45 protein-coding genes and 1 pseudogene (1 of these 46 cut by a window edge) are annotated in these 57671 nt (G+C 46.9%); 19 read left to right on the top strand and 27 right to left on the bottom strand.

Annotated elements, in window-relative coordinates:
• The 5 genes from ACJJIE_RS04505 to ACJJIE_RS04485 all read right to left on the bottom strand — a co-directional run.
• Nucleotides 1-159 carry the 5' portion of a hypothetical protein gene (locus ACJJIE_RS04505; protein WP_444893694.1) on the bottom strand. Its footprint begins 399 nt before the window's first position, so 159 of the gene's 558 nt are visible here — the first part of the coding sequence; the start codon lies at nucleotides 157-159; its stop codon lies beyond the left edge, outside the window.
• 537 nt (nucleotides 160-696) lie between these two features.
• Nucleotides 697-1620 carry a phosphatase domain-containing putative toxin gene (locus ACJJIE_RS04500; RefSeq protein WP_282932565.1) on the bottom strand — a complete coding sequence of 308 codons (924 nt, stop codon included), beginning with the start codon at nucleotides 1618-1620 and terminating at the stop codon, nucleotides 697-699.
• Between the two features lie 790 nt (nucleotides 1621-2410).
• Complete coding sequence (locus tag ACJJIE_RS04495) at nucleotides 2411-3688, bottom strand: DUF711 family protein (RefSeq protein ID WP_282932564.1); 1278 nt, start codon at nucleotides 3686-3688, stop codon at nucleotides 2411-2413.
• Between the two features lie 41 nt (nucleotides 3689-3729).
• A complete protein-coding gene (locus ACJJIE_RS04490; RefSeq protein WP_444893693.1) occupies nucleotides 3730-4134 on the bottom strand; it encodes an ACT domain-containing protein in 405 nt (134 codons plus the stop codon).
• Between the two features lie 462 nt (nucleotides 4135-4596).
• A complete protein-coding gene (locus tag ACJJIE_RS04485; protein ID WP_282932562.1) occupies nucleotides 4597-5379 on the bottom strand; it encodes a YwqG family protein in 783 nt (260 codons plus the stop codon).
• A gap of 564 nt (nucleotides 5380-5943) precedes the next feature.
• Here ACJJIE_RS04485 and ACJJIE_RS04480 point away from each other — a divergent pair.
• A complete protein-coding gene (locus ACJJIE_RS04480; RefSeq protein ID WP_444893692.1) occupies nucleotides 5944-6726 on the top strand; it encodes a hypothetical protein in 783 nt (260 codons plus the stop codon).
• 421 nt (nucleotides 6727-7147) lie between these two features.
• Here the strand turns inward: ACJJIE_RS04480 and ACJJIE_RS04475 are convergent, their stop codons facing one another.
• From ACJJIE_RS04475 to ACJJIE_RS04465, 3 genes are read right to left on the bottom strand one after another with little or no spacing between them, the layout of a single operon-like run.
• The gene (locus ACJJIE_RS04475; protein WP_444893691.1) at nucleotides 7148-7597 is read right to left on the bottom strand and encodes a hypothetical protein; all 450 of its coding nucleotides are present in this window, start codon (nucleotides 7595-7597) and stop codon (nucleotides 7148-7150) included.
• On the bottom strand, nucleotides 7584-8258 hold the full coding sequence (locus tag ACJJIE_RS04470; protein WP_282932558.1) for a response regulator: 675 nt from the start codon (nucleotides 8256-8258) through the stop codon (nucleotides 7584-7586). Before ACJJIE_RS04470 ends, ACJJIE_RS04475 begins: the two co-directional genes overlap by 14 nt.
• Entirely contained in the window at nucleotides 8258-9529 is a 1272-nt protein-coding gene (locus ACJJIE_RS04465) for a sensor histidine kinase (RefSeq protein ID WP_282932557.1), read from the bottom strand. Before ACJJIE_RS04465 ends, ACJJIE_RS04470 begins: the two co-directional genes overlap by 1 nt.
• Before the next feature lie 188 nt (nucleotides 9530-9717).
• Here ACJJIE_RS04465 and ACJJIE_RS04460 point away from each other — a divergent pair, with 188 nt between their 5' ends.
• A complete protein-coding gene (locus tag ACJJIE_RS04460; protein WP_444893690.1) occupies nucleotides 9718-10545 on the top strand; it encodes a DUF2306 domain-containing protein in 828 nt (275 codons plus the stop codon).
• A gap of 601 nt (nucleotides 10546-11146) precedes the next feature.
• Here the strand turns inward: ACJJIE_RS04460 and ACJJIE_RS04455 are convergent.
• The 4 genes from ACJJIE_RS04455 to ACJJIE_RS04440 form a co-directional block, all read right to left on the bottom strand.
• Nucleotides 11147-11497 (bottom strand): hypothetical protein, encoded by a 351-nt coding sequence (locus ACJJIE_RS04455; protein ID WP_282932555.1) that lies wholly within the window; start codon nucleotides 11495-11497, stop codon nucleotides 11147-11149.
• A 152-nt stretch (nucleotides 11498-11649) separates the two neighbouring features.
• Entirely contained in the window at nucleotides 11650-12156 is a 507-nt protein-coding gene (locus ACJJIE_RS04450; protein ID WP_444893689.1) for a GNAT family N-acetyltransferase, read from the bottom strand.
• A 477-nt stretch (nucleotides 12157-12633) separates the two neighbouring features.
• Nucleotides 12634-13107: a TM2 domain-containing protein gene (locus ACJJIE_RS04445; protein WP_282932553.1), complete on the bottom strand. Its 474-nt coding sequence runs from the start codon at nucleotides 13105-13107 to the stop codon at nucleotides 12634-12636.
• Nucleotides 13108-15201: 2094 nt separating this feature from the next.
• A complete protein-coding gene (locus ACJJIE_RS04440) occupies nucleotides 15202-15474 on the bottom strand; it encodes a hypothetical protein (RefSeq protein ID WP_282932552.1) in 273 nt (90 codons plus the stop codon).
• Nucleotides 15475-16629: 1155 nt separating this feature from the next.
• Here ACJJIE_RS04440 and ACJJIE_RS04435 point away from each other — a divergent pair.
• On the top strand, nucleotides 16630-17124 hold the full coding sequence (locus ACJJIE_RS04435; RefSeq protein WP_282932551.1) for a DoxX family protein: 495 nt from the start codon (nucleotides 16630-16632) through the stop codon (nucleotides 17122-17124).
• Nucleotides 17125-17981: 857 nt separating this feature from the next.
• Nucleotides 17982-19034, top strand: a complete 1053-nt coding sequence (locus ACJJIE_RS04430) for a DMT family transporter (RefSeq protein ID WP_282932550.1) — start codon at nucleotides 17982-17984, stop codon at nucleotides 19032-19034.
• A 1116-nt stretch (nucleotides 19035-20150) separates the two neighbouring features.
• On the opposite strand, the gene ACJJIE_RS04425 is transcribed toward ACJJIE_RS04430, so the two are convergent.
• The 3 genes from ACJJIE_RS04425 to ACJJIE_RS04415 form a co-directional block, all read right to left on the bottom strand.
• Nucleotides 20151-20843, bottom strand: coding sequence for a GlcG/HbpS family heme-binding protein (locus ACJJIE_RS04425; protein WP_444893688.1), 693 nt, complete (start codon nucleotides 20841-20843; stop codon nucleotides 20151-20153).
• A gap of 331 nt (nucleotides 20844-21174) precedes the next feature.
• On the bottom strand, nucleotides 21175-21729 hold the full coding sequence (locus ACJJIE_RS04420; RefSeq protein WP_444893687.1) for a hypothetical protein: 555 nt from the start codon (nucleotides 21727-21729) through the stop codon (nucleotides 21175-21177).
• 218 nt (nucleotides 21730-21947) lie between these two features.
• Nucleotides 21948-22304, bottom strand: coding sequence for a VOC family protein (locus ACJJIE_RS04415; RefSeq protein ID WP_282932547.1), 357 nt, complete (start codon nucleotides 22302-22304; stop codon nucleotides 21948-21950).
• Nucleotides 22305-23170: 866 nt separating this feature from the next.
• On the opposite strand from ACJJIE_RS04415, the gene ACJJIE_RS04410 reads away from it, so the two are divergent.
• Nucleotides 23171-23995 (top strand): hypothetical protein, encoded by an 825-nt coding sequence (locus tag ACJJIE_RS04410; protein ID WP_282932546.1) that lies wholly within the window; start codon nucleotides 23171-23173, stop codon nucleotides 23993-23995.
• Between the two features lie 20 nt (nucleotides 23996-24015).
• A complete protein-coding gene (locus ACJJIE_RS04405) occupies nucleotides 24016-24912 on the top strand; it encodes a fatty acid desaturase family protein (protein WP_444893686.1) in 897 nt (298 codons plus the stop codon).
• 724 nt (nucleotides 24913-25636) lie between these two features.
• Here the strand turns inward: ACJJIE_RS04405 and ACJJIE_RS04400 are convergent.
• The 3 genes from ACJJIE_RS04400 to ACJJIE_RS04390 all read right to left on the bottom strand — a co-directional run bounded on the left by ACJJIE_RS04400 (nucleotide 25637) and on the right by ACJJIE_RS04390 (nucleotide 27379).
• On the bottom strand, nucleotides 25637-25930 hold the full coding sequence (locus ACJJIE_RS04400; protein ID WP_444893685.1) for a hypothetical protein: 294 nt from the start codon (nucleotides 25928-25930) through the stop codon (nucleotides 25637-25639).
• Nucleotides 25931-26274: 344 nt separating this feature from the next.
• On the bottom strand, nucleotides 26275-26622 hold the full coding sequence (locus tag ACJJIE_RS04395) for a TM2 domain-containing protein (RefSeq protein WP_282932543.1): 348 nt from the start codon (nucleotides 26620-26622) through the stop codon (nucleotides 26275-26277).
• A 463-nt stretch (nucleotides 26623-27085) separates the two neighbouring features.
• The gene (locus ACJJIE_RS04390; protein ID WP_444893684.1) at nucleotides 27086-27379 is read right to left on the bottom strand and encodes a hypothetical protein; all 294 of its coding nucleotides are present in this window, start codon (nucleotides 27377-27379) and stop codon (nucleotides 27086-27088) included.
• Nucleotides 27380-27500: 121 nt separating this feature from the next.
• Here ACJJIE_RS04390 and ACJJIE_RS04385 point away from each other — a divergent pair, with 121 nt between their 5' ends.
• Entirely contained in the window at nucleotides 27501-28736 is a 1236-nt protein-coding gene (locus ACJJIE_RS04385; RefSeq protein WP_444893683.1) for an MFS transporter, read from the top strand.
• Nucleotides 28737-28841: 105 nt separating this feature from the next.
• Here ACJJIE_RS04385 and ACJJIE_RS04380 read toward each other — a convergent pair whose 3' ends face one another.
• From ACJJIE_RS04380 to ACJJIE_RS04365, 4 genes are all read right to left on the bottom strand, one after another.
• Nucleotides 28842-32486: an amino acid adenylation domain-containing protein gene (locus ACJJIE_RS04380; RefSeq protein WP_444893682.1), complete on the bottom strand. Its 3645-nt coding sequence runs from the start codon at nucleotides 32484-32486 to the stop codon at nucleotides 28842-28844.
• Nucleotides 32487-32814: 328 nt separating this feature from the next.
• A complete protein-coding gene (locus ACJJIE_RS04375; protein WP_444893681.1) occupies nucleotides 32815-35973 on the bottom strand; it encodes an efflux RND transporter permease subunit in 3159 nt (1052 codons plus the stop codon).
• Complete coding sequence (locus ACJJIE_RS04370; RefSeq protein WP_444893680.1) at nucleotides 35966-37204, bottom strand: efflux RND transporter periplasmic adaptor subunit; 1239 nt, start codon at nucleotides 37202-37204, stop codon at nucleotides 35966-35968. The genes ACJJIE_RS04375 and ACJJIE_RS04370 overlap by 8 nt, the downstream gene beginning before the upstream one ends.
• Entirely contained in the window at nucleotides 37204-38640 is a 1437-nt protein-coding gene (locus ACJJIE_RS04365; protein WP_444893679.1) for an efflux transporter outer membrane subunit, read from the bottom strand. The genes ACJJIE_RS04370 and ACJJIE_RS04365 overlap by 1 nt, the downstream gene beginning before the upstream one ends.
• Before the next feature lie 320 nt (nucleotides 38641-38960).
• Between ACJJIE_RS04365 and ACJJIE_RS04360 the strand changes: the two genes are divergently transcribed.
• Nucleotides 38961-40145, top strand: a complete 1185-nt coding sequence (locus tag ACJJIE_RS04360; protein ID WP_282932536.1) for an acyl-CoA dehydrogenase — start codon at nucleotides 38961-38963, stop codon at nucleotides 40143-40145.
• A gap of 411 nt (nucleotides 40146-40556) precedes the next feature.
• On the opposite strand, the gene ACJJIE_RS04355 is transcribed toward ACJJIE_RS04360, so the two are convergent.
• Nucleotides 40557-41456 carry an EamA family transporter gene (locus ACJJIE_RS04355; protein WP_444893678.1) on the bottom strand — a complete coding sequence of 300 codons (900 nt, stop codon included), beginning with the start codon at nucleotides 41454-41456 and terminating at the stop codon, nucleotides 40557-40559.
• Nucleotides 41457-41566: 110 nt separating this feature from the next.
• Between ACJJIE_RS04355 and ACJJIE_RS04350 the strand changes: the two genes are divergently transcribed.
• From ACJJIE_RS04350 to ACJJIE_RS04320, 7 genes and pseudogenes are all read left to right on the top strand, one after another.
• On the top strand, nucleotides 41567-42289 hold the full coding sequence (locus ACJJIE_RS04350) for a trimeric intracellular cation channel family protein (protein WP_444893677.1): 723 nt from the start codon (nucleotides 41567-41569) through the stop codon (nucleotides 42287-42289).
• 59 nt (nucleotides 42290-42348) lie between these two features.
• Nucleotides 42349-44001: an alpha/beta fold hydrolase gene (locus tag ACJJIE_RS04345; protein WP_444893676.1), complete on the top strand. Its 1653-nt coding sequence runs from the start codon at nucleotides 42349-42351 to the stop codon at nucleotides 43999-44001.
• Nucleotides 44002-44060: 59 nt separating this feature from the next.
• Entirely contained in the window at nucleotides 44061-44891 is an 831-nt protein-coding gene (locus tag ACJJIE_RS04340) for a sulfurtransferase (protein ID WP_444893675.1), read from the top strand.
• A 1294-nt stretch (nucleotides 44892-46185) separates the two neighbouring features.
• Nucleotides 46186-47445 carry a PQQ-dependent sugar dehydrogenase gene (locus ACJJIE_RS04335; RefSeq protein ID WP_444893674.1) on the top strand — a complete coding sequence of 420 codons (1260 nt, stop codon included), beginning with the start codon at nucleotides 46186-46188 and terminating at the stop codon, nucleotides 47443-47445.
• 261 nt (nucleotides 47446-47706) lie between these two features.
• Nucleotides 47707-48957: a PDZ domain-containing protein gene (locus tag ACJJIE_RS04330; RefSeq protein WP_444893673.1), complete on the top strand. Its 1251-nt coding sequence runs from the start codon at nucleotides 47707-47709 to the stop codon at nucleotides 48955-48957.
• A gap of 102 nt (nucleotides 48958-49059) precedes the next feature.
• Entirely contained in the window at nucleotides 49060-49263 is a 204-nt protein-coding gene (locus ACJJIE_RS04325) for a helix-turn-helix domain-containing protein (protein WP_444893672.1), read from the top strand.
• Nucleotides 49251-49448, top strand: a pseudogene (locus tag ACJJIE_RS04320) (IS30-like element ISVsa7 family transposase); the annotation flags it as partial. The gene ACJJIE_RS04325 and the pseudogene ACJJIE_RS04320, both read left to right, overlap by 13 nt.
• Nucleotides 49449-49590: 142 nt before the next feature.
• Here ACJJIE_RS04320 and msrA read toward each other — a convergent pair.
• Entirely contained in the window at nucleotides 49591-50214 is a 624-nt protein-coding gene (gene msrA / locus ACJJIE_RS04315) for a peptide-methionine (S)-S-oxide reductase MsrA (RefSeq protein ID WP_282932528.1), read from the bottom strand.
• A gap of 157 nt (nucleotides 50215-50371) precedes the next feature.
• Here msrA and ACJJIE_RS04310 point away from each other — a divergent pair, with 157 nt between their 5' ends.
• Entirely contained in the window at nucleotides 50372-50881 is a 510-nt protein-coding gene (locus tag ACJJIE_RS04310) for a DnaJ domain-containing protein (protein ID WP_444893671.1), read from the top strand.
• Here ACJJIE_RS04310 and ACJJIE_RS04305 read toward each other — a convergent pair.
• Genes ACJJIE_RS04305 through ACJJIE_RS04295 form a run of 3 tightly spaced genes read right to left on the bottom strand, consistent with a single transcriptional unit; the run spans nucleotide 50878 to nucleotide 52715 of the window.
• Nucleotides 50878-51669: a methyltransferase gene (locus tag ACJJIE_RS04305; protein WP_444893670.1), complete on the bottom strand. Its 792-nt coding sequence runs from the start codon at nucleotides 51667-51669 to the stop codon at nucleotides 50878-50880. The two genes, ACJJIE_RS04310 and ACJJIE_RS04305, sit on opposite strands and share 4 nt — an antisense overlap.
• Nucleotides 51662-51997: a nucleotide pyrophosphohydrolase gene (locus ACJJIE_RS04300; RefSeq protein ID WP_444893669.1), complete on the bottom strand. Its 336-nt coding sequence runs from the start codon at nucleotides 51995-51997 to the stop codon at nucleotides 51662-51664. Before ACJJIE_RS04300 ends, ACJJIE_RS04305 begins: the two co-directional genes overlap by 8 nt.
• Nucleotides 51984-52715 (bottom strand): DUF599 domain-containing protein, encoded by a 732-nt coding sequence (locus ACJJIE_RS04295; protein WP_444893668.1) that lies wholly within the window; start codon nucleotides 52713-52715, stop codon nucleotides 51984-51986. Before ACJJIE_RS04295 ends, ACJJIE_RS04300 begins: the two co-directional genes overlap by 14 nt.
• A 177-nt stretch (nucleotides 52716-52892) precedes the next feature.
• On the opposite strand from ACJJIE_RS04295, the gene ACJJIE_RS04290 reads away from it, so the two are divergent.
• From ACJJIE_RS04290 to cmoB, 3 genes are all read left to right on the top strand, one after another.
• The gene (locus ACJJIE_RS04290; protein ID WP_444893667.1) at nucleotides 52893-55802 is read left to right on the top strand and encodes an insulinase family protein; all 2910 of its coding nucleotides are present in this window, start codon (nucleotides 52893-52895) and stop codon (nucleotides 55800-55802) included.
• A 101-nt stretch (nucleotides 55803-55903) separates the two neighbouring features.
• On the top strand, nucleotides 55904-56647 hold the full coding sequence (cmoA, locus tag ACJJIE_RS04285) for a carboxy-S-adenosyl-L-methionine synthase CmoA (protein WP_108733518.1): 744 nt from the start codon (nucleotides 55904-55906) through the stop codon (nucleotides 56645-56647).
• 7 nt (nucleotides 56648-56654) lie between these two features.
• Nucleotides 56655-57632 (top strand): tRNA 5-methoxyuridine(34)/uridine 5-oxyacetic acid(34) synthase CmoB, encoded by a 978-nt coding sequence (cmoB, locus tag ACJJIE_RS04280; RefSeq protein WP_444893666.1) that lies wholly within the window; start codon nucleotides 56655-56657, stop codon nucleotides 57630-57632.
• The last annotated feature ends 39 nt before the right edge of the window (nucleotides 57633-57671 follow it).

Genomic DNA, 57671 nt, shown 5'->3' with positions numbered 1-57671 from the left:
TGAGCTTCCATCTTCTGAAAGCACTGCATCGTATAGCTTCTTCCCTAAGTATTCTGAGTGTGCCACCTGGAATCCTGTATCTGCATCATTTCTCACAGACGTAGTTTTACATCCAGAAATAGCCAAAAACGTTACAGCCATCAACACTATTTTTTTCATTATTGTATTCTCTAATTCAAGTATAACGGTTGATTCAAAGTTGGTACCTATATCACGTTTCTCAATGATTCGGAAGCTGGTTAACTCAACCATATACAAATATATAAAAGTTCACACTCCACCTTTAGATAGTACGAACGCTCAATATAAATAATACAGCAAAGTCTTTATAGCTCTCCCCCCATCCATACTCTACTTATTTCCAGAAAATTTCATAGAAAAACTGACTTAATTTATATCTCTTGGCAATTTATGGAAGGGTTTATTTCATATTTAATTCCCCCCCTACTCCATCCTAATTCGCAAGTTTCCCATAACCATAGCTTGAAGCACTATATCACCCTCCTTCCACCGCACAGAAATCTATGTATCCACTGAAAATGAACAAGGAGTAGGTCGTAGAGTATGTTGCTAACAGGTTCTGTGAGAATGAAAGACCGTGCCCAACCTCTCCGTAGAAACCAGGCATTATTAAGCCGCAAGATACATAATAAAAAAGAGCCCAACGGGGTTGAGCTCTGTTATTTCATATCTCATTCATGCCCTTACCACTTGCACATGTGCAGTGGGTGATTCAGTAACATAAGGGCTTTTACTATTCGCAACGCCGTGTTGACCAACCAATTTTTTGAAAACGGCATCCCCTGTACCACCACCAGAACCGGCATGCCCTGGATCTTGGGCAATGCCAAAGTCCTGTTTGCCCGGGTGCCAGTGTCCACCTGCGTGGTCCAATGTATTGTCATCATAGGTCTTTGATGCTACATAACCCAGATGATCTGAGAATCTTGCGAGAGTGTTGTACTGAGCTTTCATTTCTACTGAGTGTGTGTTGTATTGCCTGCGGACCTTTCCCAGGGCTTCTTGAGCAGACCTTGAAGAACCAGTAAATAACGACCAAGCCGCCAGAAAACATCCTGTACGCCCGGTCCCGCCCCAACAGTGGGTGGCAACAGATCCATAAGCGCTACGCTCATGGACAGCCTCGCAGTAACGTACCAACTGTTTAACAGAAGGGGCATGCCAATCCGCTAGAAAACAGCTAAACCATTTAAAATCTGGGAAGGTTCCAGAGGTTGCAGCTTTCGTGGCAGCTGCCCCATTACTTTCAATAGTTATGACTGTTCGAACATCATTTTTATAAAGCCAGAGACCTGCCTTATCTAGATCTGGATTGCTGTTGAATTTCGACATACCTCCAATACCTGGGCTCATCCAGCTGAAATTTTGTGGTTGAATTTCACCACCAAGATGTGTGAGCAGATAGTTAAGTGCATTTCTATATTTTAACTTTTTCCTTGCCGACATTGGACGAATGGCACCTAAAATATCGGCTACAGAGGCTTGCCCAGGGTCTGCATTGCGTAGCACCGTGTACAAAGATCTCAAAGAAGAACGCGCCTCAGTAAATCTACTGTTCGCTACATTTACCCGCTGTTTAAATGTATTAAAAACGTACATTTTTATTCCTTTTAATCTAATCGTTTAATATAACAACCGACCACTATATGATTGTCCGCCATACCGGCACAAGAGAGCTTCATTTAAGTCTGCCATAATTTATTTTTAGATCTATGTGTTTTCACACAATTTTCTAAAAATGATCAATTACTGCAAATAAAAGCTTAAGCATCCTCCCAACAAGCATCATTTTTCAATTTTTGCCTCAAAGAATGCCGCTCTCAGTTTGAACATCAATAGGAAACAATCAGACAAGTGCATAAATTCAGATTTATGGAAGCCCAGCAAGTGGAACAAGTGTCCCACTATCACCACTAAAAACGGAAATAAATCTAGTAAGGTCTTATTTCCATGTCTTTAATCTACTTCCCCATACGATACGAAGAGATCTACTTACGCACTTAAAAGAAGAGGAATAAAAACTGGAAGACATTGAAGGCAGATTCTCCAATGAAAGAGAGACTAACAAATCCTTCCTTAAAGAAGTTAAACTCTATTTTTTGAAAAAATGCGGCAATTACTTCATATCCCCCCTCAAAAACAAACACTCTAACTAAGCACACTTGTATTTATATCCTACAGGAAATACACCCAAGAAAGAGCGTTTGCTTTTCTGAGTAGGACCATCTTTTGTTGCCATCCTTCGCCTTGCTTGGTAGTTTGTCTAGCTTAGCGAAGTATCCAATGGAGTTAAAATTGCTACATACGTATGCATACAACCTTGCCGCTGCTTAAAGTGTATTATAGGCACCACCGGCTTAGTTAGATGGTTATTTTGATAATTTGGAACTTACGGTACTGAGAGCACGGTACAATTGCATAAATCATCACTTTCAAAAACTGTTTGATCACCTGCTGTAAGACCTGGAACTGGAAATAAGCGAACAGTTAATGGTTTATTTAGTCGATAGGCCATAGTTCCGGTATCTCTCATAAGTGCAGAGATCTTTTCTATGGGAGTATCGCCAGGAATGGGAACCGTATCCAAACCGATGCCACAAACAGCACTGAATGTTAGAAGGGATCGTATATCAAAATTGTCCTTTTTAGTCCCTTCAGCCAAGCCAGTATCTTCAGTTAATGCCAGCATAAGACCAGAGAACCCGACTAAATCTACTCCCTCTATAGACTTGAAGACTTTTGTCAATAATGACGAAGCTTCAACTGTTCCGGATGCACCAAAATATTCTACACCCATTTGTTTATAGACTTCAGCCATACTTGAACAATCTTTTGAAGGCGCTGCAGAACTATCAAAGCCAGAGAACCTAAAATTGTGTTTAGACTGTGAGTTCAATATGACTTCATTGATGCTTGAGATATGATATTGAAGCGCATTTCTCATAATTTGAAAGTAGTTTTTGTAACGCTCATTATGGCTCTTAGTAGATGCACTTAGACTGTAAAGTTTTAGCACATTCACAAGTAAATCAGGGGTCTCTAAACCAATAACAAAACAATTACCTAGTTCTTTTCGATGATAGCTAGCAGGAAAGTATGGGATAAGAGGTTCACAATTGAAGTTAACGGTGAAATTGAAATTCCCCTCTCCTCTTTCCGTGATTTGACTAATCTTTAACACAGTTTTAGCCGATTCTTCTATAAGATCATTGGTAAGAACCCCAAACTCATCAAGGCTCACATTCACGCAGACATTGCATAAATCACCGAAATCTTTAATCAACTCTGGGAGTAATTTTATCTCATTTTTGGTTTTTGCTTCACCAATAGCAAAGCGAATTCGGAGCCCAGACCTGTTTGCCCCTTCCAATAATTTACTTATATACTGCAGGTCAACTCTTGCTGTTTCATATGAATCAGTATTTAAATATTCGCCAAACGAATTAGTGACAACCCTCACCGACTGAACAATATACCCATTATTATGAAACTCCTTTGACAGGCTGGCACAAAAAAATGATGCCTTCTCAATTTCTTTTTTCCAACTATTTTTATCTCGCCCCAAACTAATAAAAGTTGTAACTGTTCTAATTCTGCATAACTCTTTGCTTTTATAGTTCACGTCTTCACTTCTTCCTTGGTGGTAAATTGCTTTTCCAAAGTCCATCTTTAGATTTTAATGTTAACTCATCCCCTAACGGTATCCTGCTAGCTGTTTTTTCCTGATATTTCATACAGAGCAGATAATGCAGCTTTAGCTTTCTCTGATTGAACAAAGATATGGTCATGAAAATAGGCAGCTACTACGTTTGCACTGATACCTTTTGACATAAGCTTATTTGATATTACAGCGGTCAAGCCAACAGCATTTAAACTTGAATGTACCGTTAACATTATCTGTTTGTAAGTACTTTCAAATCTGATATTTTCGTTCTCAGCAATGCTTTTTAATAAAATCAGGGTTAAGCCTTCTGGTTCAATAAAACTGGCACGTGGCTGCAAGTGAACATAATCAGATAGCTGACCTGAGACATGACAAAATACATACTCACTCTCAAACAATTGTGGATTCATATCATCTAATAGTTTCCCAAGATCTACTGTTCCTGACATTAATATCCTCCAGCATTCTAACAATGGTGAGTTTGGTGAGGCCGCTTTCTTTGTGGCCGAAACGAGATTATTGCCGCCACCAATCAACCTGGCAGCATGCGTATAGTATCTTTAGCTTTGATAAACATGGAGAATTTTTTAACAAACCAGGCTGGAGCCCTATAAATATAGATGTACATCTAGAAGCATGCTCTATAAGAAACGGAAAATAAATAGCACAACCCATTCCAATCCTCCAATACTGTTTCGTAAATCTTGCAATCAACTATACCTTCACTATCAGCCCCACTCTATCGACAGTAAAATACTGCTCACTCATTGTGCAAAGCGCGCATATCCAGCGCGCTCAACTTAGCCTAAATTCTACTACCCAGAAAGATTCTCCAAGCTTCGCTTTATCGCTAACAGCTAAATCAGGTACATCACTATTGACACCTTAATATTCTTGATATATTTCAGCTATCAGCAGCAGTCCCAGTTATACCAGACTTTAGAAAAGTCTTTTTTCTTTAGCGCTTCTCTTTCGATAAAGAAGTTACCTACACCCATATCACCCCACATTATTTGATTGTCACCCACCAGTTCAGAGTCCATCTGAAATAACAAAAGCCAATTATCTTTTTTCTCAGAAATACGTGGATCTTCTTGTGCAAAACTAGCATAACCCCCTATTTTACTGCCTTCAGCAGAAAAATTCTCGTACACATATTCAGCAAGGTCGTCCTCATACTCCAAAGGATCAGACGCATACATCTCATATCTATAGTCAGTAGGTGATGGTATTTCTTTATCGAGGATACATTCAATTCGATACTCCCTAGAAGCGGGAAGGAAATGTTCATCATTCGCTCCTGGAAGATCTTGCTCTAAATACAATTCATTTTTTTCAATTTCAGGATGGTATATGACCCGATAGCCGCTAGGCGATGAAATTACTTCTTCTGTAGGTCTGTCAAAATCCATCCCGTAAACGTCATCATCCTCGATAAAAAATTGAAGTATTCCACTTTCAGGATATTGACTCAATTTGGGTAGCTCATCGAAGTTCAGCTGAGCCAAAAGGATTAACTTGGCACCATCATCTGACACAGGATATGCCTTACCCTTTGGCCAATATGGTTTCCCGCCAAACTTTGTACTCCAAATATGTTCAGCTTTCTCCGCTTTTGGGAACAACTTAATTGCCGGAAGGCTAAATTTCTCTAGCTCGGAACGAATTTTCTTTGCTTCTAATTCAATATCCAATTTCTACTCCATTTTCAAGACTGACGCTCAAGCATTACCTTGTAAGCTAACAGTTAATTCAAAATCAGCATCTATATATCACGCTTCTCTTTAATTCCAAAGCCCATTGGCTTAGCCAGCTGCCCCACCCCCAAGGGCCACTTACCGAACTCCTCAACCTGGAACGCTACCCACAACTAGACTAATAGTAGAAACTAGGTTTAGTGCCAAACCGCCGAGCCATGAGAACCCTAAAATTGGGACATGTGTATTGATTCCAGTGCAAGAAGTGAAAGGTAAACAAGAAAATATAGGAATCTTCCCCTGAAATTCTACCTACCCTCCGAAAAGGGCTATATACGCATCAGCTACTCACAATAGCCAAATAATAAACATAATTGAAGTGCGTTTTTTTCAAATATACGGCTAAAACCCATACTTGCAACCGATATAGTTAAGATCAAATTGGCAGCATTTTATTTACAGGGTAACGAAATTAATCCCGCAACACATAAGGTAATAATTCAGTATTACCAAATTAATTTTGCGATTAAATAATATTCGCCCTAACATACGGAGGCCACCATGATTTTTCCAGAAAACTTTAAAGCAATAGTAATCAATCCAGCCAACCTGCATGCCAAGCCACCCGGAATAAAGTATAAAATTAGGGATTCAATCGGTCAAAATTTTTTAGTTAAAAATTATGACCTCCTAATCGGTGAGTGTGTAACTGTACATAATGAAGAAGACGGCTATTTCTATGTCACAAGAGATTTAACTGAAAACTATCAAAAGGGATATATAAAAAAGAAGGCTCTTATCGGTCGTGACAGTATTGAAAAAAAGAACATTACTCAAAGTCTAGCCCCAAATCAACATATAAAAAGATACTACCTTGATGTTATTGATATCTTTGGGAATAGAATACAGCAAGTAAAGAGAGTTATTGACATTCCCCTGAATAAGCGGGTAGCTGAAGAGTTGCTAAGGGAGATTGTATTGCAGGGTATTTCTGAAGCCGGTAACGCCATTACCTTTGGATTAGGAACTGGTGTTTCAAAAGCTGCTGACAACTGGTTAATTCCCAAAACACAAGGAAAAATTAAACTGGAAATATCAAACGATATAAAAGGCAAAAAAGCGCCTGGGTATATCAGTATTTACCGTAAACTAAATCACCTTTACAAAGGTGATCGTGAAGGCGAAGGTACTTTATTAGCATTTGAAGAGAGATGTAACCAAACTTACTACTCCTTGGTACACTGCCTGTTAAATAGAGAAGAAATGGATATAGAAACCAAACAGGAGGTAATTGACCACTACTTCCTCAAGCTGAACAGTTCATTCCCCTTAGTTGATCAGTAAAATAATAATATTGCCTTGGCTGAATGCCAAGGCAATATTTTCCAGAGACACTCTAAACACCTAATCTATATGGCCCGTCATCTCAATAGGCAAAAGTAAAACCACACAGAACACTAGGTATCTAGCTACTAAAGTAGACATGGAACGCATAACAATATCGCGATGTACCCAAATACCCCTTGTGCAATAGCCGACTATGATGACACTCCTCACTGTGTGGTAGGCGCATTTCTGATTGATAGGGATATCAAGTGCGGAAAGGATTGTGGGCAGGTATTGTTTCGTGGAGAACACGACCTGGCCAGGGCTTCGAAGGTCCATAGAGAATTTTATTTACCAGACAGACGTCAAAACTAACAAGTTAAAAGCGGCTTTGAAGTCGATGGCTGCTGAAAGCTAGTACAACCCCCAAGCACCTGCATTACTGTTTCTCCACCTCAACCTGTGCCACTACCGCAGGCCAGACCATTCCCGCCCTCGTTCCTACTAGTAGCATTACGAAAGACATCTCCAATGCTAGGAAAGTGCCAATAGGATGATTGGGAACGCCTCGTATCATCAGGTAGAGCAAGTAGCTCATAGTAAGCAGATTACCCGCGAGCGTAACGTTTAGCGCATAGCGACGCTCTTGCCAGAGTGGCTTACAGAGGAGGAGGTTCAACACCGCCGTGCCGGCGAGCATCACACCGGGCAACATCAACAACAAACGACGGGATAAACCAATTCCATCGCTGGTTACCAAAGGCCAGGTGGCAACAAAGTGGCCCTGGGCTCCAAGGAGGAAAAACAATCCCAGAACTACAGCGCCACAGGCGGCAAGGCGATTCAGTGCATTGCGTTGCAAAGCGGGTTTTGATCTAGAAGCCGACATCGTACTCCCCCACAGTGGCCAGGCCACATTCGTAAGCGAATACGACTGCCTGCGCACGATCGCGCAGCTCCAATTTTGACAGCAAACTGGAAACGTGGGTTTTCACGGTAGCTGGGCCAATAAACAGGGTTTCGGCAATCTCTGCATTACTCTTGCCTGCGGCGATGGCTTCCAGCACTTCACGCTCCCGAGTGGTCAGACGCTCCAGGCGTTTTGCCAGGTTGCGCCCGGCACCCAATTTCTGTGCGAACTGGCTAATCAGGCGTTGGGTGATGCCCGGTGCAAGCATGGCACCGCCCTCTGCTACGGTGCGCACTGCCTGTACCAGCGCCTCTGGGGGAATATCCTTGAGCACAAAACCACTGGCGCCAGCCCGCAGCGCACGAAACACATATTCATCAGGATCGAACGTGGTCAAAATAATGACACGGCAAGTTGCATCACTAGCTTCCAGTATGTGCGCTGTGGATTCCAGCCCGTCCATCTCCGGCATACGGATATCCATTAGGATGATATCTGGCTGGTACACTCGCGCGGCTTCAATCGCCTCGACACCCGTACCGGCCTCGGCGACCACCTCGATATCAGGCTCGTTATCCAAAATCAGGGCAAAACCGCGCCGCACCAAAGCCTGGTCGTCCACCACCATCACTCGCAACATTATGTTTTCACCATTCCTGTAGGTATTTGTGCATATACCTCAAAACCACCACCATCGACTACACCCGCATACAAATGGCCACCGAGCAGTTCCGTGCGCTCGCGCATGCCTGCGATGCCGTGCCCTCCGCCGGGTTGCTTGTCAATAGCTGTTTCTTCCATGGGCCGCTCGCCGACAGTATTTCCATCATCGCACACTCGAATCGTGAGAGTGCCGTGGTCTGCGCGTACACTCACTTGGACTCGCGCTGCGGCACCGACGTGCTTGATGACATTGGTGAGGGATTCCTGAACGATGCGATAGGCGGCGAGCGCGACGCTAGTTGGCACTTTTCCCAGTGCGCCGTGGGTCTCGTAGTCAACCAGGGTTAACACCCGTCGGACCTTTTCAATCAGAGCTGGCAAATCGTTGAGATCTGGTTGCGGAGTGAGTGCAGTGTCGTTATTAGTCGGTCGCAGTACACCGAGTAAATGACGCATTTCCGTCATGGCCTGACGGCCAGCCTCCTCTACAGAAGCCATAGCCTCACTGGCAGCTTGCGGGTTATTGCGGCTGATAGCCCTGGCGGCACCGGCCTGCACAGTCATAAGACTCACTTGGTGGGCTACCACATCATGCATTTCACGGGCGATCCGAGTGCGCTCAGCCGCGACTGCACGCTCGGATTCGGCATTGCGTTCGCGCTCTAAATACTTGGCTCTCTCTTCCAACAATCGCAGATATTCGCCGCGAAAGCGCAGCCGGCGGCCGATATACCACAGCGCCCATACCAGCATCACCGTTACTGTGCCTGCTGCAGTTGGCTGAACCGGAATACCCTGGTCAAGCGCCACAAAAACCAGCGTCGCGATAACGCCAAAAAAGCTGGCCCGGGTATTGGCCTCGTAACGACCGAGGCTATACAGCGAAATCGCCATAGCCACGATGCCATCTGCCGGCAAACCCAGCTCCAGCAATATTGTTGCGCCGAGAATAACGGCCTGTACCTGCCAAGGGTGGGTGCGACGCCACAACAGAGCGAAGGAGCCAACGAATGCACACTGGAAAGTAATAACATCCGACAGGCTCTGCATGGATAGCACTCCGGGCGAGCCGTTGCGCGACCACATCAGTAGCGTTAGCAAGAACATAAGCAACGCAATAAGCAGGTCGGTCAGGTGCGGCCATCGCTCAAACGGCCCACGTAAGGGCCGCCACATAGGGAGCTTGGGCAGTTCCGTGCTGGCATTGGGCGGATTCGGCTCAGGCATATTTAGGGACGAAGATTTCATTTCCGCATGCTAAACCAGGTGCAACCAGCTGTCATGGGACTTTCCGGGGAGACGGAAGCGGCAAACTCTCCACCCTTTGGGGGAGTTCGATTCCTGCCTGCGGCCGATGTGCGTAGGTCTGAAAAAGCAGAACATGTTCGGCAAGCATACTCAGACCCAATACGGACCATAATCGCCTGGAGAACCCCATGAACGACGCTGTACTCAGCCAAACACTACCGCGACCATTCGATACCCGGCGGGCAGTTAACCTGTCGGTAAAAGCCTGGTTCTGCATCGCGGCTATCGGCCATGCGATCTTCTTTGCCTATATCCTGGCCGTCTTCTACCCACCCATTGCCGAATCAGGAGTGCACGGTTTGAAAGGGCTACACCTGCCGGCAGGCTTCCGCGAGGGAGATATATTAGGCAACCTGGCTTCGGTAAGCCACGTGCTATTGGCCGCGATTGTCATCGGCGGTGGTCCACTTCAGCTAATCCCTTCGGTGCGGCGCCATGCCCCTAACTTCCACCGCTGGCTGGGACGCAGCTATCTACTGACCGCTGTCATCGCCAGTATTGCGGGGCTCTACATGACCTGGACGCGGCACACCTTTGGCAATCTGGTGTCGCAGATCAGCATTACGATGGACGGCATACTGATTCTGTTTTTTGCTTTTCTGGCAGTGCAGACTGCGATGGCCAGACGCATTGCTGAGCACCGCCGCTGGGCCTTGCGCCTTTTTATGGCAGCAAGTGCAGTGTGGTTTTTTCGTGTAGCCTTGATGGGCTGGGCAATGCTAACCGGCGGCTGGGGGATTGACTGGAAATCCTTTACCGGGCCTTTCCTATATGCCCTGGGCTTCGGCCAATACCTGCTCCCACTGGCCATGCTGGAATGGTATTTTCACTGTCAAAAGCGTGGAGCCGCACAAGGTACCCAGATTGCGTTTGTCAGTACATTAGTGCCGCTGACCGTGTTTATGGCCATTGGTATTTTTGCTGCTACGATGGGAATGTGGCTGCCACGGATCTAAGGCTACCTGGGCTGGTTATCGTGAACTTCTTGTGTTGATTTGGCTTTAGAGGTTCACGACTTGGAAATCCCGCTACTGGCTACTGGCTACTGGCTACTGAAGTAAGACACAAATTGCAATCCTGGGCACCCACTGAATAAAAGTACGATGAGCATCCGTACCCCCTCGCCGAATGGGAACCATCTATATACACAAAGAAAAATACGAAAAGCCTACAGAGAAGCAGCCCGGGATGGATTCTCCAATACGGAAGGTAATACAGAACCGTTAGCCAAATAGAGTCCCGCCCAGATTAAATAGGCCGTGATTACCGTATTAACCCCCGACAATTCAAATCTAGTGAAAAACAACTGAAGATCCTAATTGACGCATTCATTTAATACTCAGTTGGATACATCACCTAACACCCAGAGTTCAATGGACCAAGCCGTTAATCAGTAGTAAGTGATCAGGTTTGCATTACACACCTTACCCTCAATACTTACTAAAGGTCGTGTTTTGATTAGCTTGTTCGAAATGAAATACTTCGATCACCAAGGTATAAAGAAGAGCGTGATCAACAGTATTAGTAAAGCTACCGCCCCCTAAACCTGTTAAGTGATTACTTGACTCTATGAAAATATTCACGGCCAATTTCACTCTCTAGCTTTACCCAATACAGGTTCTCATTAACCACTGTAAGTTGGTAAGTATCTATTTTGCCAAATTTCTCGTATTCAACTTCGATTAAGTTACTTGTACACGTTTTGTAATTTATGCCTGATACATCCCCTGAAAAAGCAAAAGGGTAGCTTTTCCCTTCTATTACCACTTCTATATTTTCAGTTTCATGCACCTCTAGAAAGTCTTCCGAATATGTAATTATCATATGGCCAAAAGCGTATTTGACAAAGTCTAATTGCTTGCGCTCGACTTTTGGATTTTGGGATGCGTAATCATAGCTTTCTTTCATCGAGGACTTCCAAGTCCCAAAGAGAAACTCGCAAGAGTGCGCCACTTGAGAGCATAACATCAATAGGATTATAAAGACTGACTTCATTGCTTATTCACTTAACCAATTTGGAACTGCAAAGAGTTGGAAAATCAACGCCAATTAAGCGATCGCTATCCTTGGGTCGAGAATGCCTCATGGTACGCAACCTCTCCTTGCGGAAAATTACGGTTAAACGACAGCGCCTGGAAGTACTCTGCAGGAACCCCTGGCAAAACCAACCCCTCGACAACCTTAAAGCCAAACCGCCCATAGTAATTGGGGTCCCCTAGTACGACACAACCCGCAGCCCCCTGCTCTTTGAGGTCCGCAAGGGCTTTTTCCACTAGTTTTGAACCAACCCCCTCACCTTGATGCGCAGGCAATACCGAGATCGGCCCAAGCCCATACCAGCTAGTTGAATCATCAGAAATATTGACTGGAGAAATAGCAAGATTACCCAAAATTTCTCCATCTAATTCAGCCACTTGAGACAAAAATAGCGCACCAGCCCGGCGAAGAGCCCTCACAATAAATTGCTCAGTGTGATCAGTATACGGAGCTTCCCGAAAAGCTAATTCTATAACTCGGTGGATTAGCTCAATATCTCGGCTACTCTCATTGCGAATCTTGACGTCCAACTTTTTATCCCTTGAGGAAGTTAATTGTTAGTTCAAAAACGATGTCTATATATCCCATTTTTCTATAATTCCAAAATTCATCATCCCTCCATAGTAGCAATATAATTCTAGCTCTATCGCGGTTACACCCAGCAAGATTAAATGTTATATCAATTTTTGATTATCACGATATAGCCTAAAATCCTGCGATAAAAACGAACGAAGTAGACGCTTGAATATCGGCAATCTTTGTCTTTTCGAGAAGGCTCATTCTTTAGCAAAATTGTAAACCCAACGTATATTAGTTAGAGATTTTGGGGAATGCCGATACTTCAGAACCGCATATAAGATTACCCTATGCGCTCAGTTTCACAAAACCACTAACGCGGCCCACAACAAGTATAAAGCAGCATCCGAAGCTCTAAACTTATTTATATTCTCCATAACGTCTTAATGACGCCCCTTCTTAGAAAGGGCCGCCACTAAGTTATTATAAACTTATCGGGATTCCAATTGATGTTGTTGAGCACGAGTAACGTAGTCTTGATATGCCGGAATTGAAATGGCAGCCAATATTCCAATTACAGGAATTATTAAAAAGAAGAGTACAAGTACCAAAACTAATGCCGAACCACCCTTTTTATTTCCATACTTGTCAAACCACTTCTCGTTAGATGTGCATAAGAACACAATACCTTCGATAAAAGCGATTAATCCAGGAATTCCTGTCCAGCAGAACAGAAGATAGAACAATCCCCACCATTGGCCCAGATAAAATCTATGAAGACCAAAACCGCCTAAAAATATTGCCAACAGTCCAGCAGCCACTTTCCCCTTACCACCTATCTGCTGAGCCACTCCGCAACTTGGGCAAGTAGATGCCGTTCTTGAAATCTGGGAACCGCAATCCCTACAAAAGACCAAATTTCGCTCAAGTTCAGATGAGGGTTGCTCATAGATATTTCCGTCCAAAATAAGGCTCCTTAACCTACTTCTATAAATATAACAGTTCGCTGAAAAGCAGCATCTATATATCACGCTTCTCAATAATTCTAAAGCCCACTAATCCAATCTTCTCCACACACCCGCCTATTCCACCCCTAAGAATCAATTCCCAAGCCTCCCCTCCACTGAGTGGCCACTCATATCTTGCGTGCCGCTAGAAAACAACTAGATTGAGCCTCCTGAGGTGAATGGCAACCAAGTAAAGTTAGGCATCTATGCACCAAAAGACTGACCGTCCCACAGAACAAAGATCTAAGTACGCACTTACTACTGGGGTGGAAGGAAAGAATACACCACACTCGAGACACGCTGTGAATACATCCCTGTAAGCTCCTAATCGGCATCCATGCCTCATAGGGTCCCAAGCGCGGTGTATTCTTTCCTTCTCCCTTTTTAGTAATATGGACTAAAAGTAATTTATAGAGGACGTTGATAGCAGGCAATTCCAGAAAGGGAATCCAACAGAGCACCAAATCCTATAGAAGTTTCCCACTATCAGCGAACGATTCATTACTGGTAGCAACGCAAACCGTTTGGCATAGTTCCATGGAGATGACCAACCTGGCCTGCTTGATTATCGCCGCCTCACTCGATACCCACTACTAGCTATATCCGGCGATGCACCCCGTTACGTAAGCGTGAATATTGCCTCCCCTATACCTGTTGTTGGTAAAACCACTGTGAAAATAACTTGTGTGACCAAACATATCGGAATCGCCCTCTTTAGAACTGGATGTACGAATTCAAACTTCAGCCGATCAATAGTGACTGGAATAAGTAGCGGTCCATATGTGCATAGAAGAGTAAATGCACTCCCATCAATGGGAGTTATGGGACAAAAGGGAATTCTAATTGCAGAAGCAGGAATCATTCTTAAAGAAGCAAAAAACATAAAGTACTTATGCGAGTACAAGCTACACCTATAAATCACTCCCAAGATATAGAATACAGCAAAGAAAATAATTTTGTGTAAAACTTCTCAAAATAGACTTTGCTTCAGCGGATTTGGACAATCCATAATTCCAGGCATCATCTCAATACCACTAACCATCTAAAACAAAGAGCAAAACACTCACGTACCCAGGCTTCCTATGGATGGCGAATTTTCTCGAGAAAACCAAAAGGGGTTGGATACAAAATAAAATATACCAACCTAAATACAATATTTCATGAGCAACAGGATCGAAGGGTTCACTCTTTGTGAGTAGCGAGGAATCAGTGATGTGAGAATTACACAAAGTAGAACGATAGAAAACTTGCGGTAAAGGAGGCTACGCTTAAAACCGGAAACCTTTTTTGATACTGCGAGTCACTTACCTCCTCCAAATTAGTATCCTTTTATTGTTACTAGCGACTCACAGTTAACCCAAGGAGCTCCTTACAAAGCCTTCTCAATAATTAGTGCTTACGTACCACTGAGAGCCAGAAGACTGTAAACTAGCTGCCCCCCCGCATACCAGATTAGCGAAACCGGATCAAATTCGGTGAAAGACTAAAAGTAAAGATAAGCATTCATCCCTCAAGCCTATCCCCACCCACGGTGAAGAGGCCTAAAAGGAATGAGAAGCAGGAAGTGGCAAGAAATGTTAGGCCATGATTATCGTGCTGACTTCAGCATAACCAGCCACAGGTAAAAAATATCGTAGGCTCAGTAAAAGCGATGTAGATAGCTAGAATAAGATCTATATCCTAGCAGGCCGGCCAGCTGGTACCGCCGTACTTTATGGTTCGATTGTCGGCTACCCCGGGTAATCATTTGGTTAAAATACGATATTAAAGTCTCTCTTTGTATGGCTCTCGCTCCATACGCAAGTAGTATTGCCCTTCCATGAAGAGACTCAGGCTCAAAATTTATTACTTCTGCCCAATTAGCAGGGGCAAGCTCAACAGGAACTCACCAAGCGCCACCCAATTCCCCTAAAGCTACTGCCACTGCAAATCGCTACCAGTCCAACGTGTAGCCTGTCTTGTGGAGCCCAGTTTTTTGTGGCCGAAATGACTTCAATGGTCTTGTACCGGAATTACAGGAGGCCCCACACTTTGAGTGTTACTGGAATTAAGCTAAAAATTGATCTTCCCATCTTCACCCAAAATTAAATGATTAAGGACTTGATCTTTTGACAATTTACTCTTTCCCTGTAAATCAGTCTCTCGTTGCTCCAGCATTTTAGCTCGAGGCGTTTTTCCTAAATCCTGGGTAGCTCCACCGCTACTAGGAATATTTACATATGGATCACCGGACCAAAGCTCGGCATTAAGCAGATCCTCTTGGCTAGCACACCCTACCCCGCATACAGCCATGAATATGGCCATTACAATCAATTTACTACTCATAATCCTCTGAACTCTACACAATACATTATCGCCGATCTCACTAGACCGATCCGTTGCATGGCCTGGTTATCTATTGTATTTGGTGAGATACAAATAGGAACAAAACCAGCCTCCATGTGCCAACTACCTTTAGAACGCCACATTGTAGCTTGATTAGGCCATGATTAAGAGAAATTTTGTGTTCAAGACTTCATAATTCTGCCACCAAAGAAGACTTTCATCGCTTATTTAGCTCCTACCTTCTTGCCATATCGCCCACCGACCTGCCCCACTACAAAGAGCTAGTTACCGCCATGACATCTTCATCCACTACTTGGCGATCACTAGCAAGCATGTGCCCTTAAAACAGTAACTCAGAAGGGGCCTGTACATTGGTACGAATGCTCCAGCGCTACAACCAACTCGAATGGAAGTCAAGCAAAATTGACGCCTCTATCACCAAACCCCTTAGTGTTGCTGTGCAGGGCCATGTGCGCATCAGTAGTTATCAATGAAAGTCATTAATGACACGACAAGGGCAAGCGAGCTCTTTAATTCAGAGCCGCTTGAGTTTCTTTGAATTGGCGAACCTACATCAAAGGTATCGGCGTATGTTTTCATTGTATGTTCCTCATCACTAACATGTCTTTTTTATTACAACTTCCCCCAGATTTTCCGACGCCATTATCATCCTCATTTTCAGGCGAAACCTAACCGTAAGAAGGAAGAAACAGCACGCAAGGTACTCTTGCGTGGAGACTTAAAGGAGAGCTATCAAACTGTTCGCCGCCTATCATATGGCGCAATTTCAAAGGTCAGTATTCAATTTGACTTGCCCCGACATCTAGCTGGACTAAGATGTTTGAGGGTTAATGAGTCATTACGTGTCTACCCTGCTTTTAGGTGGTTCTATCTCAGCCTGGTTCAAATATGGGTATCTAGCTGGACTGGCCATTAGAAGTTATCAGTACATATTCCACCTTTGGCCGATGAATCACCCGTAACACTCATTACACATACATCTGAAATGTTAACTTCCTGATAATTATTTTAGGCACAATTACGAGGCTCACGAATTTTATATCGACACAATATTACCCACAGAATGTAAAACAGATATTCAAGTGCAGAAGCTTCTTAACTGAGCACTCACAATTAGGATGTAAGAGGACATATATGTTTACACAACTCTCTCCTTTAATTAAAAAACTACTAATTGGTGATCGCAGCTGGGAATGGATACCCATTTTAGTTGCACGCCTATCTCTGGGGCTATTTTTTTCAGTGTCTGGATATAACAAACTATTCGATCCCAAAAAACATGAAGATCTTATAAATTTGATGAATGAAATAGGAATGCCTTTCCATGAATTTATGGCGATAGTTTTAGCTAGTATAGAATTTTTTGGTGGACTGTTATTGTTTGTTGGACTCTTGTCAACACCTGTCGCAATTGTATTGACGATTACAATGATTGTTGCTATCGCTACGGTCGAAATTGAACATGTTATTCCTAAAGGTATTGGGCCACTGGATTGGATGAGCTGGTTTCTTTATCTACCTCAAGTCTTATATATTATTTTATTTATTTGGTTAATGGCTACTGGCCCAGGTCGATTTAGCTTAGATTATCTAATCGCCAATAAGTTAGGACTTACCAAGAGCAGTTAAATAAAATATATAGATACGCAGGCATAACAGATGCACACTGAATTGCTATCAGCATTAGCGTAATCCTTGCTTTGCAATAATCAGAATTTGCAACTTCTCAGAAACATACAACCCTGAACACTCGAGAACATACTTCAAATACTAACAACCAAAGTGGAAAACCAGAAAAATTGGCGAACAGCCAACCCACCTTATATCGCCAACATTAATTTTTATATATTAGAAGAATATCCTTGTGCTATATATTGAGAATCTCGATCTTAATATACAGTTAGCTTTGGCTTTATTCTTCTCTACCTTATAGCCGCTCATAGAGCCCATTACATTATACGTGTTGAGAAGGTGTAAGTTCATAGCCATGAACATTTAATTTAAAATATAGTGGACTGTCATAGGGAGTTCCACTTATAGAAACACAAGTTACTAAAAAGGGAGAAGGGAAGAATACACCGCGCTTGGGACCCTATGAGGCATGGATACCGATGAGGAGCTTACAGGGATGTATTCACAGCGTGTCTCGAGTGCGGTGTATTCTTTCCTTCCACCCCAGTAGTAAGAGACTATTCCACCCTCCTCCAGTACTACAAATCTCATAATCACATATTTCTCACAAAATTCCGGAATAATCTTTCCACCTCATAAACATAAGTAAGAATGGCTTTAACACACTGAGAAGCATTCGATGCAGTATTTTCACATGGATAGACATTCTTCTTTTGAGCACTATCAGTTATTAGAATTGGTCTACACTAGTCCACATCAGACAAAGCCACTCACCGTTACCAAATAGTAGGGCATGCTTAACCCGGGAAGAATTTAATTTACTGGAACATGCCGCAGCGACCAAGGGATATCAAATGGAAAAACAACCCGCCGTAAAAAGTACTCGATTTTGGTTGTGGATTTCTATTCTTATTTTTGCCGCATCCAACTCTGTCGTTGCTAAAATAGGCGAGCTTGGAGCCCACTATCCCATTCATGGGCACAATCCAATTTCCTTCTGTAACCTCTTATTCGCTGGAAATCTTCTGGCGGGTATAACTCTTCTTATCATTTATAGAAAAGATTGGCGTCTCGACCTTCTAAAGCAGTACCCCTTTAAAGACTGGTTTTACATGTTTGTACTCATTTTAATGTCTGGAGTTCTTGCTCCCGCATTCTTCTTTATTGCCCTAATGATTACAGAGGTAACCAATGTAGTTTTAATCTCAACCCTAGATGCACCCTTAGGACTACTACTAGCTTATGTAATGTTCCGGGAGAGGCCTACAGGGTTCTCGATAGTCGGTGCACTTATTGTAACCGTAGGTGTTATTGCTATTTTCGCTCTGAATCAACCCCCAATGGAAAATCAGATGACAATGAAAATGCTGGATGTTGGAAATCCAGCTGTGAACCAATTTCTACAAACCCTCCCCAAAGCTGGAGAGATTTTAACGGCGGTAGCAACACTTTTAGGGGTGATTGCCGTTCAAGTGAGCCGGAAACTACTTGATCGTGTTCCTATTGGTGTATTTTCAGTTTTCCGTATGCTTGCAGGAGTGATCCTCTTTTCGATTATTGTTCTCTCTGTATTTGGCCCTAACCACTTTGACGACCTTTTTTCCCCTTTCCTCTGGGTATGGATGCTTGTATACGGAGCAATCATTATCGTTTTTGGGCAGATCACATGGTTTAAAGGTCTTCAAGGAGGTGCAAGCTCTGCTGATATCTCCATCGCGACAGCCATCACTCCGGTTGCTGGTACCTTCTTCGCCTTTCTTATCTTGCAAGAGGTCCCCAACTTTGCTCAAATCATTGGGGGAGTCATCATTATGGCAGGAATAGCCACCTCTTTGCTCGGGCAATATCGTGAACAGAAAGCTGTCGAAATGAAGTATAAGAAGCCATGCTCATTTAAGGGGGTGTAGCCCTTTAAAGCTTCATTATCAGCAAAGAGCTACAGGCTTAGGGCACCCAATTAGACGAAGAGATATTGATCTACTGAGATAGATAAAGTAATAGAAGAAGAGTTTTACAGAATATAAACCCAAAATCACCACTCTGTATGGCGGAAGCGTTTCACTTACATTAATCGATTTATGTACGATACATCCGCTAGTTCATACCAAGTAGATGTTCGCCTCTAGCCAATATAAAGCTAGCAGGTTGATCGATGTACATATTATCCAATTCTCTTTGCTATCTTCGACATAATAAAGATAGCAATCCAGGAAAGCTACCCCGATAAATATATAAGCTTACTAGACAATTGATTGAAGAGAGAATTTGTGTAAAGCTAAAATTCTAGTACTTGGAGGAATATCTCAACCATATAACTTGAGATCAAAAGTGTGAAGTTAAAGTTAGTATCACCACGGAGGACTTTAAACAACTTCACCAGTATTAATTTATTAGATATCGCAACAAAGCCACTAATAAGCCAATACATATCTTCTGCCATTTTATTCAAATGTAACAATTAACTACCTCAGAGCGAAAAGTTAGCCCCCCTTTTGTAGGCAGTACTCCGTCTCCATTATTGCGTTACCAAAATATAAGTCTGTCCAGGCCAGGCTATAAAACAAGTTATAGTTGATTCAGCCCTTTTTATAATAATATTCAAGAACAAGCTTATCTTTATGTAACAAAAGAACACATTCATAATCACCATACCTCCCCTCTCCCAGCTCCTGAGTAAGTATAAAGATAGAACTTTCACTATTATCATCGGTTACCAGCTTTCCAATATGATTCCATCCTTCTTATTAGCGGAACTTGAGTCAATATAAGCTTCTGTAAGATCTGGTGTATTTATCGAAGGAATATCTCAAATTATTGACATCAAACTCCGGCAATTCTGGACACCCTTACTAACTACTCCAGAAACACATTGGTGCCAAGCGCTGCCGCACTCACCACTAATGTAGTTATACTGTCTAAATGTTTTACCTGAAAAAACTATTTTCAAAAGAATCGTAAATAAATAGGTTAACTTGAAAAATTTCACCAGAAATATAATTTTACAGCATCGTGTTTGGTCATTTTCATCTAGATCTAACCGGATGAGTTTTAGAAAAACCTGCAGCTATATCAGCAGCCTCAGTCGAGCATATGGGATGCCCCCAGCCACTTGAACTGACATCATCGACAATATCGTTGACAATGTTGTCATCGTTGCTTGGACTGACGCCAGCAGGAACATAGTCCAAATTGAGCTTATGCCGAAGTTTCCATGCGATATTATGGTCTGCACAAGAACTGTCACCACTTAGCCCAACAGCACCAAGAAGCTCTCCAGCTTCACTGTACAATGCTAAACCGCCACCAAATACGTTAACCCCACCAATCTTCTTACCAATCATAGGGTCGCACTCTGTGCCAAATTCACTTGATGAGCCACCATAAGCTACGCTAGTATCAACTGGATTGCTATGCTGCAAACCGTACAAACTACCGCCTGGTTGAACCGCTGAAAACAGATTGGCTGTAGAAAGTGATAAACCTGGAAGGCTGAATGAATTTGCTGTATTTGCTTTTTGTGCAGAAATGACTCGGCTCCCAGGCCATTGATCTCCTCTATCTTTACCCGAGAATACAACCGCTTTTACGACTCCATCTCTATCAACTACGGTAGCCCACATATTGAGATTAAATCCACCGTTTCCTTGACTGATAACTTCTCTGAGAGCCCTCTTAAGTTCAGAATGTACGGGTAACTTATCTGAATTGACCTCCACTTTAACTTCCCCTTTTATTGTTTAAGTGGTTGATGACTATCCATACTAGTGCATTTTCTCAAATACTCCAGAGGCCTCGAATACTGAGGACTATCCCTTACACCTGAAATTTTTAATTTTGCAATTGATTTAGATGCGTCTTTTGGATAGCTGATAGTTTATATACCTACAGTTTCACTTATTTCTACTACTGCATACATCATCACTGCAGGATAGGCTATATCCTCACTGCCGAAACGATTGGGGGGGGCTAGAGTGGCTTATTATTTACTTTTACAAGAGTCTAGATTTATAGGTGATATGATACGTAATAATCTTATCCTACTACCGATCATTTTGAGTGACTGAAAGGATCATAACCTGCCACCCAAAATACATTTTCTGCACCATTCCCACCTACTGTATCAAATGATTCATACACCCATAGATCAGGATCTAAATCTCTATCTATTTTATTTGAGAGATAGTGAATATTACCTTTGATTGATACATTCTTAGGATTTGAGGAAAATATTAAAACCAATGTCTTTAATGAGTCGCATTTTCTTAATTTATCAAAGTCACTTCTGATTCCTGGTATTTCTGGACTGCCTGCTGAACTCATCCAACGCTTCATTTCCACGGCAACCTCTACTTTCGAGGGGAGATCTTCCCTAAATACAACAAGATCAATGAGGTCATACTCTACCTGAATCCTTCTGGAAAAGTGTCTAAACAGGTACCTTGCAATTATAAACTGATAGTATCGTTCATTGTTTATACTCAGAACCCCAGTCTTATCGCATGAGTAGCATTGATTATTAGAAAGTGACTCACGAAGATAATGATCCTCCTCCTTGAGAGCATCACAAGATAAAAAAACTAATTCCTTTAACAACGATTCCATCTAAACCCCAAAATGATATTGCCCGACGTATTGCTGGGCCGTACATTAAGACTAAGCCTTGAGAGGAAATGGCTATCCTCAATAAACATAAACCCAGTCAAATAATATTCATAATTTTCTAAGGCTCCAGCCTTCAAACAACAATAACATTCTCCTATTAATTTACCAAAAGTTAAAGCTACGCCTTACTTAGATCTCAGGGGAAACCTATCCTATCACTACTGCAGGAATTCTCTAAGCTGAATATGATTGCCTTCAGGATCCGCTATATTACACACTTTAAAAATTGAATTTGACCATTCGCCTTTCAAAGCCTTACCGCCCAACCCCTCCGCTTTACTCTTTGCAGTATTAAGACTTTCAACTGCAATATACAATTTAACAGCATTAAATTTCCGCTCCGGAATTTCCTCAGGCGGGGCATGTACAACAACATTAAACCCTCCCCCACCTATACTAACCAGCTTATCTGTTTTATGCAGCACAGATAGGTCAAACATCTTTAAATAAAATTCGGAGAGAGCCTGTATATCCTTTGCATATATAATAGCTCCAAATTTTACTATTTCACTCATAATTGAGACACCTGCAAAATTATAACCCCTACCGCATTGAGCGATTAGCCAAGGCATAAAAGCTTTCAGTATATTAGATAGTCACTCGGGGCTAAAGCTTTATCTAAAGCCTACAATTGAAGATGGCTTTGCCTTTGAGTGGCCAGGACCAATATTTATTATCTGTTTTATAGATACCCACTTAAGCCTACCAACAATTTAGGGGTACACTCAATAAACAGACAACAATTGAAACGAGTGGCTAATAGAAATTTTTTTCGGACCCATTACGATCTTGACCCGCTCTTCTCAAAGTTTATTTCAGTAAATTCTTACGTTCGACCAGCTATCCGTTTTGATAGGCAACTAGATGCCCCCTCTAAAATTGTCATACAAGCAAGATACATACCTACTAAAGCCTATTATCCCTAGCAGGCCTCCTTCACCTTAGCCACAAATATTGGAGAAATAATGCTATGAAGATGGCGACTTTTATCAGTCTACCTATTCGCACACAGAGGCGGGGTTGAGATCTAACATTCCGAGGTAGCGTACTTTCCAAGTCATTTCTAACAGCACTCAACCTATACCCAGAAGCCACTCTCGTGGCTCATACAAGCCGAACGAAAAGCATTCTTTGCTTATCTCGTATAAGTTAAAATGCAGCATATATAGCCCTTTTTCTAACCAGCCGACCAGCTCCCCAAGGGAGAGAAAAGCGCCAAATCACCGCTCTATTACAAGAAACTCTCAAATAGGCAACGATACCAGTCAACCGGGGATAGTTATTATCGTTGATCCAGGCGCCTTTTAGAGGTCGCAAAGATTACGATACCTTGCATGTTGTGTTCGAGTCTGTAATATGTAGTTAAACACGCGTCAGGGATTTGATCGTTAAAATCATTATGTATCAGTATACGTATGAGCCTACTCCCAAAAATGTCCTACTGGACTTAATGGGTGTAAATAGGCGCCATGAGCTTTCAACTAGTCAGCTAGGGTTCATATCTGACGCATTTGACATTTCCACCAATAATCTTCGCGTAACGTTAAATAGATTGGTTGGAAGCGATCTGATTACTCATGATGGGCGCGGCATGTACCGCTTAACGGAAAAAGCTTTAGCGAAACGAGCTTTTATTAATCGCTGGCAACAAAATACCTTTCACTACGAAAGTTGGGATCACAGTTGGATCACTTGTCACTTGCCCAAAGGAGTATCACGTACTACTCGAAAGAAGTCATTGATGGTTCTCGAATGGTATGGCTTTGCCGCTGGGCTAGACCAATTGTGGGTACGCCCTAATAATTTGAAGCTAGCTCATTCTGAAATAACTGTAGAACTGGAAACTCTTGGCCTCGAAGAAGGTGCGTATTGCTTTGTACTACAGGAAGTACCAGATTTACTGGCCTCCCATTGGGCTCATCAGTTATGGGATGTTGAGAAGCTCGATAGCGAATATGAAGCTCTTGTACAAACTCTTGAAGATAGCCTAAAAGCTCTTTCAGGGAAACCTGTTTGCGCAACATTGTATGAGACATGTCGCTTAGGTGGTGAGGCTATCCATCGACTAGCGGTTGATCCTCTATTGCCGAGAAATATTAGACCTCAAAATAGGTATCAACAGTTGAGAAATATCGTGCACAAATACGATCGCGTTGGTCGGAAAATTTGGCTAGATCAATTGAAGACGTTAGGTGTTGACGAATAATCACGACAAGGTGCTACACAATGAATGTTCCTATTAGCAAAGAAGAACTCAAGCCTTTTCTCCAGCGTAGTGACACCAAAGCTTTATGGATTGTTTCAAGGACATGGCTTGAAATTTCAGGAATTTTTTTAATTTCGGCATTGCTACCCCACTGGTCTACTTATATCGCAGCTATCTTCTTGCTTGCGGGAAGACAACAGGCGTTGGCAGCGATCATGCACGAAGCCGGTCATAAAACACTTTTTGCAACACGCTCCTACAATAATTTTGTTGCAAAGTGGTTATCTTCTCCTTTTTTGCTAATGGATGGTGAGACCTACATTAAAAGCCATCTAAAACATCACCGAAATGCTGGCACCGATCAAGACCCAGACCTAAAGAACTATAAGGACTACCCGGTAAGTAAGAAAAGTCTGCTCAGAAAATTTACTCGGGATTTTTTGGGAATTACAGGTTTAAAGGCGAATCTATATTTATTTTTGAGCGGACGAGATCTATTAAGTCGAAATAAACGGACAAATTACCAGCTTACACGCGGCCTTTTTGTTAATGGCATCATGTTTGCCATATTGTGGGCCTCCGGATTTCCTCAACTGTATGCTTTGTGGGTAATTGCCTACCTGACTGTGTATATGGCTATTATACGTATGCGTCAAATTGCCGAGCACGCTGGGGTCAAAGACCTATATCACTTGGAACCAAAATATAATACACGATCCATTCCCAGGGGGCTTTTAGGCTTATTATTTGTCAGTCCCACCGATGGACTAAGCTACCACTGTGAACATCATGCATTTATGGCTGTCCCTACCTACAACCTAAAAGCGCTACATAAATTTCTTAAAGTGCGTGGGTATTATAATGATGTGGAGATGGCCGGAGATTACTTTGGCGTATTGAAACAAGTAGTTAAATAATGTTTAATTGCTATTATCCTCTTAGAGAAAGAACAATTTAGGCCTCGATTCCCGACCGGTGCATACAGCATTGTTTTCCCAGTTCTTAAAATATTGTGATATTGCTGAATATAGTCATAAGCAGCAGCAAAGCTTTTTAGCATGTGAGAAGCTATTTTCTAAAGCTTTGCTGCTTTCTAAACCTCCATTGGTGAGTGTCTCCAGACCCCCAACTCTACATAGAAAAAGACTCAGCTATTACTTTCTACCGCAAGCTAAAAATACCAGGTGTTTTCGGCAGCTTCCCTAATGACGGTCTTAGCCAACAAATAATTTGAATTTAATATCGGAAGAGCAGAGTTTGAATTATTAATAATTAAAGGAATTTCGGTACACCCAAGTATAACCGTATCACAGTCTGGGCAGGTTAAGAAATCAGCGCCTTGAGCTTTTTAGCAGAGGGCAGCATTAGCTCAGCAATCCCCATTAAATCGCGAGCACTTAGTCTATCCACATAATTCCCTAAGGAATGAGTAAACATAGAAACCTCAGGGTGTCTATAGACCCCTAAAAGTTTTAGGACTCTCAGTACATATCGTTTTGTAACTTAGGGCCGCACCTTCGGCTGAGCATCCAAATATACCTATATATTTCGACAACATGTTTACTATATCGATACCCTCAGCCTCTAATATCTTTTTGATATTCATAGCGTTAACCACGTTCAGGATTACCTGAATTCAATTTAATCTGCGTTACCTGAATCGAAGAAGTTGCTCTCAGAATAATCATCTCTCCCCCAATGAGAATTGCTCATAGAAGCAATGGAAGACTCTATTTCTTTTCTAATATCCATTGAACTTAGGTTCACACCAAGACTCGTGTAATATATATCAAATTGATCTTTGCCGGACCACATATATATTACATAAGCTTCATGCTTGCAATACTTTGGGAAGTGTTTTTTTACGCTCTTGGATACTTTATCCCCAGGGTATTTCTTCTTGTTTCCCCAGTCATCCGAAAGCTTACGCTTCAAATCCCTTTTGAAAACCTGTATAGCTTTCCGTCAGCCTCCTAAATTAAAAAACCACACACCTAGCGCCCCTTACCATATCCACTACCAATAGACAATTTAATGGTAACATGCACTGTGAATTGAAGATCGACGAATGTTAATGCACTTTAATCTATAGCGATTTAATTTTTTACCCCAATTGGCATTTTCAAAATAAACCGATTTCATAACTTATGAACACTATCAGTCAGCTCATTAAAAATTTGATTGGGTAGATTTGATGTGGCTAATATTAAGTATTTTCAAAACTGAAAACTTATTTATAGACATGCGCCGCATAGCGGCGCTGCATATATAGGGCAACTCTAAATATTACCAAACTTTTGGTTGAATGCTTCATCACTCATAGTCAATAGAATGATAAATTCAATAAAGGCTACAATTGCGGGGATGAATGTCCAGAAAAACACTAGATATAGAATCCCTAAACCAACCTGCCCAAGATAGAATTTATGAACACCAAACCCACCTAGAAAAAAGGCAAGCAATGCTGCTGCAACTTTACTCTTGCCGTTTGGAGCCAACCCAGATCGCGCTGACTGTCTTACCCCGCATTTAGGACAAATTTCCGCTCTTTCTTTAATGTTTTCCCCACAGTCACTACAGAACTTTTCGTCAGCTCCCTTGACTCTATCCACAACTACGTCATTCATTTTAAATAATCTCCGTTTTGCCACTATGTAGAACTTGGCGCCCGTGCTTTATACACACCTTTTGGGATTATTCAAAGCCTCAACATAACAAAATTGTTTAATAGATCCCCCCTAAACCAACACAAACACAAACAGTCGTACCACTTAAGGAGCTAGAGCGCCATAAATATCCATACTTATAAATATTACTTCCGGATATAGGGAGCTTATCGGTTAATAAATGCCTATTTATATATCACCTTCGAGGGGGGGGCTATGAAGATCCAGGGTAGAGGCAACCTCTTTCGTGTCAATGGCTCATCGGTGTCCCGTTTATACTACCGTATACTCCGGGCACTTAAATTTAAGCCGTCGGATTTATTATTGGGAACCTATAACCTTACTTAGAATTTATATCTTAGTAGCTAAACCGCGACTCAAATGATTTACATAGTGTATTGGTCAACTAATGTCGGGCAGTAAGTTAAGTTTTTTCTTCTGTTTTTCCAGTTGGAACTCTGCCATTGTATTGGTAGGGACGCTCGATGTTGTAGCAATTTATCAAATAATGACTGGTATCTTGGCTTGCTCGTGCTAAGGCGCTGTAACCGGGAGAAGGTATCCGTTCACTCTTCAGATTCCAGAACTGGCGACTCATGTATTGACCTCCTTGATCCGGGTGGAACAGAACTCCATCTAGTTTTCCTTGCTGCTCCCAGGCCAGCTCCTGTACTTTTATAGTTAATACTGTATTTGAGCGTCCTGAGAAAGGCGCCAAACAACCTATCCTCTCTATCACTCCCATCTAATTTACGCTGTGCAGTTCTGGCCCTGTAATCTATTCATCAGCTGCTATCTTGCTTTAAGCAGCAAAGCTGAAGCTTGGGGAGGAAGTGCTTATGTCTATCATGTGCCGTTTAGCCCTTCTGGCAGTAGTTTTTGTAGATCTGATGGGCCAGGGATTGCTGTTTCCGATTATCAATGAACTGGTTATGTCGACAAAATTCCAGTTTTTACCTGCTGATACACCACAATCAACTCGGCATTTATACTATGGGGTTGTGATCGGTAGCTTCTTTCTGGCGTGGTTCGTTGGGTCTGTATATATCGCCAAGCTATCTGACAGTATTGGACGCAAGACTGCAATGGTACTGTGTTTGGTGGGAGCTATGGCCGGGTACGCGATCACTGTTCTCTCTTTGATAAGCAATAGCCTTTGGCTTCTTATTCTCGGACGAGTGATCAGCGGCTTTACTGCGGGAAACCAGCCTATCGCTCAAGCAGCAATGATTGATGCCAGCCAAAGTGAGCTGGAGGCTTCCAAGAACCTAGGGTTATTGGTAGCAGGAATGAGTGCTGGGGCTGTAGCTGGACCGATTATGGCAGGAGTCTTGGCAGACAGGGAACTATTGGGGAGCATAGCCAGTATCCAGCTGCCCTTTTACTTTGCTCTGGTACTTGTCGCTATTACTTTGTTTTTGATCCTGACCTTTTATCACGATACTCGCCAAGCCCCGATGCAGCTTAGGCTTCGTTTTCTGGATCTATTTACTCAGTTTATACATCTGAAGGACCGCCCTCGAGTTGTCCGACTTTGTCCTGCCTACCTCTGTTTCATGCTGGTGCATCTCAGTTTTTATATATTTATCACGAATTATTTAAGCAGCAGATTCCAAGCAGGCCTGCTAACAACCAGTATGGCCATGCTGACTATGGGTATTGCGGTGGCAATTTCCAGTCTTTATATGGTCAAGCCTGTTTTGTCCCGCTGGACTAAGTCCCTGGTAGTTATGGTTTCCGCCTTAGTAATGGGAGCGAGCGCACTAGTCTTCGTATTCAGCAGCCACATTTGGCTATGTTATCTCAGTGTGTTCTTCGCGTACCTTTGCTTTGGGATCGCTTACCCCGCTCTCTTGAATATATTTGCCAATAGTGTCGATGAGACGGAACAGGGTTGGGTAATGGGAATAGCTACTGCAGGCTTCACCTTGGTAGCAAGCTTGATTTCACTCGCGGGGGGCATGGCTATGGAAGTTAATATCCGCTTGCCATTTTACATTACAGCAACTGCATCGATATTAGTGTTTGTTTTAATCCGGTGGAGCTGGCGAAAGCTCCCTCGCGTAGCAAAGTGAAATACGGGGTAAATAAGTAACTGACTTGCTCTGCCAGTAATACCAGACATGGGCCCATCAGGGTAAGCTGAAAGGCCCATAACTTTAAACCTCACCCCTCATGAGTTAATGAATCGCCTGCTCCCTAGCTAATCCACAGTCTACAGGGTTATTTACCTCCACACTTAAATCTAGAATACGGGCGATCCACCATATAAATGGCTCAACCTGACCACTTAATGTACAGCTGCCTGTACAAATACCATCGAGCAGCGACTGAGCATCGTGAAGCCGCAAAGCCATGACAGACCTCTGATTTCTTAGTGTTAATGAGCAAAAAGGAACGTCGTCAGCCGAGTGATCACTTAGGGTTACTTTGCCACCATCAATTAAAATCCTCACCGGCTCAAACTGTTCAGTAACACTCACGGACAAGCACAAGTTGGGCATAGGGCTGGATTGTCGGTTGATATATTCCTTTAGGAAGTTAGAAAAGGTATTTGCCCACTCACCAATTTCAGCAAGGGCTTGCCCCAAATCCATAGCTTCCTCTTTTATTTTCTGGGGTTGAACATCAACCTCTTTTTCAGCCTCAATAAGAGCTTCCAAGGTCCTATCAACATCCTCCCTAGTGTGAGCCGCGGAACAAATCAACCTCAGGCGCCCTCGGCCACTTTCAACTATAGGATAGGTGACAGCAGAAGTTTGAATACCGCGCTGATATAGGGCTTGTACTATCCCGTATAACTTATCTTTATCACTAAAATGGGGCGTAATAATTGGCCCATCACCTGTTCCCAGGTCGTACCCAGCCCGCTCAAACCTTTGTCGCATATAGCGGGTCGTATCCCATAATTGCTCGCGTAATCCATCGTCAGATCTAATGCGCTTCAATGCTGCTAATGCAGCAGCAATATCTGCGGGGCTGACAGAAGCCTGGAAAATGTATGCCCTCGCTGAGGATTTCAGCAGATCAACATATTCCTTATTCGCAGCAACAACGCCACCGAGACTACCAAGCGACTTGCTAAGAGTTGTCATTATAAAGTCTACTTGATCTGTAACTCCTTGAGCCGCACAGATGCCCGCACCGCTTTCACCGTAAAAACCAAACGAATGTGCCTCATCAACCAAAACGAGGGCATTGTATTTCTTTGCTGCGCGTACAATCTCTGCCACGGGTGCAGCCCCTTCCCCCATACTATAAACCCCCTCGAGTACCACTAAAATTGTACGGTAAGGGGATACTTCCGACTTGAGTACAGACTCCAGATCAGAAGTGCTATTGTGTTGGAAAGTCCTGATTTTGGCCCCACTGAGGCGAGCTCCATCAACAATTGAGGCATGGCAAAGCTGATCGATAACCACGACATCATCTTCACCAAGAAGTCCTGCGACGACCCCGACATTGGCTGTGTAGCCCGTTGGAAATAAGCAAGCTCCAGACTTACCTACTAAATCAGCAAACTCCGCTTCAAACTGCAGGTGGAGGTCTGTCAGACCTGATGCCGCTGCAGAAGTACCCATTCCGGTACCGAGGTGCCGAAGAGCCGACGATGCCTGCTCGATAACTGACTCATCCCTATTCAAGCCAAGGTATAAGTTTGTAGTCCATATAATGGCATCTTGAGTATCATCGCTGTAAACATCCGTTACTGTGCCCCGAGTACCACTGCCTGTGAGCAAAACCTTGCTATAAGGATTCCTCTCCTGGTTATTAACCATCGCAATCACAGCTTGCAACAACCTACTTTTATCGGAAGCAGACCAGGATGATGCCTTTGCAACTTGAAAACTTGGATGACTCAATTGGAGCTGAGACTGGAAGTGAGCCAGCTGATCGGTTTTAGCGCCGACAGCCACGCAAGGTGATTCAGAATCAACTTTGCTATCCATCAAGTCGAGCATATAGCCAGCCAATAACTTTGGCGTGGGGTAATCCTGAATTGCTTGAACAGTAAGCGGACGTCCCGCGCAATGGCTGAGACGGCTAGCCAACTCTAACGTCGTCAAAGAATCCAATCCCTGCTTATCGAATGTTAGCTCTGGTAATACACTTTCGGGATTTGAGTGGTTCATAAGAGAAGCCATCTCACCCTGAATAATTGACATAATAATTGTTTCGCTATCCACAGATAAAGCTGCGAAGTGTCCAAGTAATTTGCTGCCTTGGTTAATATCATCATTTGCGGCAAAACTATTATCAACAAAGGCACTGAAATCGACTTTGAGGAGTGCTAGTTTTTTTCGGTCGAGCTTATTGTTAGGGAGCAGAGGCAACTCACGTAGATGTCGAACAAAATGGGGAACCATATATTTTGGAAGACGCTCATTGAGAAAAGCCTTTACAGTTTCCTCAGTAATTGCCTTATCTGTAACGACAATATAGGCCACTAGTATCTGTTGCCCTGCTCCGCCATCAACTACAGTAGCGGCCGCTGCATTAACCCCGGTTAGCGACTCAAGTGTCGACTCGACTTCTTCCAACTCAATACGATACCCCCTGATCTTTACCTGACAGTCAGCACGCCCCAGATATTCTATTTCCCCATTCTCTGTCCATCGGCATAGGTCTCCCGTTTTATACAGACGTTGATCCGCTATTCCAGTATCGGGAGCTGTCTGAATAAATCGCGCCTTGGTTAGTGGCTCATCATTCAAATAGCCTCTAGCGAGCTTGTCACCCGCCAAATATAGCTCCCCCTCTCTACCGGGAGAAACCGGTCGCAGATTTCTGTCCAAAATATACGCGCAGGAATTCGGGAGAGTCTTCCCTATCGTAATACTACCGCTACCAGGGCTAACCTCAGTATAAGTAGAATAAACCGTATCCTCTGTGGGACCGTATACATTCACTATCCTCGGTTTAACCGCCCCTGCATAAATCTGATCAACCAAGGACTGTTTAAGTACCTCACCCCCAAAAATCAGGCAACGGATTCCCCCGGGCAGCTCTTCTACTGAAAGTAAGGCCTGCATTGCTGATGGAACAGTGATACAAGTTCGCACTTGCGCAAGAGAGGGTAACTGCGGCAACTCCAAAATATTTTTTGCCAATATAACCCGGCCACCCAATGCTAGAGCTCCTATAGTCTCCATCACAGACGGGTCAAAACAAACTGAAGTCGAAGCTAGCACACCTTCAAGCTCATCATTACTCAATAGCTCGCTCATGGACTTACTGAGAGCGATAAGGCTGCGGTGCTCAATAGCGACCCCCTTCGGGTTTCCGGTAGAACCCGACGTATAGATTACGTAGGCCAAATCACTCGCACCGGGCCTTACCTGCTCGGGCGGCAAGTTCGGCGACTCCCCTCGTAACTCATCAATCCATAGCAGCTCATTAACACCAAGACACAAGTTTGCACTACTATCACAATCAACTATTGCTGCCGCAGCTTTGGAATGTTCGAGCATATACCGCACGCGCTCTTGCGGGTAAAGCAGATCTAATGGGACATAGGCACAACCTGCACGCATCACACCAAGTAAAGCAGCGACCAACTCCCAGGATCGATTCATACAGACCCCCACCAGGGAACCTGGCTTAACTCCCCGGCTTACCAATTCAGCTGTAATCCCATTGGCGCGCTTCATTAGGAAAGTGAAACTTACCTTCTTGTCGCCATCAATAATAGCGACCTTATCGGGACTCTTTAATCTTTGTCTTTCGATTAAATCACAGACTGTCTCTCCCGATGATACAGCAGCTATTTCTACTTGACTTACATCTTCGGGTTGAACTTTCAATTCGTCTATTGAGCTGCACACTGAACGTTACCTTTTATACTTATTAAAATCTGAAAACTAACTTTCAATCTATCTCGCTGTCTTTCAAATTTGGTCAAAATTTTATGTTATTTGAAAATACAGAGGAATCATTCGGTAAACGGGAAGTATGCCGGGAATAAATTTCATAACATTGAACTAGCCCAGCATTTCCGCTACTGAAAATTCAATGAATGAAGAGGAATACAAATAGATCGAGCGTTCTGGAAGCTAGAAGCGGAAAGCGGAAACCACTGGGGAAAAATCGGTCACAAAAGAAGTGGCATTGAGAAGAGATGCAGTCGGCACAAAATGCCGACTGCATTTAAATCTATTTATGTACAACTACACCTTCACCTCTAAGGCGGATAAAGTTGTTTTTCAGCCATACGAATAACTGTGGAATATCTCTACCCATCATTAAATAGAGACAGGGTACTAATAACAATGAAATCGCCGTGGCAGCGAGTATTCCATAGCCCAGCGAGATCGCCATTGGAATCATAAAACGCGCTTGCACCGAGCTTTCAAAGATCATCGGCATCAAGCCGCAGAAAGTTGTTACAGTGGTCAACACAATTGGGCGGAAACGCCGCGCTGCAGCTCCCTTGATAGCACTTTCCAAATCGGCACCATCATTTCGAAGGCGATTGCTGTACTCAATCATTACCAGGGTATCGTTAATCACAACTCCGGCCAGTGCTACCATCCCCAGCAGACTCACCATACTGAGTCCATACCCCATACCTAAGTGACCAAGTAACGCACCGATCACACCAAAGGGTATCGCCACCATTACGATCAACGGCTGTACGTAACTCTTTAAGGGAATTGCCAATAACAAGTACAGCACCGCCATTGCAAGGGCAAAGGTCATCGCCAGGCTTGCCAATCCCTCTCGCTCCTCCGCTTGGCGTCCCTCATACGAAACACTTAAGCCGGGGAATTCAGCTTTCAATTGGGGGACCACACTTTCATTCAGCTCATTAATCACAAGCGTCGCTTGGTCACTGGGCTCCACATTGGCGGTAATTGTTGTAACCCTGCGGCCTGCTCGGCGATTAATCGTGGCATAGGCGCGCCCTTTATCAATTTTTACCAGATCTGGCAGGGGCATCCAAAGTCCATTGCTGGCCCGGATCATAATGCTATTCACATCATTGATATTGGCTCGCTCATCCTCTGGCAAACGCACCATGACCTTCACCTGATCCCGGCCGCGCTGTTGGCGCAGGGCCTCAGCCCCGTACAACGCTGCCCGCAACTGGCGACCAATATCCTCCGCAGACATGCCCAAACTTTTGGCCGTTTCAGTCAGCGTAAGGTCCAACTGGGTCTTACCGAGGGAAATACCGGGATCGATATCACTGACATTGGGGAATTTCTCCAACTCATCCCCTAAACGTATCGCAGCTTGCTCCAAGGTATCCGTGTCAGTATGGCGAAGCTCCACGGTTAACGAGGAGCCAGCGCCGGGACCGCCACGGTCAGAAGCTGTTGTCGCGCTAAGGGCACCGGCAATGGGTCCCACTTCCTGGCGCCAGGCGCGAATAAACTCACCGGTGGAAAAAGGACGCTCATCTGCGGGAACAAAGAAAGCGTCCACCATAATCGCATCATCGCCCATCAAACCGCGAATCCCCAGGAAGACCTTTTCTTTATCGTATTGCTCGAGCACCTTATCGGCAGCAGTAATAATCTGCGAGCGCGCTTTTTCCAGCTGGGATTGAGCCGTTCCGGTGGGAAAAGTAACGGCAAAGCGACCGGAGTCACGCTCCACCCTGGGCATCAAGGTGAAGCCCATACGACCGCTAGCCGCATAACCGCCAACCACCAACAGCGCCGCTACCGCCACGGCAATAGTGGTGTAGCGGTGCTTGATACATATATCCAGGAAGGGCCTAAATCGCTGCTGTACAAAACGATCCAATCCCCGCGCCAGCATTTTCTGCCGCGCGGCAAAGCGGCGCGCCCGGCGACTTTTATAGCCGCGACGAGAGTGGGCCAAGTGACCGGGCAAAATAAACAGGGCTTCCACCCAGGAAATAATAAATACCGAGCCCACCACAAAGGGAATCACACCAAAGATCTTGCCCATAAAGCCGGGTAAGGCCATCAATGGAAGGAAGGCGACAATATTAGTCAGAATCGCAAATGTGAGCGGCACCGATACCTGCCGGGCACCGGCAACGGCAGCCTCCAGATTGCTGTAGCCTTTTTGTCGCCACTCGTGGATATTCTCACCGGCAATAATTGCATCATCCACCACTATTCCAAGGGCGATAATAAAGGCAAACATACTTACCATACTGATGGAAATATCCAGCCCAGGCAGGAATAGCAATGCCCCCAGGAAGCTGGTAGGAATGCCCAGTGTTACCCAAAAAGCCAACCGCAATTCCAGAAAGGCTCCGAGCACAACAAATACTAATAAGAGCCCAATAAAACCGTTCTTCAGCAGCAGGGTCAGACGCGCTTTGAAAATTTCCGAGTCGTCATCTCGAACTGTCAGGGTCACCCCCGGGGGCAGGCTTGCCCTGACCTCATCAACGACTTCATGGGCAGCCTCACTGACACTCATTGGTGTCTGGTCGCCCACCCGGTAGATCTTAATGCTGATAGCTGGCTCGCCGTTAAACACCATATTGCGCGCTTCTTCCTCAAGCGCGTCGCTGATATTGGCAACATCCTTTAAATAAACGGCACCGCCACCAATGCCTTGGGCAATAACAATATCGCCAAACTCTCGAGCCCAATCGCGGCGCTCGGTCACCCGGACCAATATTTCCCCCGCATCAGACTTAACACTGCCGCTGGGAATATCTACCGCTGCATTTTCTACGATGCTTGCCACTTCCAGCAGGGTAAGCCCATAGCGACGCAGGTCATCGCGGCGAATCTCGATCGCCACTTGTAAGTCCCGCATACCCTGTGCTTCCAGCTGGGTAATACCGCTGTGCGCTTCGAGCTTATCGTAAACCTGCATCGCCAACGCGCGCAGGTTTTGCTCGGTAAGATCGCCGTGCAATACGAGGTCCAGCACATCCCGTTTGCGCTCAGCCAGACTGACCTGGGGCTGCTCAATATCTGTGGGGAAAGTGGTAACGGAATCGATAGCCTGCTGAATATTCTGGTACACCAAGGCAGCATCAGCATCGCCTTCCAGCTCCAGTGTCAAAGAGGCACTACCCTCATTGGCCCTCGCGGTCATCTCCTTGATCCCTACCAAGCCCTGTACCGCCTGCTCTGCGGCCACCAGTACACCGCGCTCGACTTCCTCAGGGCTGGCACCGGGATAGGAAATGGACACGCTCACAGTGTCCAGGCTGAACTCCGGGAAAACTTCCTTTTTAACGATGGTCGAAAAAATCAAACCACCGATCAGGAAAACCAGCATCAACAAATTGGCGGTTACATGGTTGCGCGCCATCCAGGCGATGGCGCCCGTGCGGGTATCGACCTTATCTTTGGATCTATTCTGCTCAGTCATCTGCGCCCCCAGCATTGGGTCCACCGGGGCCGCGCCTTGGCGGCCGTTCTGCAGAGGCAGCCGCATCTATCGGCGGACGCTGCTGGCGATTACTGTCTCCGGCAATTCGCACCGGCATACCCTCAGTAACGGTTACCAACCGGGTCGTCACTAAGGCTTCTCCACCGCTGAGCCCCTGCTCCAGGACTGCAAAGTCGCCGCTCATATAGGCCACTTCTACCGGCAGAACCGTGGTGCGGTTCTCGCGAACCACCCACACATTGTTGCCGTCTTGCAACGCAGTGAGGGGGATACGCACGCGCTCATCCTCACTTTGGGAAACGATCTCTACTTTCGCCAGATCGTTGAGAAGCAGCTGCGGCTGGGACGGATCCTGGACGGAAAGCGGGTCTTCCAGCTCTACCAACACACTGGCGAGACGACCCTGCTCTTCCAGTACCGGGATAACCCGGACAAACTCACCGCGGCGGTAGACGCCCTGCGGCCACTGGCTGCCGTAAATTCGAACTTCAACATCACCGCGTCCGAGCAGGTGCAGTTGTGACGCGGGAACCTCAACGGCTATCTGGAAACGGTCGGCACTAGCAAGGCTGTAGAGAGTATCGCCCGGAGAGACGCGATCACCGACATCGGCATCACGCTCAACTACCAGGGCATCAAATGGGGCCCGAATCTCGGTAAGCCGAAGATCGCGTTTAGCCAAGGCCACATTTGCCTCTGCGGATTTTACTGCCGCCTCTGCTGCTGCTCTCTGAGGCTCGCGCAACACCAGAGCCTTATCCGTTCCAGACAGGGCTGTGCCGAGAAGCTCGTATTCCTCTTGAGCAACTTGCTGCTGTCCTTGCTCCTGCTGCAATTCAGCACGGCGTTCGGCGAGGGTGCTCTGGGCCGTCATCAGGGCCAACTGGTAGGGCTCCTGATCAATACGCAACAGCACCTGCCCTTTTGGCATTACGGCTCCGGGGCCCAGATCATAATCGAGCCACTGCACCTGCCCCTGTACTTGGGGCTCCAACTCCGCTAACTCACGGGCACTCACTTTACCCAGCGCGCTCAGGGTCACAGGAAAACGACCCTGCTCAGCAACGGCTACATCGACTGTCGGCGGTGGCGATTTGCGCTCACCGCGACTGACCGACGGTTTTTCCCGCATCATCCAGTTGAAGGCCAGGAATGCCAACACCACCAAAATTATGGGGATCAGCAGGCGCCAATTGAGTTTCTGCAACATCAGTTATTTCCCTCCAGGTACAACTCCAAATCCACTGGCTCGGGGGCTGGAAGATCCGCCTGGGGGATCCCGCCGGAAAGCGCGCGGTAAAGTACTACTCGGTTTTCAATCAGTTCGCGCTCGGCAGACAAGATTTGTCGCGCCAAACTCTGTTGTTCACTCGTCGCGGTCAACACATTGAGGAAGTCGATGGTCCCCCGCGCATAGGCGCGGCTTTGGCGCAGAACCAAAAGGTCTGCGAGACGCTCACGCTCACGTAGATGGTTGAGTCTCTGCTCGATCAGGCTCTCTCGAATCAAGGCCTGCTCTACTTCAGACAAGGCTTCATTAACTGCACTGCGGTAGAGCGCCCAGCGCTCCTGCAGAACGGCGTCCTGTTGCTCCCGGGCTGATGCCAGGGCGCCACCATCAAAAATCACCCCCTCAATAGAGGCTGCGATGGCCAAAAGCCAGTTTTCAGTCACGTCACTAATTAAACTGGTGCCATTGCTGGCTACTGCAGACAAACTAAATACGGGCAGTCGATCGGCCCAGGCCTCATCGGCTAAGTGATAGCCCTGTAAAAGGTCTCGCTGCGCCTCAACGACATCCGGGCGGCGCAATAGCAATTGCGATGGCACGCCGGTCTCTGGCAGGGCTGGTAATACCGGCAACCCGGCCTGTTCGTGAATAATGCTGTTAAGTTCCTCGACATTGATACCCAAGAGCACCGCTAACTGTACTTTTAGAGTTTCGGCATCCGCTTCCACCTCATCCAGTTCCTGCTGTGACTGCTGGACCAGCTGCTGTTGCTGCAAAACATCGGCTGCACCTGAGACGCCGCGACCAAAGCGCAGTTCCAGAACCTTCAGGCTTTTACGATTGATCTCCAGCTGTTGTTGCAGCAAATCCCGCTGCCCCCACTGCTCCCGCAACTCCAACCAGGTAGCTGCCACCTCGCTCGCCAGGGTCAGGGCTGCCGTCTGTAAATTCTGTTCCTGGGCCAGGTAAGCCGCCTCTGCTGCACTGGCACCGGCACGAACCCGCCCCCAAAGGTCCACTTCGTAGCTGGCGGCAATTCGGGTACTCCAACTATTGCCCTCCGCAGAGGGGTCGGTGAACTCGCCGGAAGAGTAGCGCTGCTCAGTATTTTCAATACTGGCGGTCAGTCTTGGCCAAAGGCCCGATCTCGCTCCCCGCGCGGTGGCTGCGGCCTGCTCCAATCGCCAATAGGTAGCCTGAATATCCGGATTATCTTTCAGTGCCAGCTGTACCAAATTGTCCAACTGCGGATCTTCCAAATCTCGCCACCAGCGCAAACTCGGTGCGACGGTACCCGATGCACGAAAAGATTCTGGTAACCCTAAATTTTCATCGGGTTGAATGGTCTCAATTGGCTGCGAACTACAGCTGACAAGCAGCGGAACACAAATTGCCAAAATACGGTAAAAGGACAAGGAATATCACCGAAATTAAACGTTTAATCGTAAAAAATAGAGATTTATTGCGTGCATTATCCGCCCCCCAAAATCGCTCGCAATGCGTTTTACTCTTGTTTACAAAGCATACGTAAAATCAGGCAAAAAATTGCTGCCCGCAGGAGTGCCGAAAACCGACTACTTCGGTATGATGCGGCACACTAAACTGAATAGTCATCGGGGTTTGACGCGGAGCTTATCCAAGAAGTCTCCCCTCTGTACAAAGGTGCTCGGCCTTCTTCAGCCGGCCCCCTTGGACGCTCCGGTGGAATTAATAACGGAAGTAGAAGAGACAAACCATGAGTAAACATCAGCCACTCGCCCATTGGGACGATATTTTGCTGCTGGACCAACAGCTGACCGACGAAGAGCGCATGGTGCGCGACACGGCACGTGAGTACTGCCAAAGCAAACTGATGCCCAGAGTTCTCGAGGGTAACCGCCACGAAATCTTCGATCGTGAAATCATGAACGAGATGGGTGAATTGGGCCTGCTCGGTTCCACCATCGAAGGCTACGGCTGTGCCGGTCTCAACTACGTTTCCTATGGCCTGGTGGCGCGCGAAGTTGAACGCGTTGACTCCGGCTACCGCTCCGCCATGAGCGTTCAGTCCAGCCTGGTTATGCACCCGATTTACGCTTACGGCAGCGAAGAGCAGAAGCAGAAGTACCTGCCTAAGCTGGCATCCGGCGAATGGGTTGGCTGTTTCGGCCTGACCGAGCCCGATGCGGGTTCCGATCCCGGCGGCATGAAAACCCGCGCCAAGAAAGTCGATGGCGGCTACCGCATCAGCGGTTCCAAGATGTGGATCACCAACAGCCCAATCGCCGACGTTTTCGTTGTTTGGGCGAAAGATGACGACGATATTATTCGCGGCTTCGTGCTGGACAAGGGTATGGAAGGCCTCTCCGCACCGAAGATCGAAGGCAAGTTCTCACTGCGCGCCTCCATTACCGGCGAGATCGTGATGGACAATGTGTTCGTTCCGGAAGAAAACAAATTCCCGGAAATTGGCGGACTGCGCGGCCCCTTCGGCTGCCTGAACCGCGCTCGCTACGGTATCTCCTGGGGCGCCATGGGTGCCGGCGAGTTCTGCTGGCACGCCGCTCGCCAGTACGGCCTGGACCGCACCCAGTTCAACCGCCCTCTGGCTCAAACCCAGCTGTTCCAGAAGAAACTGGCTGACATGCAGACCGAAATTACCCTGGGCCTGCAAGCCTCCCTGCGCGTAGGTCGCATCATGGATGAGAACAAGCAGTTCGACCCCACCATGATCTCCCTGGTGAAGCGCAACAACTGTGGCAAGGCACTGGATATCGCCCGTATTGCTCGCGATATGCACGGCGGCAACGGCATCTCCGACGAATTCCACGTAATTCGCCACGTGATGAACCTGGAAGCTGTAAATACCTACGAAGGTACCCACGACGTACACGCATTGATCCTCGGCCGCGCCCAGACCGGCCTGCAAGCATTCGTGTAAAACACGTCTAGTTCGATGCTCACGGTATTTTCCGTGGGCATCGCCCTTATCCCATCACTTCTTATCTGCTTACTTCTACCTCGGCCCCAGGTTGGTAGCACAAAGCCATTAAACTAAAGTTCGGAATAATCACGCAAAAAGGCGGCGCATAGACTGTGGAGCAGTATTAAATTATTACCCACACCAAGCAAAGTACTGCACCGAAAAAAACGTTTGGATTTAAAGTAAAAATAATTTGAGAGCAGGCCAAAACTCACTGTGACCATTTACGCATCATCGAACCGCGAAACAAGTAAAGACAGCCCTCAGCAATTATTAAACTCTCAATAAAGGTATAAAAAGGAAGTTTTGGGAACCGCGGAAAGCCCAAACAGAGAGCCCAACAAGCTGAATAAAATTATTACCCCTCCCCTAACTTCCCTCCACATCAACAATCTCCTGCCCCGGATTTCGATCATTTAATTTCACTACACAAAGAGCAATACCCAGCAGCACGACAAAAGTCGCTACCCACTCGACAAATGTAAGATATTCACCGAGGATAATTGATGAGCCGATTATTCCCACAATAGGAACCAGCAACCCAAATGGTGAAACGCAGGCAGAGGAATAGCGACGAATTAAATCACCCCATAAAATATAACCAACCAATGTCACCATGCACACTTGATAAACAATTGAAAACCAACTGGCCGTATGCGCTTGAAAAAAGAAAATCCAGGGAGTATGGCTTTCATAAAATATCGACAAAACCAAAAGAGGTACTGGCGGTACCAGTGAAGCCCAAACCATTAAATGTAACAAATTAACACCTGGCATCCTGCGGAATACGATATTCGCTATCGCCCAAGACAGCCCCGCCCCCATAATAAGGATAAATCCCACTATGGTTGTCGACCCACCTTTATCGGCATAGTAGAAAAATACAGAGAACCCTACAGCCGCTATTACCAAACCCAAGCACTGCTGCATATTTATCTTATCGCCAAACAGCATTGCGAATAGCAATAGGGTGAATGGCACCTGCGACTGCATTAGCAGCGACGCTACACCCGCTTGAATATCGGCCTTCATGGCGTAGTACATCAACCCCAGAGAGAGAAACTCTAAGAAGAAACCGAGCGCAACAACATTGAGGATCGAGGTCTTGGGGAATGGACAAAAGAAAACCAGAGGAACAGCGACGAGGGTGAAGCGAACCGAAGCCAATAACATTGGCGGGAAGTCGGCCAGCGCCACCTTGGTTATCGGGTAATTCAGTCCAAAAATTGAGACTGCCAGCAAAGCCAACAGTATGCTTTTATACGGCATCTCTACAGCCAGTGAACAATGGACGTAACCAAAGGGTAGCAGCCTCCATTACTCTTCTGCGCCTAATGGGCCCTTGGTCATTGTTTCAATAGCTCCCTGGTACCCATCTATTGCGGCGCCTCACACTTCTCAGCAGTAGATCGCTGCTCAATTCCCTTTGCGTAGACAGAAGTGCTATTCTCCCCTGCCCGCCAATCTCTGGATGTAACGATGATATGGATGAGCTGCTGCACTGGTTTGAATTGATCGGTATCGCGGTCTTTGCCTTCAGCGGCGTACTCGCCGCCGGCCACAAACAGATGGATTTATTTGGTGCCGTGGTACTCGCCTGCGTCACCTCTATTGGCGGCGGCACCGCCCGGGACATTATTCTCAACGTCCCTGTATTCTGGCTTGAGCACACCTATTACCTGTGGATCGCCTCAATTACCGGTGTAGTAAGCTTTTACCTGATACGCTATCTAAAGGTCCCTATGCGCCTTCTGATGGTGGCAGATGCCATCGGACTCGCCGTTTTTGTGGTGCTCGGAACCCAGAAAGTACTCGAGCTGGGCTATTCCGCGACCATCGCAATCGTGCTCGGCGTAATGACCGGTACTTTTGGCGGGGTGATCCGGGATGTGCTGTCCGGTGACATTCCACTTTTACTCCGGCGAGAGATCTATGCCACCGCTGCCCTTACCGGTACGGCCATACTCGTTGCCTTGGACAATGTAGGGTGGCTACCCCATGAGCTGGTGGTGGCTATTGCTGTATTTGTGACCTTAGCGATTCGCCTCGCGGCATTGCGCTGGAATATCTCCGCGCCAGTGGCACGCTTCGGCAAGCACTGACCGTTCAAAGGCCTGGAACCATAAACCACTACTTAATAGCAGTCACAGGAATAATCTAAGTGCAAAAAGCCCGATTGCGCATACTCCTCATCATTCTCTTTTCCATGGTGATTGGAGCCTGTGAGCGCTCGACAAACTCTGCCCAAACCGGTCAATCCCAGCAAAAACAATACGCTCGCCTGGTAGCAAAGCCCTGCTGGTTCAAAACCGATGAAACCTGGCCTTTCACCCAGTGTTTCATGATGGAGGTGCCGGAGAATTATGCCCACCCAGAAAAGCGCAAAATCCGCTTTCCGGTAGTGCGCTTCCGCGCCACAAACCCCGATCCCAAGAAAATCCCCCTACTCCACCTAGGCGCCGGAGGCCCCGGAGCCAGCATGGGGTTAGAGCCCGAGAACGCCAGCGATTGGTTGTGGCTTAACTATGCCGCCATGACAGTAGAAGATGGCCGGGATCTCTTTGTTATAGATCCCAGGGGCACCGGTATGGCCCAGCCGCGCCTCACTTGCAGCGAGTTTATCGAAGATGCCGATACCGCCTTCCGGCGCAACCTGTCTCCGGAAGAAGAGGCCCGTGTTTTTTCCTTCAGTATGGAGCGCTGTTACAGCCGCCTGAGCAAAGGTGCCGACTTGGCCCAGTACAACAGTTCTGTGATCGCAAGAGATGTAGAAGAGCTGAGAAAAACCCTCAAGCTCGATAAATTCGACCTCTATGGGGTGTCCTACTCCTCCCGCTACGCTCTGACAGTGGCCCGCGACTTCCCAGAGTCAGTGCGCACCCTGGTGCTTAACAGTGCGGTCTTCCCCAATATTGTCTACACGCAGCAGCTCCCACAGGACTCCCTGGCAGCCTACGAGCGCGGCCTGAAGCATTGCATCGAAGACGAGAAATGTAACAGTCGCTATCCCAATTTGCGCCGCAGGCTGGAAAACCTGATCCAGACCTTAGATGAAGAGCCGCGCACCATTCCGATCAAGCACCGCTACTCAAAACAAAGCTATCCCTTTGTGCTTACTGGACAGCGCTTGCTGAGAGTTTTATTCCAGGCGCTGTATAACGAAAACTTCTACAGTGAACTGCCCAAGATGATCGAGGGCCTGGAAAATGAGGGCGATGAAGGGCTACAGCCGGCCCAGGATGCCATCGCACACTTTATGGAGATCGTACTGGACCCCTACTTTGGGGATGCAGCCGGCGTTAGCCACTTCTGCTATGAAGAGGCTCCCTTTGTCGATTTTGATCAGGCCAGGGCCAACGCTGCAGACACCGGCATTCTCGGCGGGGCCGTACGATCAGATTTAAATTTGTTGCAGCTACAGTGTCGCATCTGGGCAATCCCCTCTGCTCCACTCACTGAGTCAGAAGCCATCTCCACCCCAGTTCCAGTGATAGTGTTACACGGCGGCCTGGATCCGGTACTGGCTGCAGATGATGTCGATATCGCACGCAAAGAGCTACCGAATCACCAATGGCTGCTATTTCCCAACCTGGCTCACGATATTATTTCCGCAAGCAACTGCGCGGAGCGGGCAGTAGCGCGCTTTCTCGACAACCCCGCCGAAGATCAAACCGAAACCACCATGACTTGCCGCAAAGCAGAGCTGGCAGACCAGATTTCCACCGAAGAAGAGTCTGAGTCCCAGCAAGAAGCCGAACAACAGGCCGTCGAACCCCAGGCAGCAGAAGTCCCAGCCCCGGAAAGCGGCCAATAACCAAAGACAACAGCTGAAGTTACACGACAAAAGCGGTATCAAGGATTGAGGAGAGGCCGATGGAGAGCAACAACAACCCTGCCCTGATTGAAGTTGCGGATTTGGTAGAGCTCAAAAAGACCGGCGAACCTGTAATATTGGACTGCCGCTATAGCCTGGCGGATCACGATAGTGGTGAGCGGGACTATCGGGCTGGCCATATTCCCGATGCCCATTACGCCTGCCTGCACCGTGACCTCTCTGCCCCTGTGCAACGCTACGGCGGCCGCCACCCAATGCCGAGTGCTGCACAGTTCCAGGACTACGCTCGCAATCTGGGAGTCGATAGTGACACACAGGTAATCGTCTACGACGACAACCGCCTGGGTTTCGCTGCCCGTGCCTGGTTCCTGTTTTTCTTCTTTGGCCACAAGAAAATCAGCATTCTGAATGGCGGTCTAAAAGCCTGGCTCGATGCAGGGGAGGCATTGGACAAAAGCGAGCCCACTCGATCCAGGCAAGGAAACTTCAGCGCACAACCAAAAGAAAATCTCTTGGTTCATTACGAGACCATCAAACAAAACCTGGGTAAAGCACCCTGGCAGTTAGTAGACGCCCGGGATAGTCAGCGCTTTGAAGGAATTGAAGAGCCTATCGACCCGATTGCCGGACATATACCTACCGCCATCAACCAGCCCTGGCAAAACATAACTGACAAAAACAATGGCAAAGTGAAATCTATTGCCGAACTTAAATCACAGTTTGGCAACTTGGCAGATGGTAAACCACTTCTCAATTACTGCGGCTCCGGAGTTACTGCCTGCGTTAATTTCTATGCACAATATTTAGCTGGTCGCCACGACTCACTACTCTATCCAGGGAGTTGGAGTGATTGGTGCGCACATCAGTAAAAGAAAAAATCAGAACTCCTTAGCACACACAACTGTCAAGAGGTCATTTAAGTAGATACAGCGTACTTGCCCAAACTATATGGCTATAAGGTAACGAGGCCAAAAAAGATAAGAGACAGAGCCCGGCATGAGGGTTAGCGATCGGGAGTACGCCCCTAAAAAGCTAGAAGAAAAACCCAAATATAATAGCTAAATTTAAATTCAGCCCACACTCAAAAAATTCTCAGCCGACTAACGTAAATACTTTGATAAAAGAATCCGCAGCTATAGCCATCACACCAAATGTGAAATTATTCTTCTCATTACAATGAATACTTTTGGTACATACATTAGAAAATATCTCAGCCCTCACCAAGCGAAATAAAGCGGAATAAAGCGGAATAAAGCGGATAACCCACACTGCGCCTTCCTCCAAGCATCTCTTGATACTGCCAATGATATTGTAATATTTTATCGCCACTCGAGATTGCGAACAATTATCAAAAGCCTAATGGAATATTCTTTTTACCAAGCCTGTGCAACAAATTGAACTACCAGACGCCTCTAAAATCAGCATGCCTCTCAGTTCCGAGATCTATTAACAGATGATAGAATGCAGCCGTTTTGAACATGCCATTAAAATTTATAGATCATGCTTTCAGCGGCAAAAGATGGCTACACAGGTCTCAGGAGAGTAACCCGAACTGATACTTACGTACCAATTATTGTCGGCATCAGCTTATGGGAAGAACTGGCTGGGAGTTGAAATAACTGTGTTTGCCTTGCCAGATTCTAATATCTATAGGTCTCAATCATAAGGAGATTAATCGTGAGATACAGGAAAGCATAGCTTTACATCATTCAGAAGAAAGGGGGTGGTTAGTGCATGCACCCTAAAATTAGTAAGTAAAGGCACCTGACATCACAACCTTAACTAACTCTGGTTGTGTAGCAAGTGCATTAAGCGTTATGTGATATGAATAACACGCGTAGTATATTCTTGAAGTATCTGTCATTTTTAAGCATATTATTCCCTTCCATTTGTTTTTCGGGTAATTACTTACCTTTAAATAGCAGTTGCGATGGATTCCCTAAAGTTGCTGTAGGTAGTATTAAAGGAACCTGTATTGGGATTGTCAGTCAGTTCTCAGGTTTTAAGAAGCCCCGTAAAGCGATCCAATTGGGCAAGCGCAGTCTCCTTATAACCGATATGGGCGGATGGTCCGAGGGTAAGGGAATCCTCTGGCTCCTTGAGTCCTCTGATGATCATTTAAAAGGAAATGTCACAGTTACCCCTCTGTTGCATGGGCTCAATATGCCTCACGATATTGAGATGGACTCCAAGGGACGTATTTTAGTAGCAGAGACTAATCAGATTCGTCGGCTAGAGTTAGTAGACAACCAAATTGTTTCTGATGAGGTAATAATTGGAAATTTACCTCACAAGGATTCGCTGCATCCTTTAAGTAATTTCGTTCAACTACCTGACAACTCACTGTTAATTAACTTTGGCTCAAGAACTGACCAGTGTGAGCGTCATATAACGGATGGTAAGTGTAATGAGCTAGACGAGAACGGACTCTGGCAATACAGCTATAAAAATTCTACCGATAGCTACTCCGCAACAGGAAGACAAATTGCAAATGGGTTAAGGAACTCAATGGCCCTGGTGGCCCACTCTTCCGGGGTAATACTACAGGCAGAAAATAGCAGTGATGTGAAGGATGCTGATGAACCCTATGAGGAAATCAATATAATCAGGGAAGATGGATTTTATGGCTGGCCCTACTGCCTGAATGAAATGTTTGATCAAGGCAAAATCAAAAATGGTTGCCATGTCAAGAACTACCACCCTCCCTATACACTTCTGCCTCCCCATGTCGCCCCACTAGATATGCTATATAGCCAATCCAGTAAAATACCAGCGCTAAATAATAGACTTTTAATGAGCTGGCATGGGTACCGTGTGGTAGGTAATCGGTTGGTTGCCTATGATATCAATCATAATGGGCTACCCGTTTTAACCGACAAAGCATGGTTTAACCGTGATCCTATCGCGCCAAGCACAGAGTGGACACGCCATCCATTTGCCCCCCAGGGGGGAATGTCACAACAAGCTCAACACATCGAAATTATCACTAACTGGAATCAGGTAGATAACCTTCGCCCCGAAGGCGCACCGGTGGGCTTAGTTATGCTTATGGATGAAACATTATTAATCGTCGATGACAAAAATAAAGCTATTTTAAGGCTTGCTGCTGGAGAGTCATATATAAGTGAAGAGCCTATTACTGGCGACGATAACATTGAAGCTGAAGCTATGGCCACAATTTTGGACAAGCACCCGAACCTTAAAACTACCCTAATTGAACACTGCGCCTCATGCCATGAAGATATAGCTAAATCACCGGAAAAGCTGTTAAACAACACTAGCGGCTGGCTTAAGTCTACAGATGGAGTCATGAATATCGAACTAGCGCTATTCAACCCTGTTCGCCCAATGCCTCCATCATCTACATTGAGCAAAGAACAAAAACAACAATTGATCAATAGCATTAAGTCTATTTTTGACTAACTGTTTCCGCGAACACCTAAGAGAAGCGAAGATATAACCATAAACCCAGGGTCTGCATTTCTTATTGCGAACAACATAAAATATACGCGACACTAAGAAATGCAACCCTTTGGCATTCGGAAAAAGCACCTTAGGAAATCAGTTAAACTTGACAATAACAGGCAACTATGAACCTTTGCCTTTGGGCAGTTATACCAACTTAACAGAACAGTAACAATATACACTTTTGAAAAAAATTGCACCAAAAGGGAGTTTAAGACCTTGATTAGTTCACCCACAAAATGGGAATACAAAAAAGAAACCCAAAAAGTCACAGGCGACATTGACAACTCAAACGCTAGTATTATTGTCAATGTAGCAAGAAATTCCCCTGCAGATAGTATTGGATTAAAGAAGGGTGACTTTATCCTCAGCTTCAATGGGGAACCATTGATAGCTCAAGATGAAATTGACTTAACCTACGGTAGAGGAACTGTGAATTACCGCTTTTATTCACGCGGTGATCACACAATATTAAATGTCAAAGCATCCCCAGTCCCTCTCGGGGTTATTACTGAGCCGAGTTCAAATTATATCCTAAAGGAGTTAAAGACTGGCAGCTTCCCTGGCTGGGAGGGATTTCGCTTGCTATGGAAACGCAGAGATTGGGAGAGACTGCTTGAAGCAAGCGAGGCCACATATTCAGACACAAGTATTAGCCGAATAATTAGAAAAGCATTTAAGAATTTCGGGAAAAATGCTGGGATGCTTTATAAAGGTGCATCACTTTTTGAAACAAACAGGGAAGAAGAAGGTATCCATCTAATTTCTGACTTTATCGACAATCAATTATCAAGCTATGAAACATTTGAGCATGCCATAGCCTATTTTTATGCCTCTAAGTGGTGTGAACTTATGGGGGATAAGGAAGGCATTGAACATTGGCTGTTAGCCTCAGATAGAAGCAATGCTGGTGAGTTTGAGAGAATCTCTCAAGAGACTTACCTGAAAGGATTTGATCCAGCTCCCAAGAGGTATAAATGGATAAATAAAGAATTTCCGAGCAGCTATATTCTTGAAAATATAGGTAGCGGGGGTACCACCTCTCTTACTGGGTCATTGGCGAGGCTAGATGCCAGTCAACTTTTACCCGTTTGCGTGATGCCATTCTATCGAGGTAATGGACCTTACAATGATGCACTAGGCTGTTATGGAAGTATGTTTGAATATATTTCCGATAAAATTGCTCCTATGCACGTTATTTTGGATTCTCCTAAAAAAGAAGAAGGAGAAGAATGGCGCTACGAAAATGAGGAAAAACTCATCAATAATGGCGTTCCTTTTGAACTGCTACATGATCCAGAAAGTTCGATTTCTAAATCCCTAGATCTTGAGTATTCACCAGTATTTTACCTTCTAAACCAGAAAGGATTTATTGTTTATGAGGGCGCGCTCAGGAAGGCCTATGACTATTGGGACACACTAGTGGCCCATGCGGAAAGTAATGTAACTAATGGCGAGCCGTCCGTGTAATGTATCTATCATGCGACACCTAAATCGTTTCAAGTTTCTGATAGTGCAGTATCGACTCTGAACGAGTGATGCCGACCAACACCCCTTCCAAATGGACAAGTAATGCGAGCGAAGATAATTCTTCAGCTCAACGAAGGCATGACTCCTACAGATGTAGCTACTGCACAGAGAACGTCACCGAAGACCGTTGATCGGTGGAGAAGCAGTTTTGAGCAGGAAGGTATTGAAGGTCTGCATGAGCGTGCTCGTAGTGGTCGGCCAACCCTTATCGAGAAGGGCATAATCACTCTTGAGAGCGTGGATTGAACGAAAATACGAATGGTCTACTGAGACGCTTCTCCCCGAAAGGTATGAAAATTGACAAGATACCCAAAAGCCATATTGACGATGCAGCATTTCGAATAAACACTCGTCCAAGAAAGGTTCTAAATTACTTGAGCCCACTAGAATTTCTAGCGGGTAGGCGTGTGTCATTTATATTGGCAACCTAGGATTTAATAACAGCCAAATACAGGGAAGTAAGTTCAGAGAAGGCAGGAAAAAGACAGAAAAGTGAAGTGGAAGTAACTGTGTTCAGCATCACAAAAACAGGCAGCAGTCACCGCGCCGCCTGCTTCTGCAATCTATCAATTCTTAGTCGTGCATTGGGTTGCGAAGAATTGGGCAAACAGCGTCTTCATTCTTAGCCATATACTGCTGGTGGTATTCCTCGGCATAGTAGAACGGTTGAGCCATGCTGATTTCGGTAGTGATTGATCCACGATCTTTGGCATCCAGCGCTTCCTGCACAGCTGCCCTGCTCGCTTCCGCCTCCTGTTTCTGACCTTCGTTCAAGCAGAAAACACAGGAACGGTACTGGGAACCGATATCGTTACCCTGGCGCATACCCTGGGTTGGGTCATGGTGATCCCAAAAGATCCGTAGGAGTTCTGCATAGCTCACCTTTTTGGGATCAAAGATCACTTTCACCACCTCTGCGTGCCCGGTACGGCCGGTGCAGACTTCATCGTAGTTCGGGTTTTCAGTGGCGCCATCGGTGTAGCCAACGGCAGTGGCAAACACACCATCCGTATCCCAGAACACATGCTCTGCGCCCCAGAAGCATCCCATACCAAAAATGGCGACCTCCAGGTGCTCAGGGAATGGCTCTTTAATGGTGTTGCCATTTACAAAGTGGGTGCCACTGATCTCCATCGGCTGGGGCCGACCGGGCAGCACCTGGTCCGCATCGGGTATCTGAAATTTGTCGTATTGCATACTGTTTTCTCAAGTGCAGGTATTTTCTTTTGTCAGGATAGCTCGAAGGCGCTTATCCTCCCAGATCAAGTAATATTAATCCGCGAATCAAGTAGTTAAGAGGACTCTATGATACGCAGAACAAACATTGGCAGATCAACACTATAAGGAGTCGTCATTGGCGCGCTTAATCTTACTGATTTTAATCGCCATCGGTGCCTGGTATCTCTGGCAAAAAATCAAATCTAGCTCACCGCAGGAGCGGCGCAAGCAGATTTTTATGGCCTGTATCGCCGGCGTCGCCGCAATAGTGGTTGTGCTGGCTATCACCGGGCGCCTGCATTGGGTAGGAGCGGCGCTCGTGCTCATTCTTCCGGTGTTGGGCCGTTTGCTCGGTCAGCTCTCCCGTTATTTACCCTGGTTGATGCCACTGTTTGAAAAGTATTCAAACAGGCGCCCAAATCCAGGGGCCACTCAACATCCGCCGCCACACAACACCGAGGGCCCGCCACTCTCGGAACACGAAGCGCGCCGAATCCTTGGCGTTGACGCCGATGCAGGCAGAGATGAAATCATTAGTGCACACCGCAAATTGATCCAAAAACTCCATCCAGATCGTGGCGGCAATGATTACCTGGCATCGCGTATCAACGCCGCCAAGGAGCTACTACTGAGCATTCTTGGTTAAACCTTGCAAAGCAGGTGGATATACCTGGCCAATTGCCGATAGGGGTCCACCTGGGAGTATTCAAGTTCCTTTTCCACAATGGCCGACGCGGGCAACTTTTCCCGGATTGACGGCGTCATAAAGTCGTGGAAGCAGCGGATGCCGCTATGACAAACCACGGAAAAGCCCGCTTCGGTCAGCCAGTCTTCCACCCATTCCGGCAGAAGTGGATTCTGTGGAGTGAGGCTGCCAGGGTGGCCACCCCAGTTATCCCCTTCAATATTGCGGTCCAGCTGGCGAAAGCTGCCCCGTTGTAATAGGCGGAACTCAAGGGCACGCCGATTGTAGAATGTGAGCGAAAGATGCCCACCAGGCTTTAACAGGCTGCGCAGCTGCTGCAACGCCTGTTGCGGCTGCTCCAACCATTCCAGCACAGCGTGGCAAATTACCAGGTCGGCGCCCTTTAACGCTTCTACTTGCGGCAATTCTTGCAGGGGTTTATGCAGCAAGGTCATTTGCTTTTGCAGATGGCGCTGGCGAATTTCCGCATCCGCGAGCTCAAGCATCTGCTCAGAAATATCTGCGAGAAAAACCTCGTGCCCCGCCTCAGCCAGGTCCATGGCAAAATGGCCCTGGCCACCCCCAGCGTCAACGATTTTTAGAGTGCGCTGCTCGCTCCCCAATAGCGGCGCCAGATCCCGGTTGAGCACTGCCAGGCGAATGTCCCCTTTAAGGCCGCCATAGATACGGTTGCGAAAACGGTGAGCGAGATCGTCAAAGTTTCGATCTTTACGCAGGCTGTCACCCATCGGAGCTCTCACCTTGCAAAGCCTCATTGCATCGGCGGCGGTTCTCGACGAATTTGCGCTGTAGCGCCTCTTCCATATCAACCCCCAGTACAGCGGCCAGTTTGCTCAAGTACATCTGAATATCCGCCAGTTCAGCGGCAACTTGCTCGGCCTTGTCGTCTGCCATTAGATCCTGGATATCTTTATCACTGCGCCATTGAAAGTGTCGCCCTAACTCTGCAACTTCCACAGATAGCGCCATGGCCAGGTTTTTTGGGGTATGCAGTGACTGCCAGCCGCGCATTTCAGCGACTTCATCAAAAGCCGCCAGGATTTCACGGTCTTTCATCAAATGTTTTCCTCTGCTGGCGCTCCAGCCCGCCCTCCCGGGCAGCCAAAATTGAATTCAGTGCGCGGGACAGAAACTCACGCCTGTATAAAACACAGACAACAAACAGATAGCCGGCAACAAACAGGATTGGGTGGATAAACCAGCCCAGCACTGACATTGAGAAATAATAAGAGCGCAGACCGTAGTTGTAACTGTGGCCCGCATGGTCGATCACCTTGGCAGTACTGATGGCAAATCGGCGTCGCTCTTCCTCAGATAGATCACCGGTTTCCGGCGGCGGTGCTGCACCAATGAGTACATTGGCGAAGGAGTACTGGCGCAGTGACCAGGTAAAATTGAAAAAGGCGAAGATAAAAATCAGGATCAACAACATCACCTTGAGCTCAAACTGCTCAACGGTGGTGGGCTCCGCAAAAGGCAAACTGGTGAGCACTTCGATGGCGGCCTTGTTCGCCGTCAATGCCGTGACTAAACCCGCCAGGATAAGAATACTGGTGGAGGCAAAAAAACCAATGACCCGCTCCAGGTTACTGAGAATAGCGGTATCAGCCATGCGCATATCCCTATCGAGCATACGCATCATCCACTCAACGCGGTACCACTGAAGCGATGAAGTAAGACACCAGGTTTCTTTGGCTTTTTTTCGCGCAAAAACGGTGTAACCCACCCATGTGATAAAAAAGCCAATGACACTGGCAATATCCAACCAGGACAACCTCTAATATCTCCGTGTTCGTCTACATTTATGCCGTAGCTTCGGCAAGCGAAGTCTTCGCCCTACTGGCATCCTTGTCAACACTGTCTTTCCGATGTGTGCAAGCGGTAGAATAGCGCCCTTTCGCCGGCAGCAGTGGCCGGCCAGAAAATTCATATAACTCCAGGGAGCTGTCTTTTGAGCAACTCACATCCTGCATTTGAACTGGTTACCAGCGCAGATATTGATTCTCTCGGCGTGCGCGTCGAGGAATACCGACACATTACGACCGGTGCCCAGCACCTGCACATCGCCGCAGACAACTCGGAAAATGTTTTCCTTGTCGCCCTGCGCACCGTGCCCGAAGACTCCACCGGTGTCGCCCATATTCTTGAACACACCGCCCTGTGCGGCAGTGACAAGTACCCGGTGCGCGATCCCTTCTTTATGATGATCCGGCGCTCACTCAATACCTTTATGAACGCCTTCACCAGTTCAGATTGGACCGCCTACCCGTTTGCCAGCCAGAATCGAAAGGATTTTGACAACCTTCTCGACGTCTATCTGGATGCGGTATTTTTTGCGCGCCTGGACCCGCTGGACTTTGCCCAGGAAGGCCATCGCCTGGAATTTGCCGAAGCGGATAATGGGAGCAGCGAGCTCGTCTACAAAGGTGTCGTGTTCAATGAGATGAAAGGCGCCATGAGCTCCGTCACCTCGCAGCTGTGGCACACCCTGAGCAAATACCTGTTCCCCACCACCACCTATCACTACAACTCCGGTGGCGAACCTACTGATATTCCAAAGCTGAGTTACGAGCAGCTGGTTGCCTTCTACCGCAGCCACTACCATCCCAGCAACGCCACCTTTATGACCTTCGGTGATATTCCGGCGGCGGAACACCAGGCCGCGTTTGAAGAAAAAGCGCTGCACAAATTCGAGAAACTCGACAAGACCATCTCGGTTGGTCGCGAAGACCGCTACCAGGCGCCGCTGAAAGTCGAAGAGCACTACCCGTTAAATGGCGAGCCTCTGAAGGCCAAGACCCATATCGTATTGAGCTGGCTGCTGGGTGATGTCACCGATCTTGAAGAAGCCCTGACCGCACACCTGCTCGCCGGTGTACTGCTGGATAACAGCGCCTCACCGCTGATGAAGCTGCTGGAAACCACCGACCTGGGCACTTCCCCTTCCCCGCTGGTTGGCCTGGACGATTCCCAACGCGAACTGGTGTTTGTCTGCGGTATTGAAGGCAGCGAACGCGAAAGTGCCGACGAGCTTGAGCAACAAGTTCTCGACGTGCTGAGGGACGTGGCGGAAAACGGCATCCCCTACGAACAGGTAGAAGCCAGCTTGCACCAGCTGGAATTACAACAGCGGGAAATTGGTGGCGACGGCTACCCCTTCGGCTTGCAATTGATTCTCACCGCATTGACCGGCGCCACTCACCGTGGCGATGCCATCGGCCTGCTGAATATCGATGCCACCCTGGAGCGTCTGCGCGAGCAGATCAAAGATCCGAAGTTTATCGCCAATAAAGCCCGTGAACTTCTGCTGGAGAACCAGCATCGCGTACGTATGGTACTGAGTCCCGATGAGCAGTTGGCTGCGCGCCGCGAGCAGGCGGAGAAAGACCAGCTGGCGGAAATCAAAGCCGCTCTCAGCGAAAAAGAAAAAGCACAGATTGTCGAAACCGCCAAAGCCCTGGCCGATCGACAAAACCGCGAGGACGACGCTTCTATCCTGCCCAAGGTCGGCGTAGAAGATATTCCCGCAGAACTTCCGGATGTCGAAGGCGAAGCAATAGACTTGGGCCCACAGAAGTTGACCCGCTACAGCGCGGGCACCAACGGCCTGGTTTACCAACAAATGGTCTGCGCGCTGCCGGAATTCACCGAAACCGAAAAACAACTGCTGCCCTACTACTGCCAGGTACTGAGCGAAATTGGCCTGGGTGAAAAAGACTACCTGGAAGTCCAGCAGTGGCAGACCAGCGTGGTTGGCGCCCTGCACGGTTTCACCAGCAGCCGCACTGCCATCGACAACCTGGATCACCTTTCCGGCCACTTTATCCTGTCCGGTAAAGCGCTGGCTCGCAATCAGGGCGGCCTGACCGAGCTGATGCAAGCCACTATGGAGCAAGTGCGTTTTGACGAGCACGCCCGCATCAAAGAATTGCTACTGCAAACCCTCGCCCGCCGCGAACAGGGTGTTGTTGGCAATGGCCACGCCCTCGCCATGGCTGCCGCCAGTGCCGGCTACAACCGCGCCGCCTGGGAGAGCCATGCCAGCGGTGGTCTGCTGGGATTGCGCAACCTGCGAGCCCTGGTTGCCGGACTGGAAATAGAAGAAGGCCTGCAAGACCTTTCCACCCAATTCCAGGCTATCCACCAGAAAATCCTCGCAGCACCGCGCCAGTTCCTGCTGGTGGGTGAAGAAGAGAAAATTGGCGATTTCAGTCAGACACTGATGCCACTGACCTCGACTTCCAGCATCGCCGCAGCCAACCCCGCTGCACCTTTCGAACGCAAACAAATCGAGGAACTCTGGGTTGCCAACAGCCAGGTGAACTTCTGTGCCAAGGCCTACGCCACTGTGCCTATGTCCCACCCGGATGCGGCACCGCTGTCGGTTTTGAGCGGCTTCCTGCGCAACGGCTTCCTGCATCGCACCATCCGCGAACAGGGCGGCGCCTACGGCGGCGGAGCCGGCCACGACAGCAATATTGGCGTATTCCGCTTCTACTCCTACCGCGATCCGCGTATGGGTGAAACCCTGGAGGACTTCGACGCATCCCTTAAGTGGTTGGCCGAAGAGAAGCACAAGGAAGAACAGGTTGAGGAAGCGATCCTCGGCGTCGTCGGCGGTCTGGATAAACCCGGCTCCCCCGCTGGTGAAGCCAAGAAGAACTTCCACTCGGGCCTTTACGGCCGCACCCACGAGACGCGCCAGCAATTCCGCAAGCAGGTTACGGAAGTTACCCTGGAAGACCTGCAACGCGTCGGTGCCACCTATCTGGACCCGAGCAAGGCCAGTACCGCCATTGTTACCGGTCCCCAAGGTAGCGAAGCGGCAGCCAAACTCAATCTGAAGGAAGAAAAGCTCTAACTGGAGCTCGACGATTCCCCGGCAATTTGTCCGGGGAAGCTCTGCGGCGCCGGCCAAAAACCGGCGCCGATCTATCGCCGTTATCCTCTAGCGAAGTTCCAATGAGTAAACACGACAATATTTATGCAAACCCACTGGGCCAGGTAGCCGGCTTCGAGTTCGATCGCCAGGTGGTGCAAGTTTTTCCCGATATGATCAAGCGCTCCGTGCCCGGCTACACCACGATCGTAGCCATGATCGGCACCCTGGCAGAGCGCTATGCCCAAGCCGGAAGCCGCTGCTATGACCTGGGCAGTTCCCTGTGCGCGGCAACCCTGGCCATGCGCCATCGTATTCCCGCTGCCGACTGTGAGATCGTCGCTGTAGACAATTCGCAAGCCATGGTTGATCAGGCGCGCACGGTCCTCGAAGCCGATAGCGGCGAGGTTCCCGTTCAGCTTATCTGCGACAACCTGCAAAACGTAGCTATCGAAAATGCCTCGGTCGTAGTGCTCAACTTCACCCTGCAATTTATTCCGGTGGAAGAGCGCGAAGAAATCCTCCAGAAAATCCACGATGGTTTGCGTCCCGGCGGCATTCTGATTATTTCCGAGAAAGTGGACTTCGCCGATAAAGCCCACAACGAGTTAATGATCGAACTGCATCACTCCTTTAAAGCCGCCAACGGTTACAGCGCGCTGGAAATCGCACAGAAGCGCTCTGCCCTGGAGAATGTATTAATTCCGGAAACCCTGGATACCCACCGCACACGACTGAAAAATGTCGGCTTTACCAGTGTCGATGTCTGGTTCCAGTGTTTTAATTTTGCCTCTTTAATCGCCATCAAAGGCGCGCCGGAAAAGTAAGTACCCCGTGATCGACTACACCCAACTCTATCAAGGCCTGCAACACGTTCCCGCCCTGCGCACCTGGCTGGCCCAGCTGCCAACACAGGTGGCTGAAAACCTGAGTCCTCATCGCTGGGGCGATCTGCCCGATTGGCGCGCAGCGGTGGAAGCCCTACCGGAAATCACGCCCTCCGCTATCGAACTCAACCGCAAGGTCAGCGCAGGCACTGCCGCCGATGCCAGCTCAGAACAACTCGAAGCCCTGGAGCGGGAGCTGCGCAAATTACACCCCTGGCGCAAAGGCCCCTGGGAGTTATTTGGACTAAATATTGATACTGAGTGGCGCTCCGATTGGAAATGGGATCGGGTACTTCCGCACTTGGCACCACTGAAAAATCGACTGGTGCTCGATGTGGGCTGTGGCAATGGGTACCACTGCTGGCGATCCTACGGCGCCGGCGCGCGCCGGGTCATCGGTATTGATCCTTCCGCCAAATTTGTCGCGCAATTTTACGCGCTGAAAAAATACCTGGGCCAGGAAGCACCAGTGGATTTGTTGCCCCTGGGTATTGAAGCGCTCCCGGCAAACTTGCGCGCTTTCGATACCACTTTTTCCATGGGGGTACTCTATCACCGCCGTTCACCCATGGATCACCTGCGCGAATTGCGCGAAACCCTCCGTCCCGGCGGCCAGCTTGTACTGGAGACACTGGTTATCGACGGCGGACTCGGCGATTGCCTGGTACCCGAAGACCGCTATGCAAAGATGCGCAATGTATGGTTTTTCCCCAGCTGCGCCACCCTGGAGAGCTGGCTGCGCAAGTGCGGTTTCCGCAACCCCAGGACCGTGGACCTGAACACCACCAGCCAGGAGGAACAGCGGCGCACCGACTGGATGCACTTCGAATCCCTGGCAGATTTTCTCGACCCGGAATCGCCAGACAAAACTGTGGAAGGTCACCCCGCGCCCAAGAGAGCGGTTTTGGTCGCGGAAGCGCCGTAGCTTGTCTATACGCTTAAGGTCTGGGAACTCATAAATTCC

Source organism: Microbulbifer maximicatervae (SeqCode), assembly GCF_052467325.1.
This window is presented reverse-complemented; position numbering and strand designations above follow the sequence as displayed.

Bases quoted from the DNA above. Each gene is read 5' to 3' on its own strand.
- ACJJIE_RS04440 (WP_282932552.1), bottom strand. From the start codon at position 15,474: ATGAGTAGTAAATTGATTGTAATGGCCATATTCATGGCTGTATGCGGG.
- ACJJIE_RS04360 (WP_282932536.1), top strand. From the start codon at position 38,961: ATGAGTAAACATCAGCCACTCGCCCATTGGGACGATATTTTGCTGCTG.
- ACJJIE_RS04405 (WP_444893686.1), top strand. From the start codon at position 24,016: ATGAATGTTCCTATTAGCAAAGAAGAACTCAAGCCTTTTCTCCAGCGT.
- ACJJIE_RS04460 (WP_444893690.1), top strand. From the start codon at position 9,718: ATGAACGACGCTGTACTCAGCCAAACACTACCGCGACCATTCGATACC.
- ACJJIE_RS04420 (WP_444893687.1), bottom strand. From the start codon at position 21,729: ATGGAATCGTTGTTAAAGGAATTAGTTTTTTTATCTTGTGATGCTCTC.
- ACJJIE_RS04500 (WP_282932565.1), bottom strand. From the start codon at position 1,620: ATGTACGTTTTTAATACATTTAAACAGCGGGTAAATGTAGCGAACAGT.
- ACJJIE_RS04340 (WP_444893675.1), top strand. From the start codon at position 44,061: ATGGAGAGCAACAACAACCCTGCCCTGATTGAAGTTGCGGATTTGGTA.
- cmoA (WP_108733518.1), top strand. From the start codon at position 55,904: ATGAGTAAACACGACAATATTTATGCAAACCCACTGGGCCAGGTAGCC.
- ACJJIE_RS04355 (WP_444893678.1), bottom strand. From the start codon at position 41,456: ATGCCGTATAAAAGCATACTGTTGGCTTTGCTGGCAGTCTCAATTTTT.
- ACJJIE_RS04385 (WP_444893683.1), top strand. From the start codon at position 27,501: ATGTCTATCATGTGCCGTTTAGCCCTTCTGGCAGTAGTTTTTGTAGAT.
- ACJJIE_RS04430 (WP_282932550.1), top strand. From the start codon at position 17,982: ATGGAAAAACAACCCGCCGTAAAAAGTACTCGATTTTGGTTGTGGATT.
- ACJJIE_RS04370 (WP_444893680.1), bottom strand. From the start codon at position 37,204: ATGTTGCAGAAACTCAATTGGCGCCTGCTGATCCCCATAATTTTGGTG.
- ACJJIE_RS04325 (WP_444893672.1), top strand. From the start codon at position 49,060: ATGCGAGCGAAGATAATTCTTCAGCTCAACGAAGGCATGACTCCTACA.
- ACJJIE_RS04305 (WP_444893670.1), bottom strand. From the start codon at position 51,669: ATGGGTGACAGCCTGCGTAAAGATCGAAACTTTGACGATCTCGCTCAC.
- ACJJIE_RS04395 (WP_282932543.1), bottom strand. From the start codon at position 26,622: ATGAATGACGTAGTTGTGGATAGAGTCAAGGGAGCTGACGAAAAGTTC.
- ACJJIE_RS04465 (WP_282932557.1), bottom strand. From the start codon at position 9,529: ATGAAATCTTCGTCCCTAAATATGCCTGAGCCGAATCCGCCCAATGCC.
- ACJJIE_RS04375 (WP_444893681.1), bottom strand. From the start codon at position 35,973: ATGACTGAGCAGAATAGATCCAAAGATAAGGTCGATACCCGCACGGGC.
- ACJJIE_RS04300 (WP_444893669.1), bottom strand. From the start codon at position 51,997: ATGAAAGACCGTGAAATCCTGGCGGCTTTTGATGAAGTCGCTGAAATG.
- ACJJIE_RS04435 (WP_282932551.1), top strand. From the start codon at position 16,630: ATGTTTACACAACTCTCTCCTTTAATTAAAAAACTACTAATTGGTGAT.
- msrA (WP_282932528.1), bottom strand. From the start codon at position 50,214: ATGCAATACGACAAATTTCAGATACCCGATGCGGACCAGGTGCTGCCC.
- ACJJIE_RS04480 (WP_444893692.1), top strand. From the start codon at position 5,944: ATGATTTTTCCAGAAAACTTTAAAGCAATAGTAATCAATCCAGCCAAC.
- ACJJIE_RS04455 (WP_282932555.1), bottom strand. From the start codon at position 11,497: ATGAAAGAAAGCTATGATTACGCATCCCAAAATCCAAAAGTCGAGCGC.
- ACJJIE_RS04495 (WP_282932564.1), bottom strand. From the start codon at position 3,688: ATGGACTTTGGAAAAGCAATTTACCACCAAGGAAGAAGTGAAGACGTG.
- ACJJIE_RS04470 (WP_282932558.1), bottom strand. From the start codon at position 8,258: ATGTTGCGAGTGATGGTGGTGGACGACCAGGCTTTGGTGCGGCGCGGT.
- ACJJIE_RS04475 (WP_444893691.1), bottom strand. From the start codon at position 7,597: ATGTCGGCTTCTAGATCAAAACCCGCTTTGCAACGCAATGCACTGAAT.
- ACJJIE_RS04490 (WP_444893693.1), bottom strand. From the start codon at position 4,134: ATGTCAGGAACAGTAGATCTTGGGAAACTATTAGATGATATGAATCCA.
- ACJJIE_RS04335 (WP_444893674.1), top strand. From the start codon at position 46,186: ATGCCTCACGATATTGAGATGGACTCCAAGGGACGTATTTTAGTAGCA.
- ACJJIE_RS04415 (WP_282932547.1), bottom strand. From the start codon at position 22,304: ATGAGTGAAATAGTAAAATTTGGAGCTATTATATATGCAAAGGATATA.